A 57,671-nucleotide genomic window follows, 5' to 3' on the forward strand; every position below is an offset into this window, starting at 1 on the left:
AACGGCAGGATCAAGTGATCGGAATAAACCGAAACGAGCGATCGCAATCACCGAAATACGCACACCCACGTAGTCACGTTCTTTCGCGAGTTGGTGAGCAAGTTTATCGAAGACAGTTTTCGCGGTTGGAACCATTTCTGCCGATTTATCTAAAAACGTATATGAACTGTACTTAACCGTCAGATAAACAACTTTGTTACTAACCTCTTTTACTGCATATGTAGTTTTGTGATTGTATGTCTTCCATTTCGAATTTTTTATTTGCTCGACTGGAGCAACACTTCCACAACCAGCCAATAAACTACAAACCAAGCCACTAATTAGAAATTTCTTCATTTAGTTATCCTTTTTGGAGCATCAATGATCGAAAAGCAGCCTTTTAGTCAATAGATAGAACAATGATCAACTAAACACATAATGAGATATTAGATAAATTAGGTCAACAAACAGACAAATTGTGCACGCAGGATAGTTAATCTTAACAATAAAAGGGGCAAAAACTAGTTAGGGTGTTTAAGTAAAATAGCGCTGTAAGGATTAGGCGGGATAATGAAAACATACCGTTGCAGGGCTTAAAAACAACAAAGAGACAATTTAAAAATTATCTCTTTGTAAGTTGGGCTACAAGAGAGTCATACTTTTAAAGTCTTATTATGCATATTGTAGAAATCACCTACACAATATTCACTGTGATTAAGGTCGCTATCAATCATAGATGTAGTGAAAATGATTTGGTGCTCTACATCTAGAGAGTTGGATAGTTTCACGATCTCACGCTGGAAAAGTTGGCTTCGTTCTTCTTCCATCCCCTTATCTTCAATATTGTCCATAAGTAAGAAGCGAGGGTACAAATAAGAAGAGTCTTCACATGAGCACTTAAGCATAGCCAATCTAAATGCGTTCTTTAGATAAACCATCGAACTAGCAGAAAACAAGGCTCTATCATCAATGGTCACTCGATCTTCTGCAAAGTCGAACTCGACTTTGCTACCATCAACGAATATTTCTTCATGTCCAGCGTCAGCTTTAAGAATACTTAACGTTGCTTCTGATAGCTTTCTCTTCTTCGCTTTAAGCTCATTTTCCATTCGCTGCGTCAATCTAGTGATTTCATCATTCAGCGTATTGAAGTCTGTCTGCAACGTATCTCGCTCATCATATAATCCATAGAGTTTAGCGAACTCTTTCTTACTATTGTTCAGTGTTCTGATTTCATTGCGTAAACCACCTATTTCACTGAGCTTTTGCCTTAGCTGTATATTCACCGCTCTTTGAGGTTTGCGGATGATCTCAAGGTCTCGTTCCAACTCGCCTAACTTAGTTTCAAGCTGGTTCGATTCAACCTTCTGCTCATCAAGCCTTATTTGTTTTTTCTCTATCAGAAGAATTGACTCGGCAATCTGGAACTCTATTTCTTTTCTCACTTTAAATGTAGGGTCGATATTATTCTCAGATTCAGGTTTTGTTGCACCACACAAAGAACAACCTGTAGGTCTTGCTTGGACCTCTGTTTGGCAAGCTGGGCAGTGATTAAATGCAACGTCAGATAAAGCGTTGATAGTATCTTGGGTTTCTTTAAGAGCCTTAACTCTACGGCTTAAAGACTCAATAAACATCTGAGAATCATTGATTTCAAAAGACGTTTTAGCTATTTCTTGTTGGCTTGCTGTGTACTTTCCTCTTGCCTCCTGAACCTCTACAATCAAATTTTTAAGTACTTCATCTTCTGTACAACCATCTTCCGATGGACTAGAAAACGATTCAACCTCTAGCTCCAGCGCATCAATCTCTTTACGCTTTTCTTCAATCTCACCATTTATTTCACTAACAGATTTTATCGTACCACCCAAAAATGAGTGTATGGTTTTAATCTCTTTAATTCGATTTTCCAAGGCTAGTTTCAAGCTCTGTAATCTGACCCGTTTTTCATAGAGTTCAAAATCTGACAAGCCGATCAATAGCTCCCCGATAGCTTGACGCTTGTTTGGTGAATCGAACTTATCAAACTTGAATAGTCGATCTGGTGACGTCATCTGATCAACATAGAGCATTCTAAGTAACTGATGCATTGTAATACTGTTCTTGTCATCCGACTTTGAATACGGCATACCAAGCTCTTTGAACAAGGCTTGATAAAAACTTTCTTTTGTATTGGCGTTATAAGGGTAACGAATCCAATCAGTAACAGATGCAACGTATGCTGATTCATAGTCTCCGCTAAATATATCCATCCCTTTCCTTCCACCCTCCGCGATTTCCCGCTTTAGGGTGAATACCTTGCCGCTTAGAGAAGCTTCGACAAAAACGAAGCTACACTGCTTCGCTTCATTCTTAAGCTTAGTTAAATCACCGCCAAGGCCGTAGAATATAAAGTCTGAGATCGTAGACTTACCAGAACTGTTTACGCCTCTGATAATATTCACACCAGCCGTGAACTTTTCATCATAGGCAATACTTTTGCCTTTGGTAATGACTAGTCTTTTGACTAATAAGAAAGGTTTATACTGCGTCATATCTGTATTCCATTAAGCCTGTTCTTTTCTTAAGTCCACTTTCACCAACAACCTCAATCGCATTTAGGGTTTGGAATAGCTTGCAAAAAAGCTCCGTAGACTCATTAGAGTTATCGTTAATCAGCTTTTGAATAGACGGGCTATAGAACCCCTCTGAGATCCGCAAGTTACCGTTTTCTTCCTCAAAAATACCCTTTGCTTTTAGTATTTGAAGTGCCTGTATATGGTAGTCGCCCATCTCTGAAAATAGTCGTTTCTTATCTGGTAGAACTTCGTATGGTTGATTTATTGAGCCAAAGCTACGCTTCAACTCAGCGATTCCTTTAGTTCTTGGAAACTCAATATCTTTTACAAGGTGTGGAAATAGGTAAAACAAATCGTAAATACGCAGTCTTACCGAGTCAAAATCCTCTAAATCTTGCATACTTGCTATGCTGATAAACCTAAACATACAGTGGTAAAGATCGTTTCTTGGATGATAAATAATCACTTTTAATCCCACTCTATATAGCAGTTACCTGTAAGTATGTACAGTAGTCCGTACAGCTCATCTTTGTCAATATTGAGGCTGCACCCATGAACACTTTCCAAGACAGGTTGGATGATTTTTTCTTCGACTAAATCATTGATTTGGTAGACTTTAAAGTCGCCAGATTTAATGCGTGGTGAAATCTCGTGGAGAAACGTGGTTCTGATATTAGTGAGGATATATGTGTAGAGTTCCTGAGCCGATTTGTAATGCGAGAACTGCATTATCTTCTTCGATACACGCTCTTTGACATCCATAGCGTAATCCAAGAGAAAATCTCTGTTACCATCGGTGAGCTTTTGCCCTAGATCTCGAAGCTTACCTTCGACTTTTCGTTCCAGAAAGTTATTGAGCTGACTAGAAAACTCTTTGTACTGTTCATCTTTCTGAATTTCTTGTTCATGCTCTTCAACAAGCTCTCGCAGCCTATGATCTTGACGATACATAACTGGAGCTGCGTGATTATATGTTATGTGGGTTGAGTGATCATGAACATCTCGTCCAGCGACACTACGTCCAGCATTAACGTTGTCGAAAGAGGCTTTATTTGAATCCAGTACCGACACTTATGACCCTTTTTTGTCCCTACCAACAACATCGCCGCCAGCGCGAATATTGCTCATTGTTACATTGTTGGAAGATGCTTTTGACCTAAAGAAGAAATAACCTATAACTGCGACAATAGCCGCTACGATTAGGCTAACAACGTAAACACCTAAGCCAGAGAACAAAACATCGAAGTTTTCGCAGACCCAGTTTATAGCTTCATCCACCCTAACATCCTCGTGGTTTTTCCCTAAACTTTACAAGTATTTAATTTTATTCACAAATCGACAAGCCAAAAATATCTACTTACTTCTCAATATATGCAATCGGTTGGGTCACTATGTAGATGTATGGCTGAATCGACCAAGCTTCTTTGAACATTGCACTGATTAGAAAAATTACTTCAAATTGTACACACTAGATATGATGGATACGCAGTCTAAATCGAAATGGGACAGAACCAATTTAGCGCAACCTGTCAGTTCTAGTCACATCGGGTAACGAAACTGACAGATTGCATTCAGACCAATTCAACTAATGCCCTCTCTTCGTTTAGGGGACCGTGGTTGATGAAAATTAACCGTGTTTTAGGGAAGAAGCTCTTTGGCATCACAACTCAAAGTCTCCGCAATCTGATACAACTTCTCAACCGTGATATTGACTTCACCGCGCTCAATGCGTCCCACATAACTTCTATCTATCTCTGCGAGCAACGCGAGTTTATCTTGAGTTAACCCTTTAGATTTCCTCATTTTTGTAATGCGTTTGCCCACAAGCGCTGCAAGGTTCTTGTTCATGTTTTTTTATTTATGAAATTAATTTGCTGAACAATCACACAGTTGCGGCATATAAATCCACGGACTATAATCCTCAAAATTGACAGTAAAGGCCGTTTTTGAACACATGAAGATAAAAATCAGAAAAGAGTTATTTCTCGCCATTTATTACAATGAACATTTCTCTGCTAATGACTTAACGTCCTTTCCAATAGACTGTGATGAAAAAGAATACTTATCGGATGAATACGTCGAAATAAAATTGAAGGAAATGTCGCTTATCGGCGCAGTCCTCTCATGCGGTTTCGATAAGCATGGTGATGAAGAATTTTCCAAAGGTTTTATGTTTAACCATATCGACTGGGAGGTCGTGGATTACGACAACTATAGTGAGGACTCCAACTACCTTTCTCTCAAGAAAGAAAGCCTGTTGACGATTTTGCAAGATAAACAGTCAGAGCTGTCAGAGTCCTATTCTCTTCATAAAAGGACATGGAAGCATTTCACTCAGTTGTGTACTCAACACTCAGAACTTCGGACGTGTTTAGATGAGTATATATCCGAGTATGACAATCGTAGATTGGATCTCAAAGCCGAAATGCTGGCAGTAGAAAACGCAATTACCTTCTACAAAAACACAACCCACCCAGTAGAAAGTGGGAGTTAACTTGCACAATCCTATACTTTACGCTCATGCCACAAACAACATGCTCGTGGGGCAGTTTGTCCAACAGTCGAAGACCTACTGGTCATTCTCATACTCTGATGAGTGGTTAGCATATGATTCAGCTTTCCCGATCTCGTTAAGCCTACCGCTCGTAAAGGGAGAATGCTCATCATTTAATGCACTGAATTTCATTCACAACCTGCTTCCTGACTTGAAAGAAGAACGATTAAGCCTTGCTCACTCGGTAGGTGTGCAATCCAACGATGCATTCAATTTACTCTCCAAGATTGGTCATGATAGCACGGGCGGCATTTCATTTACTGAGAGCAGGCAGGCACCAAATATAGGGTGGGAATATCGAGAGATCTCGGCAAGCGAATTAAATGAACTCGTTACTCAGCGTAAGTCATTTCTTCCTTTTTTTGGGGAATATCGACCTTGTATTTCAGGCACTCAACGAAAAACAACGCTAACTAGGTTGAACGGTAAATGGTACGTACCTCAAGAGAAATCAATCAGTAGCCACATTATCAAATATCCGATGGATGCGATTGTGCAAAGCAACTCAGTACTAGATATGAGCAGCAGTGTTGAGAATGAATTCATCTGCAATCAAATTGCTAAGGAGCTTGGTTTCAGTGTTCCCGATATAGAGATAATAACGACAGAATCAGGAGCGAAAGCCCTTGTTGTGGAAAGGTTCGACCGATGTTTTGTTGACGGAGTTGTGTCTCGTAGGCACCAAGAAGATTTCTGCCAGATTTTTGGTGTCCCTGAACATCAAAAATATCAATCGGAGAACAACCTCGGAGTCTCCAAAATTGTTGATGTTTTGTGTCTCTCAGCAGAAAGAAAGGCGAACAATCATGACTTTTTTAAGTTCATGGTGTTGCAGTGTCTCCTTGGTGCCACTGACGGTCATCTCAAGAACTTTTCCGTGCATATTGCTCCTGGCGGATACTATCAGCTCGCTCCGTTCTACGATTTGCTATCAGCTTATCCTGCCGTCGGTGCCTCTGGGTTAAATAAGCGAAAGTTAAAGCTAGCTATGGGACTGAAAGCATCACGAGGATACAAATACCATATCAACAAAATTTGCTTACGCCATATAGAGCAGACAGCTGCTCAGTTCGGTATCAGCAATGCGAACTGCCATGAAATCGTCTCTACCTTTCTCGCTCAATTTAGTAGCGCACTTAGCTCTATAGACAAAAGATTCCCTGGACAGGAGTTCGCGTTAGTAAAGGACGCAATATTTCAACATGCCACTGAAATCGTTGAAAAGTTAAACAGAACAATTAAGTAAACATCTGGGGTAACAATTGTTGCCCATGTTGTAAACATACTCGTTAGCAGTGAGGGGAAATATGGCTGAAACCACGACCAATGGAAGTAACACGACTCTTGATTTGAGGCAGTCTTTCGCTCTGTTAAGTGTCGATAAGAATGGAATCGTAACGATGAAATTTGGAGATGAAGTAACGGTTTTTATGAACGACAAATGCCCAGCAATCACGACCGATTTATTAAAAGTGATTGCGTCAATAAAAAACGGGAGTAGCCAGCAATGAAGCGCGAAAAAGAAAAGATCCGTGGTCTAACAGAAACTTCGTGTAAGAACCACTTCTGTTGATTGCTCCTTCCCAAGAAATGAAAAAAGAATTAGATGTGATCGTCGGCGATTATTTAGTCGATTTAGATGGCGACTATTAGGAGTGTGGATGGTATGAAAGCAAAAATCGGTATTCTATCAGAAGAGCTTGCTCGTAAGCGTATGGTTCGTATTGCAGAAGGAAAAGTGACGTCTGAAGAACCTTACCCTCAATTTTTGTTTGAGTCACTGGCTGCGCTTTCACAACTGTTGTCTAACGAAAATGTTGAACTGTTGAATTTGATTGCTCGCGAGAAGCCAAACAGTCTTGATGAACTTGCTGAAATGAGTGGGCGCAGTATCAAGGATGTTACTGATGCTTTCGAAGCTCTTTCATCTAAGGGCTTTGCTTATCTGGATGTGAGGGGAATGGAATCTCGACCAATAGCGTTGTTTACGAAGTTCGAGATCGTCATGGGCAACAATTTTACCCTTTGAAAAGTGTTTCAAGTACCGTGTAGTTCTTTCCGTTTTTTGATGTAAATAAAACGAAGGTTTGTGTTACATCTCCTTTCTCATCTTTTTTTAATGAATATCCTTCTATTTTTCGTAACAAAACTCGTAAACTAAACTATGTAACATAAACGTATGGAAGTGTTTCATGATAATTGGATATGCGAGAGTAAGCACTACAGATCAAAACTGTGATTATCAGATTGATGAACTAACCAAATCTGGCTGTGAAAAAATCTTTATAGAAAAGGCTTCAGCTAAGACCAAAGAGCGCCCTGAACTCACTAGATTACTAGATTCCCTGCGTCAGGATGACATAGTTGTCGTTTATAAACTCGATAGGCTTGGACGCAGCCTTAAGGATCTTATTACTTTGCTTGAGATGTTTAAGAGCTACGGAGTTCAGTTTAAATCATTGTCCGAAAACATTGATACAACAACATCTACAGGGAAGCTAGTGTTTAACGTGATTGGAGCTATAGCTGAGTTTGAGCGAGATATTATCGTGGAAAGAACCAAGGCGGGACTTAAAGCTGCAAGAGCGCGAGGCAGAAAAGGTGGCAGGAAGCAAAAACTCACAGGTAAGCAAATTAAGCTAGCGAAATCGATGCTACAAGATCCCTCAGTACAAAAATCTGATGTGGCTAAGCACTTCAATATTTCTAGGCCAACGCTCAACAGATATCTAAATGCGGCACCAGATTTGGAACAAGAGAGTCTGTTTAAATAGAGTCTTTAATTTTTTGAAATGTCGGGATTTGGGAATTGGCGAAAATAGAATCTAGGAGAAGACCAGTTGAGCAAAGAGAAAGGACAAAGAAATAGAAATCTCTTCATTGCGTGGGTTGATGAAATGAAGGCCAAGAACCCTCCGAATTGGCTGGATTACTGGCATGGCGATACTTTAAGTCCCAAAAAGATCGCAGATGAACTTGGTTTTGATTCGTCTGCATTCAAAGCATCTAGAAACAAAAAACTCTTCGAACTATTTGATGAGCTTAAGAAAGAGCTTGCAACAGAGGAGGTGTATCAAAAACGGAAAGAGAATTTGCCACTGGAAGAACAGAGCGCTGAAATCAGGGGAGTGTTCCAGGGCAATATGGACGAGGGTATAACAGATAGCATCAAGGTTCGTGACTTAAAGCGGTTCAATGCTCGGTTACAAGCTGAGAATGCAAAACTTACCGCCGAAGTCGCTAGGTTATCTGAGTTTAAAGAAGTTCTCATTGAAATGGGGCTTTGGAAATGAGTAACGGTACTTTCTTGGTTCGGATTACCCAGATATATCAATATCATCCTGATAATGTTCAGTTAGGTGCTGTGTTTGTTAATCAAAACGCTGGAGCACACAGAATCGTATTACTAACTACTCAAAACCAGCTAAATATGAAACCGCAAGTAGGGCAGCAATGGGAGATATTAAAAGAGAATAACTATAGTGTGCGACAACAACCAGTTCGTGTGGGTGGCTATGTGGAAGTGTGGCGTTTCATGCAACCCAAACTTAAGTGTGTGATGCCTGACAATGGTATTGGTTTCGTTAACTTTTTAAGCTCTGAGAAAGAGTTTGTCGGTATTGGCAGGGTGAAAGCCCAATTACTCTGGGCTGAATTCCGTAGTGACATTTTCACCATGCTCGAATGCGAAAAAGATGAACCATATAAACATGATAAATCAATAAGTAACTTTCAAGCGATCAAGGATGTTTTGAGGAGTGATGGGACGGTAAATGCGCTTTATCAAGGTATTAGAAAATATGCCAATCTCAAGTATGCGAGCCAGTTAGTTGAGTGGGAGGTAGAAGAACCTATTCAACGTCAACTTTTTAGGTTGTCAGGTAAGGATGCAATTGGATTTTTGAAAACGAATCCGTACCGCTTGTTCTCTTTGGGTATGAGATTTAGCAAGGTTGACGAGATCGCACAAAAGCACTTCAAAGTTGAACCAAGTGATGAAATAAGGCTTGCAGCTATAATTGAACAATCTTTGCGTCTATGGAGTGACAAAGGGCATACGGTAGCACTTTGGCGTGATATAGAACATACGATTCGCACCTACTTAAATAACGACAAGTTACTTATTGAAAGGGCTAAACAGTTAACTGGCGACATCATCGGTTTTGTAAAACACGATGACAAATACTACGCATCAGGCAACTATATTTTTGAAAAAACAATAGCCAAACGATTCAGTAAACTCAGTAAGATGGGAAGCCTTTGGCGAAGTGAACTAGAGGTTGCGTTCACTACTTCTATCCCTGAAGGTTGGAAACTTGAGGAAGCTCAAGCAAGAGCGGTAAGGAGGGCATTAGTCAGCCATATTTTTGCTCTCACTGGTGGTGCTGGCACAGGTAAAACGACAACCACGAAGCTTATCGTTGATGCCTATCAAAAATTAGGTTTTAGTATTTATCCAGTAGCGCTTTCAGGAAAAGCAGCTAGACGCCTTCAGCAGTCTATTGGCATTAATTGTATGACGATAGCGCGATTATTACGTCAAGATAGTATTCCAGATAACAGTGTTTTACTGATTGATGAAGCGTCGATGCTAGACGCTTACACTATGTGGCGTTTGGTGACTTTGTTCTCCGACAAGTCAAGAATCGTACTCGTGGGAGATCCTAATCAGTTACCTCCGATCAATGCAGGGTTAATTTTGCATGATGTTATTAAGAGTGGGGTAATCAATCATGTCGAACTAGATGTGGTTAAGCGACAAGGCGCTATTAGTTCTATTCCTGCGTATTCGAATGACATACGTAATGGCAATAAGCCATCTTCTTTAACGACGTCTGATATTACGTTCCATGAATCAAGTGATGACCTGCTTCAGGACGCTGTGTCTGTGTATTTGAAATACGACAGGGCGATGATTGTAGCATCGACGAATGCCACCGTAAGAAATGCTAACCTCAAGTTACAAGCAGAGGTGAACCCTTATGGTCGAGTACTTGATCTAACAAATATGCCGATCACTAAAGGAAACTATGAGTTCAGAGAAGGCGACCCAATAGTTATAACCCTGACAAGCTATAAATACGATGTTCAAAATGGCACTTTGGGCGTGATAAAAATCGCTGAAGCAACCGAAGAGTATGCTTGTGTTATTGAGCTAGAGGATATTGGCGAGGATGGAAGCAAAAGATCTTTAAAGGTCGATTGGCAGCTATTCGAATACATAGATCTGGCTTACGCACTAACGCTACATAAGTTGCAAGGCTCGCAAGCTGAAAATGTAATCGTACTGCTGGAGCGAAGCTTGTTGCTTGATCGCAGTTGGCTTTATACAGCCATAACCCGAGCCGAAAGTAAGGTACATATCATTGGTAAGGAGTATGACTTTCAGTATGGGATAAACAAGCGTAATGCTTTGGATACACGCAAAACAGCTTTGTCAGAAATGTTGAAAAATGCTTAAATAGATCTGAGTTAAGTAAGAAATGCGGATATTTTTACACGTTTGACTCGTGAAAGGTTGATTTTTGAAACGGGGTCAGTGGATCTATAGTTATGATTAATAAGATGTTTTTAACTGTACTGACCCTGTCTTGGTTTTGTTTGTCTTAGTTAACCATTCTAAGCTACTGAATCCTGAAAAAAGCCGCGAATTTCGCGGCCTTTTTATATAGTAAAAAAATAAACTTATCAGTGAGTCGCTTTCATAAGCTAGTTCTAGCGTTATCGAAGCGTTGGGCAGTTATTTTCCATGAAAAGGAATTCGTATCTATGAGGTATACACCTACCTTAAAACTAAGCACTCGTTTGGTTGCTTTCGTCACTCTTATTGTTATTAGTGCTATGTTTATCCTGTTTTTAGGTGGGCTCCTTTCATTTAAACGCTTAGGTCAGGAGTATCTCGATCATTCATTACAAGGCATTGTTGAGGTCTTAGATAAAGAAATGGAAGACCCAGATGCTGCAGATTCTCTGCAGCGCTGGATGCCTAAAATGTTACGAGCCTCAAATATTATTGAGATGGAGCTATTATCAGATAATGGTGTTATCTATCGCTATACAGATACATCTTCGACGGTGGATAAAGTTCTGCTCTACGATACGGAATATAAATTGGAGCGTAACTCAGACTATCGCCTCCATTTTAGGGCCGTCCCCCCTTATATTGGTTATGGGTATTCTATTGAAGCATTGTGGTCAATCACTCTCGCTGTGGCTTTGATTATATTTTGTCTCATTCGTGGGGTGAAATGGTTAAAGGAACAATTAGAGGGCTCAGAACTACTTGAAGAACGGGGAAGAATGATTCTTGCGGGTCGTGTTGAAGAACATGCTAAAGGTGATGTTAGAGAATGGCCTTATACCGCAAGTGAAGCGTTAGATGTGTTGATTGAAGAGTTACAAGATGCTCGTCAAGAGCGAAGTCGTTTTGATACTTTTATCCGTACTCAAACCTTTTTGGATCAGTTAACTGGGACGGCTAATCGGGTCTTATTCGACAGCAAATTAGAATCCGCTTTATCGGAACATGGTTCTCATGGCGGGGTATTGCTGCTTCGTATCGACGATTGGGAGCAGTTGTGCGAAGAGTCAGGTAAATATGCTGCTGATGATTTTGTTATCAGTATAGGAGAGAGTCTAAATAACATAATTCAACGCTATCCCGACGTGATTTTATCTCGATATTATGAGTCTGACTTTGCTATTTTCGCCCCTCATCTGAGTAGCAAAGACGTATTTAAAATAGCTTCAAGTAGCCTGAATCAACTGACTAAATTGGAGCCTCCTGCGCCGCTTGAACAGGATAATTGGGTACACATAGGTATTACTATGTACCGAGAAGGAGAGGCTCAGGAACGAATTTTAGATGAAGCAGAAACGGCGCTAAAAAGTGCGCAGCTGCAAAGAGTCAATACTTGGAATAGATTTAAGAAACATCAATATCAAGATGAAGATCGAGGCAATGTGCGTTGGCGAACCTTGTTCGATTTGGCTATTCAAGCTGATAAGCTGGTAATCTATTACCAGCCCTGCTTTGTCCTTGATGTCCACAAGGAAAGGGAGCTTGATCATCATGAGCTTTTTGTTCGAATCAAAGACCCTGCTCAGGGGTTAATTAAGGCGTCCCGCTTTAATTCTGCCATTGAATCTGTTGGCTATGAGGCGCTTCTGGATCGTGAAGTATTCTCTGCTGTTATTAAATTTCTAAAAGTATCACCAACAAGAATGTGTTACGCTATTAATATTCATGTAATTCCGTTTTCAGATAGAGGTTATCTAAAATGGTTTCAGTATGAACTACTACAATTGACTTCAGAGCAAAGAAAACAGTTAGTGTTTGAATTTACTGAAGCAAGGCTAGTGAAACATTTAGATTATATGAGACCAGTGATAAAAATGATTGCAGGGCTGGGATGTAGAGTTGCTGTCGGGCAAGCAGGTCGTTCGATAGTGAGCACTCACTATCTTAAAGATCTTCCTGTGGATTTTCTAAAATTGCATAGAAGCTTAGTAAAACAAATTGATCAACGTGATGAAAACCAACTTTTTGTTCGAAGCCTACTCGGAGCATGCGAAGGACTAAAAACACAAGTTATCGCGGTCGGGATAGACAACAAACAAGAATATAAAACAATGATACGTTTGGGTGTCCAAGGTGTTCAGGGGCGCTATTTCCAACCTGAGCAGCAGCTATTACCCAAAGTAGAACCAGAACAGAAAGTAGCAGTGACCAGTCAAGTCAAAATAGGGCGACGCAATCGGTGGCGAAAAGTTAGTAGTAAATGAAAATTCAATCTTTAGTTGGAAAGTTTAAACGCAACAATCAGGTTCGCAATACCCTGACAGTCGTCGTTCAGCCGGGGGAATTGTTTTTTTCTCCATTATCCGGTGTTGATATTTTATCTAAGGTCTCTGTAGAGGGAAATGCTTGGCAAGAGACTTTGCGTCACACGCTTGATGGGATTGAAACTTCCAATTTAAGACTTGATGTGGTCCTAAACTCAAAGCTTTATCAGACTTACCAAATTGATAAACCGAATATTCCCTCTGCTGAATTAAGAGGTGCACTTCCTTTTTTGCTCAAAGATCTGATCAACGAAAAAGTAACAGACATCTTAGCTGATTCCACTCAGTTGCCAGCAGGAAACAAGCTGCAAGTTTATGTTGTGACAAAAAGTCTTGTTATTGAGTTACAGAAAATGTTGCTTGCATTGGGTATTGAGCTTGGCCGAGTCCTGGTTGAAGATGAAGTTTGGGGGGTATCCGTTCCCGACCTAAATAGCTTTTTACTCTTACAGCGCAGTAAACAACGCAGCTTTCGAGTGAGTGCCTTTGTTGAACATCATTGTGCTTTCCAAAGGACGATGCGAGGGATAGCTTCACCGCTCACAGGTGTGGCAACCAGTGTGCTACAGCTCGATGGTATTGCTCTGGAATTGCAGCGCTCGATTGATTATTTGTCATCACAACTTCGAGGTACCTCTCTTCACAAGATGAAAGTCTGTTGTGATGAAGAAGTACAGCAAGAATTGATTGAAGCGCTAAATGAGCGTCTGAATGTTAGCGTTACTGGCTTAACTGAGGACCAACGTGAGTCTGGAGAGGTGCTGGTAGAATTTGCATCTCAGTTGGGTCAAACCGCGATTAACCTCTATCCAGATTCACTCAAACCCAAGAAAGAGTATGTCACTCTAAAAAATATCGCCATTTGTTGGTCGATAGTGGCTGGCTTGTTGGTGACAATCATTGCTTACCTCTATGTTCAACATAGTTACTTAGACAATGATCTCAAGCACTTCATTGAAAAGCAGCAACAATCTGAGCAAAAGTTATCTGACTTAAATAAACGTCTTGCTAATCACAAACCTTCGGCAGCTAAGATCGCAGCAGTTGAAAGACTTAAAGAGGATATTCAGGCTAAGCGTGCTTCATTAAAGGCTGTGGCGAAGTTTGATGAATCTCAACAACTCGGTTATTCGGGGGTTATGAAAGCGTTAGCCACGTTAGGCAGGCAGGATATTTCTCTTAATCATATTTTTATTGATGCCAACAGCATGAACTTACAAGGGTTAGCGCACGCTCCTCAAGCTATACCTAATTGGGTTAGCCAGTTTAAATATGAGGTCAATTTAGTGGGACGTACATTTGAAAAGTTACGCATAGGACGAAATGACCAAGGTATCGTTACATTCGAGCTGAATACTCAGCAGGAGCAAAAGTAATGAATCCCATATGGCAGCCGTTGGAGAAGAAATTTAACTCTTTGAATCAACGAGAAAAGCTTCTTTTGATGATATGTGGTTTGGTGGTTATTACGCTGACTATGTCCGCATGGGTTGTTGAGCCTTTAATCAAATCGAATCAGGATCTTGAGCATCAAGTAATGCTGACTTCGCAAAATCTTCAACGCTTAGAAGCAGATATATTGGTAGTTACTGCTAAGCTAAAAAAAGACCCGGATGAAAATTTAAATAAAGAATTTAAGAATTTGCTAACGGAAAGCCAAAGATTGTCTGAACAGTTAGCGTTAATGATGGAGCAATTTATTTCACCGAGTGAGATGGCTCAGTTACTTGAAGAGGTGCTGACTAAAACTCAAGGGTTACGACTGGTATTGTTAGAGTCTTTAACACCAGAGCCGATAATGGCGGTTGACAACCAAAACCAAACAGGGTATTTCGTGCATCCTGTAAAGATAGAGCTAACGGGCAGCTATTTTTCAATACTAAATTATTTGAATACGTTGGAATCCATGCCTGTTAACTACTACTGGAGCAGCTTTCACTACACTGTGGATAGTTATCCCAATGCGCGAGTTGTTTTGCAGGTTTATACCTTGGGAACAAGGCTGGAGTTTATTGGTGGTTAGAATGTTGTGTATGGCATTAGCTGTGTGTTCATTTTGGGGGCAAACATCCCAAGACCCCACAGCACCACTGGGTTGGAAAAAGCCGGATGCAATAGAAGCCAGTAATAAAAAGGCTCAGCAACCATTGCCCAAGCTGAAAAGTATCGTTTGTTTAGGTCAGAATCAGTGCCAAGCTGTATTGAATGATCAGGTGGTTAATGTAGGCGAAATAGTGAATGGCTTTAAAGTCAGTCAGCTTGAACCTCAGTATGTGACACTTTCCCGTGGAGGAAAACAATGGAAACTCGAGCTTTTTACCCAAGATATAAAACATTAAGGTAATTTTGATTGTATGCGTAAACTCGTTATAGCGGTTGTTGTTGCGTTACTAGCTGGTTGCTCAATGGGACATCGTGATCCCGTTGAAATAAAGGGTGAGCTCAATGGGGCGATAGGTGATTTGGGGCAGCTGCCGCCCTCTGTCGAAGCAGATTTAATGCCTGAGCTTGATCATGCTGGGTTAACGGAATCTAAATCAGTTAAGCGTTTTAGAATCCAAGCAAATGAGGTTGAAGCAAAAGCCTTTTTTACCAGCTTGGTTAAAGGTACAGAATATAGTGTGGCCTTACATCCTGACGTGTCTGGCGCAATTACCGTCAACTTGCTCGACGTATCTTTAGAGGAAGTTTTATCCGTAATTCGTGATCTCTATGGTTATCAGGTTGAGAAAAGTGGCAAGGTAATCCAGATATACCCTGCCGGGCTTAGAACGGTGACCATTCCCGTTGATTATTTGCAGTTCAAACGAAGTGGGCGTTCAAATACGTTTATTACTACTGGGACGATCACCAATAGCGACTCATCGAGTTCATCTTCCAGTAGCTCTGATACCTCCACAACTAGTTCTTCTACCAGCACATCTGCTAAAGGGGGAACCGAAATTGAAACAACGAGTGAAAGTGATTTTTGGCCACAGCTAGAGCAGGCGGTAAGCCAGATGATTGGCTCAGGTGAAGGTCAAAGTGTGGTGATTACGCCGCAAGCCGGTATTATTACGGTTCGCGCTTTTCCTGACCAAATCCGTGAAGTGCAAGATTTTATCGGCATGTCACAGCACAGGCTGCATCGGCAGGTGATTCTAGAAGCAAAAATTTTGGAAGTCACGTTAAGTGATGGTTATCAACAGGGTATTGATTGGTCAAAAGCGTTTACATCAAATGGGACTAACTACACCTTTGGTCAAGGTAGTCCGACGACGCCAGTTCCCGATCTGCCAGGGTCAGACGCGATTGGCGCCTTATTAGGTGGTCCTGGTAATCTAGTGATATCTAGCGGTAGCTTTGATGCCGCCATTAGTTTTATGGCCACACAAGGTGATCTTAATGTTCTTTCGAGTCCAAGGGTGACTGCGTCGAACAATCAAAAGGCAGTGATTAAAGTAGGTAATGACAGTTATTATGTCACCGACTTTTCTAGTAATACCAGCAGTGGCACAACCGCTTCAAACACAACAACCGATATCGAACTTACGCCATTTTTCTCCGGTATTTCTTTAGATGTGACACCACAGATAGATAATGATGGCAGCGTACTGCTTCATGTTCATCCTGCTGTGATTGATGTTAAGGAAGAAACGAAAGATATAACTAATGGTACCGACAAGGTCACCTTACCTGTTGCAACAAGCTCAATTAGAGAATCAGACTCTGTGATTCGAGCCCGAGATGGAGATGTGGTTATTATAGGTGGTTTGATGAAGTCCAATACTCTTGAACAAACCTCAAAAGTTCCTTTTCTTGGGGATATTCCCGGCCTTGGTTACTTGTTCCGTAATACAAGGGAATACACTCAGAAAACAGAACTTGTAATTCTACTTAAGCCGACCATAGTTGGTGTGAATACTTGGCAAAAGGAATTAGAGCGTTCAAGAGATTTACTCGAAGAGTGGTTTCCCGATGAGCAATAGCTGCCTATGTATCTTGAACACTTTGGTTTGACTCAATTTCCCTTCCACCTTACCCCAAATACAGAATTATTCTTAGGTTTGGAGCCTCACTATGAGGCCATTCAAACCGTTCATTCTGCAATTCGGATGGGCGAAGGGTTAATTAAAGTCACAGGGGAAGTAGGAACTGGCAAAACTATGGTATGCCGGATACTGGTTAATCAATTAGCGCAAGAAGTGCAATTGGTATATTTGCCCAACCCTGCTCTGAATGGTGATGAGTTGCGTCGAGCTATTGCTACTGAACTCGAGGTGACATCTTCTGATGCCACTACGCTCGTTGGTGACATTCAAGCTAAACTTATAGAGTTAGCTCGCTTAGGTGCACAGGTGGTTTTATTTGTTGATGAAGCTCAGGCTCTTAGTGATGAAGCGCTAGAAGTATTACGTTTACTTGGTAATTTGGAAACCGAACACTTTAAATTATTACAGATAGTATTGCTTGGTCAGCCAGAATTAGACAGACGCTTGGAGCAGCATCATTTGCGCCAGTTTAGACAGAGAATTACCTTTAGTGCCCAACTAAGAAGGCTAACGCTCTCAGAGGTGGTAGCTTATATTGATAATCGGTTAGAGAAATCGGGGGCTGACAAAGAGTTATTCACGTTAGGGCATAAGAAAGCAATTTGGAAAGCCAGTCGAGGAATACCTAGGCTTATAAACCAAATTTGCCACAAGTGTTTAGTGCTTGCATGCAGTCAAGGGAATGAATGGGTAAATAATAGGCATCTCTTCAGTGCCATCCATGATACCTATGACAGCTGTAAACCAAAATTTAAAAGCCCACTGATATGGGGCTGGAGTCTATCATGAGTGCGATTAATAATGCTCTTTCTGAGTTGGCGAAAAGTCGTTCGCATCAACAACCTGAATCGGTCGTGAAGGCGCATGTTAAGCCAATTAAACAGCGTAGAGTCTTCCCTTGGGTGATGGGCAGCTTTGCGTTAAGTCTCGCTGTGGGAGGATGGACCTTATCTGTTCAATCTCCGTTAGCAACTCAGCAAAGTTCGACACCCAAAGTGAAAACGCCATTACCCATTGAAACTCTATCTCCGACAGCAAAATCTTCAGTGAGTGCAGACACTATTTATGTCGCACAATCTGCAGGGAGTGTTCAAAAAAAACAAGACAGTATTGCGCTTGGAAAGGAAACAAAAACGCCTTCATCAGCTCTGCAGCCGAGCAAAATCCAACCTCAGAAAAGTGTGAAATATAGTAATCTCAATGGTTCTCAGAAAGGGGAAATGGTGATTCAGCAAGTTGAATTATCGCCATCACAGCTGTCTGAAAAGGCCCAACACAGAGCGAATAAAGCGTTGGAAAATAATAATATTGACCAAGCTTTAGATGAATACCAACAGGCTCTTCGCTATGAACCCAACAATATTGAAGTGCGCAAAAAATTATCGGCACTCTACTATGGAAAAGGAGATGTTAGGAAGGCAGTAGAGATACTGAATAAAGGTATCCAGATTGATAAAGAGTCCTCTGTACTCAGGTTAGCCCTTGCCAAGTTACTGATTAAAGAAAAACAAAACGACGCAGCGTTAACGGCTCTTGTGTATGTGCCGCAGCAAGCATCGGTCGATTATATCTCATTAAGAGCGGCACTCGCACAAAAAGCCAATCATGATGAAATTGCACTCAATAGTTATCAGAGCTTGGTTTCGTTAGAACCCGATTCAGGACGTTGGTGGCTTGGTTTGGGCATTCAACAAGAGAGAGCCCTGGATTTGTCTAGTGCAGAAGAGGCTTATCAACAAGCTTTAACGAAACTTGGTTTATCAAGTCAATCTCAGCAGTTTATTCGTGATCGCTTAGCTTTGATCCGTCACTTGGAGGACCATAAAAGTGCAGATTAAACTTAGAAAACGCCTCGGGGACTTGCTGGTTGAAGAAGGGATAATTACCGAATCTCAGGTAGAAGACGCGTTGGCTGCGCAAAAAAGCTCAGGAAGAAAGTTGGGAGCAACGTTAATTGAGCTGGGCTTTTTGACGGAAAGTGAGATGCTGAACTTCTTATCACAGCAGCTTGATGTTCCTCTTATTGATTTGGCAAGAGCGCACGTAGATGTTGATGCGGTACAAATTTTACCTGAGGTGCATGCCCGCCGATTGCGGGCTATGGTGATTGGCCGTCAAGACAATACTCTTAGAGTGGCCATGAGTGACCCAGCAGACTTGACAGCTCAGGAGGCGTTGCTCGATCAGTTATCACAATACAAGATAGAATTTGTTATCACCCCTGAGAAACAATTGGTTGATGGCTTTGACCGCTATTACCGCCGAACTAAGGAAATCGCCTCCTTTGCTGAACAATTGCAAGCTGAACATCAGGTTACAGATTCATTTGATTTCAATATTGAGGATGAAGACAGCGACGAAGTCACGGTGGTGAAACTCATCAATTCATTGTTTGAAGATGCGATTCAAGTTGGCGCCTCTGACATTCATATTGAACCTGATGCCGATGTGCTGCGTCTGCGCCAACGTATTGATGGTGTGTTACATGAAACATTATTAAATGAAGTGAATGTCGCGCCTGCGTTAGTACTAAGGCTTAAATTAATGGCCAATCTGGATATTTCTGAAAAGCGTTTGCCTCAGGATGGGCGCTTTAATATTCGTGCGAAGGGGCAATCGGTGGACATACGTATGTCGACTATGCCAGTGCAGCACGGAGAATCTGTGGTGATGCGCTTGCTGAATCAGTCGGCGGGAGTGCGTAAACTGGAAGAGTCGGGCCTTCCTGAACACCTACTGGTAAGACTAAGACGTCAACTAAAACGGCCACATGGCATGATCTTGGTTACAGGCCCCACAGGTTCTGGTAAAACGACCACACTCTATGGAGCGATTACTGAGCTCAATCAGCCAAGTAAAAAAATCATTACCGTTGAAGACCCTGTTGAATATCGCTTATCGCGAGTGAATCAGGTTCAGGTCAATCCCAAAATTGACCTAGGTTTTGCCACTATCTTACGCAGCTTTCTTCGTCAAGACCCCGACATTATTCTGGTAGGGGAGATGCGGGATCAAGAAACGGTTGAAATAGGGCTGAGAGCGGCATTAACTGGTCATTTGGTATTAAGTACCCTACATACCAACGATGCGGTTGATAGTGCTTTGCGTATGATGGACATGGGAGCGCCAGGCTATCTGGTGGCTAGTGCCGTGCGAGCGGTTGTTGCGCAGCGTTTAGTACGTAAAGTATGCCCAGACTGTAAAGCCGAAGATAAGTTAGAAGAGGCCAAGAAGCAGTGGTTAGCACAGCGTTTTCCAAATCAAGAGCAAGCGTCTTTTGTTAGAGGCCGAGGTTGCCAAAATTGTAATCTTACAGGTTATCAAGGAAGGATAGGTGTGTTTGAAATGCTCGAACTTGAGCAAAATATGATGGATAAATTGAGAGCCGGTGATGCAGTGGGTTTTGCGTCTGTTGCTCGGCAAGCTGAAAATTACAAACCTCTTTTGGCATCGGCTATGGAGCTCGCTTTACAAGGCGTGGTGAGTTTAGATGAAGTGATGACGCTTGGTGAAGGTGATGCGTCAGGTTCTGTTGATGCTATTTATTTGTAGGTTAACAAATGCCAGTATTTCGCTATGAAGGACGAAATCTCGATGGCTCTGCTGCAACAGGGCAAATTGATGCTGCTAATGAAGAAGCCGCGGCTGAATCTTTGATTAATAAAGGGGTGATTCCTACCACCATAACGGTTGGTGGTGGAGGTCATGCTCTACATTTTGATTTTAGAGCCTTATTGACTCCCTCGATTCCGTTAGAAGTGCTCGTGATATTTTGTCGTCAGCTATACAGTCTGACTAAGGCAGGTGTACCGCTTCTCCGTTCTATGAAAGGGCTTACCCAAAATAGCGCCAACAAACAGCTCAAAGAGGCTTTAGAGGAAGTTGCGCATGAGCTGACTAATGGCCGGGGCTTGTCTGCTTCAATGCAGATGCACTCTAAAGTATTTAGCCCATTATTTGTTTCACTGATTAACGTTGGAGAGAACACAGGCCGTTTAGACCAAGCACTATTGCAACTGGCAAATTACTACGAACAGGAAGTGGAAACCCGCAAGCGGATAAAAACCGCAATGCGTTATCCTACTTTTGTGCTTAGTTTTATCCTTGTCGCGTTATTTGTTCTCAACGTCAAGGTGATTCCTCAATTCGCGAGTATGTTTGGGCGTTTTGGTGTCGATTTACCTTTACCGACAAGGATCATTATTGCGACATCTGATTTCTTTGTTAATTATTGGGGCCTGCTTTTAGCGGTATTGCTGGGGGCTTTCATAGGCTTTAAAGCATGGCAGCGAACGGTAAAAGGTCAGGAAGCGTGGGACAAGTTTCGTCTGCGTATGCCAATCATTGGTGATTTAGTTAATCGAGCCCAATTGTCTCGTTTTTCGCGTACCTTTGCCCTGATGCTTAAAGCGGGAGTTCCGCTTAATCAATCATTGGCACTTTCTGCTGAAGCTCTAGAAAACAAGTATTTGGAAAACCGTTTGCTGGAAATGAAATCATCAATTGAAGCGGGAGGAACCATTTCATCAACAGCGAGTAATACTCAAATTTTTACCCCTCTCGTATTACAGATGATTTCTGTCGGTGAAGAAACCGGACGGATTGACGAACTGTTGCTTGAGGCGGCAGATTTTTATGATCGTGAAGTTGATTACGATCTTAAAACACTCACCGCGCGGATAGAGCCACTCTTATTGGTAGTGGTTGCTGCCATGGTCCTCATCCTTGCGCTCGGCATTTTCTTACCCATGTGGGGTATGTTGGATGCCATCCAAGGCTAGGGTGGTCTCGATATTTGGCCACTACAAAATGGCGCTGTGGTTTGCGGTTATATGCACATTATTACTAAGTCTACTATCATCTGTAGAGAAGCTGAGAGTAAATATCGAGGATACTGCCTTTGCCGTTGCGACGAAGAGAATTCTTGATAGGGCCAATTTATACAAGCAGCAATGGGTGCTGAGTGGTCAACCTGAGCAGTTAACGATTGACGGTCACGCGGTCAATTTTTCAAGCAACGGATGGGTGAAGCCTAAAAATGGTGACGAATTTGACCTCTGCCTTTCATGGTTTTTGGTGCTTTATCCAGAGCGAGTTGTTATCGATGAAACGCCGTCAAGTGTAGAAAATTTCTCTGAATTAAACAGTTACAGGTGTGACTATATTTTTTCCCAAGGCAAGAGAATCAGAATTGAGCTGGTAGAAGGTAAGTTCAGTATAGATATCATAGATAGATAGAATGTTATTGTTAATATTTATGTTGGTTATGCATGGCGCGTTAAGTATAATGCGCGCCGCTGAATGGCGAGTTGATAATGATACAGAGTAAGCATACGGGTTTCTCTTTAGTTGAGCTTGTGGTGGTGATTGTGATTGTCGGTTTACTCGCAGTGGCAGCGCTGCCACGGTTTTTGGATGTGACCGACCGAGCCAAAAAAGCCAGCGTAGAAGGCGTTGCTGGGGGGTATGCCACTGGTGTGCTGTCTGCTCGCGCGCAGTGGGAAGCCGAATCTCGCCCTTCGGTAACTGTGAATACAGAAACCTACAATAGTGTTAACTACGACGGCGTTGAGTTTTGGCTCACAAGGGCGAAAAACAGCAGCAATGTTGATACTGGTTATCGTGATGGGTATCCCTGGGCAATAAGAACGGATGATAATTATCCGACTACCTTAACCAATCAGATTTGCGTTGAGTTGATGGAAAACCTATTACAAAACTCCCCTGATGTTGAAAGGGTAGACAACATCGCAAGCAGCAATAATGTTAAATATTCTGCACAAGCTGATAACAATGAGCGTTGCACCTATATCCAAAATGTAGGCGGTGTAGACAATCAGTTCGTTTATGAGATTAAAACTGGCCGTGTGGTGGTTACCATACAGTAGCTAAGTGGCGGATTAATGTTAAAAGGAATATAAGATGATGAAAAGACAAAGTGGCTTCACCCTTATTGAACTCGTTGTAGTGATTGTCATTCTGGGGATCTTAGCGGTGACCGCAGCCCCTCGTTTTCTCAGTCTTCAAGGTGATGCTCGAGGAGCATCCTTACAGGGCTTGAAAGGGGCAATAGATGGTGCTGCTGGTATTGTGTATGGTAAAGCGGCTGTAGAAGGGCTAGAAACGGCCTCTACAGCAACCGATGTGTCGGCTGGGGGAACAACGATCAGTACGATTTATGGTTATCCTACCGCGAACGCTGCTGGTATTGGCGCAGCCGTCACAGGACTTGATACCGATTGGGCAGTGGCTGCCAGCGTAGCCGACACGTCAATTAGCTATGGGTTTGTCGGCAATCCGTCAGCAACTTGTTCTGTTACCTACACTCAGGCCACGTCAAGTGCACCAGCCTCATCAAGTGTTGATGAGTCCGGCTGTTAACCCATTTTTAAGGCCAGCTTTGCTGGCCTTTTTCTTCTTAGTTCGTTTTTCAGCATTTTTTCGAACATTGAGACTAGACCAATCACTGCTTTTATATTCGGCACCTATAATTAAAACGCAGACATAAACGATAATAGATTGATATGCCCATAAAACAGTGTCAAGGCTTCACGCTTGTTGAACTCATCACCATTGTTATCCTACTTGGGATTATTTCTGTATATGCCTCTAGTCGTTTTTTTGGCAAAAGTAGCTTTGATGCACAGCTTATCGAGCAAGAGGTGCTCTCTTCTTTGCGCTTAACTCAGCTTCGCTCTATGAATCGTGTTGGCTTTTGCGGACGTTGGATGATGGATAATAACCAAGCCATGCAAGTGTCACCACAGGTGGCGAATGACGCTTGTAGTAATACTTTTCCCGCTGATATTAGTGATAGCAGTTATGTCAATGCCCAAGCGGTTAATGTACAGCTGACTCTTGCTGCGGATGGCAATGTGAGCATGATTGACTTTGATGGTTTGGGCCGTCCAGAACAGTGTGTTTTGAGTGAATGTACTGTGACCATAGTTGGCCAATCTGGTCCAGCACGATATGTATGCATTAATTCACAAGGAGGGATCTATGCCAAAGCATCAAGTTGCTAAGACGCGAGGTTTTACTCTGGTTGAAATGATCATAGTGATCACCATTATGGCGATTGCGGTAGGTGGTATTGCCACCACGCTTTTTCCTAAAGGAAAACAAAGTGCTGAGCATATTGCTGCGGTAAAAGCGGCGGAGCTTGGGCGCGCGGTCATGGATGAGGTGTTAGGTCGAAATTTTGATCAAAATTCAGGCCCCAATGGTGGTTTGCCTGAATGCGTGTTGCTAACTGGGCAGAGTAATTCGTGTACCTTAGCCGAGAGTTTGGGAGAAGAAGCTGGTGAAAGTGACAACACGCTTTACAATGATGTTGATGATTTTCATGGTGTGGCGGGCAGTGCTCGTGATGTCCTAGGCTCTGATCTTGATGATGGTTATCAAGGTTATACTGTTGCGATTGAGGTTTTCTATGAAGCCTTTAACAATGGTGTGATGCAAGGAACCGTGTCTTCAACGGCGACTCACTATAAGCGTATTGAGGTGGTTGTGACAGATCGTCAGGGGAATCGTTACCCATTTGCGACGATTAAGGGCAATTACTGATGCGCGGGTTTACTCTGATTGAGATGGTGATCTCGATTACTTTGCTCGGTATTGTCGGTTTATTTATTGGTGAGGTGATACGCCAATCTTTGGTGCTTTACTCTGATTCAGCCAGTCGTGAGGCGCTTGTTCAGCAAGGGCGGTTTGTCACAGAAAGGTTGAGGCGAGAAATCCGTGAAGCAATACCCAATAGTGTTATTGTTAGCGACGATTGTATTGAAATCTTGCCCATTACCAATAGCGCCATTTATATCGATCTTCCTTCTCCTTCGTCTGCTGCGTCGACTATTCGAGTACTGCCGATTGAAAAAAGCATTCCAGCCAATGAACGAGTGGTGGTCTATCCTACCGATGCCGCTGAACTTAGGGCTGATGTGGTCAGTCTGGGGCAAACCGCACAAGTGGCTACTGCGGTTGATTTTTCCGTCAGTGGCGCCACCACATCCATGGTGGATGTGAGCTTAACACAGCCAAGCGGCTTCATAACGCTTAGTCCTGCCGATCGCCTTTATTTCTACCGTGAACCTGTCGCGTTCTGTCTGGTCGGTAATGAGTTATTGCGTTATTCCGGCTATCCTTTAACAAGAGCCTCGTTAGCACCAGAGTCCCTCAATACTGGAGTTCGAGTAGCAGGTAATCTCAATGATGTCACTTTTGTGGTTAGCCCGCCACAGTTGCAGCGTAATGGTTTGGTGAAAATAGAACTGGTATTTGAGGACAAAGGGGAACAGATAAGGTTTGATCATGATGCACTTATCTACAATACGCCGTAAACAATCAGGCAGTGGTTTGCTACTTGTGGTGTTTATTATCGTTGTTTTAGTCGGTTTTGTTGCCATTGTTGCCAATCGTAACCAAGAGCGCAGTAGCGATCAATTTATTGCATCGATAATAGGGACCAGAGCTGAGATGGCGGCGCGATCAGCGGCTCAAGTTGAACTGAGCCGTTTTTATCAAACCACCACAGAAGGCAGTTGCCATTCTTCTTCAACCCAAACCATGACCTTGCAAGGAAATGGCTTTTACCAATGTTCTGCAACGGTGAGCTGCCTCGATGTTGGCCAACTTGACGACGGACGAAATATTTTTCAGCTGACCTCTATTGGCCTCTGCAATCTTGGTGATTGGCAGTTGCAAAGAGTGATCAAAGTAGGGCTAAAACAATGAAATGGCTGTCGTACATCAGTTGTTTCTGGGCTGGTTTGTTTTGCTCGGTTTTTGTGTATGCAGCGCCTGTCTGTACCGATGTGTTCACCGACCCACCAACGGGAAACCAAAGCCCTGATGGTATTATTCCGCCTCCAGATGTGATTGCAGGGACCAGCTCAAGCCTAGACTGTTTTGTCAGTGGGGGCAGCACGCTTTGCTATGAAGGCGCAAATACAATACCCGCAAACTTTACGCCTGGTGATTACAGCTATTTTCAAGGACGATTTTCCAATCGTTCAGAGTTGACCACTAACGGTGTCACCACTCGCCTTTATTTTGATAGTTTGCAACTTATTAATGCTTCCCTCAACCCCAATGGACAACCTGAAGAGTTATTTATTTATGTTGCTGGTGATCTTTCTATTACAGGGCGAAATACAATCAATGGGATTATTTATGTTGCGGGTTCGGTGAATATTGCCGGTAACGCTGAAATAACGGGGGCTGTTGGTGCTGGCGGTGCGCTCACAATAAGAGGCAATAGTGATGTCATCATAGATCCTGATGCGATCAATAATGCTGATTTGCTGGATATGTGTGATAGTGGTTCTACTCCATCACCAGAGTGTTTCAGTGACGACTTTAACAGCGGGATATTATCCAATTTATGGGTAACATCAACCAGTAAAGGTTCTTTTCAGCCTCAAATTATCAGTAATAGACTGAGGTTTACTCAAGCAATCCAAAATCAGGCGACATCTTCGACCTATCAACGACTTTTTCCTGCCGCGGACAATTTAGTCGAGATAGAGTTTGATCACTTTGCTTATGGTGGTAATGGCGCAGATGGAATAGCAATTGTACTCTCTGATGCCCTAGTCACGCCCAAAGCAGGGGCGTTTGGAGGGCCACTTGGTTATGGCTTTAAGCCCAACGAACCGGGATTTGCAGGTGGTTGGCTTGGAGTTGGGATTGATGAATATGGTAACTTCTCTAGAGAAGGCGGACAAGGTTATGCGCCTGGGCGTAGACGGCAGTCTGTTGCGATCCGTGGATCGGGTGTCGATGAAACAGGGTATCGGTATTTGGCGGGGGCTTGTAATAATGGTCAAAATAATGCCAATGGTAATTGTTTGTCTCCCACCGTCGATAATAATAATTCAAGTTCAGTTCATCGATATCGAATTGTGGTTGATTCTCAAGTGACCAATCAATCACAGGTCGAAATTTCACGTAAGATAGGTAACGGTAGTTGGCAATCTATTGTTGGCCCTATCAATGTCTTAGATAGTCAATACAATCAAGAAGCTGTGCCTGCTGACTTTTTACTTTCAGTGACGGGCTCTACTGGGAGTGTGACTAATATTCACGAGATTGATAATTTTGAAGTTTGCGCACTGCGTTCACGACCTATTGGTGATCAAATCGATCATTTCCGAATTACTCATTCAGGACAAGGGATTACGTGTAATAAATCGGAAGTTACGATTCAGGCTTGCCAAAATGTCACTTGCAGTGAACTGTTTACTGGCAATGTCAGTGTCACATTGAAGCCAGAAACTGTACCAGGGGGCGGTGGTTGGGAAGGCGGTAATACACAGACTTTTAGCGGCGGCTCTGGAACTTTTTATATCAGAAAGTTCCAGCCAGGCTCGGTAACATTAGATGTGCTAGGCTCTAACCCGCCAGCTCGACCATTCTCAACCAACTTATGTCAAATCAACGGAGGGGGATTTAGTTCCAGTAACTGTAATTTGGAATTTTCTGATAGCGGGTTTTTGATTGATGTGGCGGATAAATACGCCGCTGAATTGGTTGATATCACCATCAGTGCCGTTAAAAAGGGCGACAGCAATACCAAGTGTGATGCCCTGTTTAGTAATCAGACGCGAGACGTGCAGCTGTGGAGTGAATATGTAGATCCCAACAGCAGTGAGCTGATAGGAAGCCCGAAAGTATCACTCGGTAACGCCACCGCGCAGGCTGATATCGCCAATAATCAAGCAGAGGCGGGAACGTACCCGCTTAGCTTTGATATTAACGGTCAAATTAGCTACAAGCTCAATTATTACGATGCCGGCCAAGTCAGTGTAAATGCGCGCTATGATGGGACAAGAGATGATCTTGGCCTTGTTTTAACGGGTTCGGATAATTTTGTTAGTTTTCCTGATGCATTATCTGTCACGGCAAAAAATGCGTCAGGCGTTGAAGTGGAATGTACGCCTGTCGATGCCTCTTGTAATTGGTTTACTAAGGCGGGAGCAAATTTTAATCTCGAAGTAACGGCATTAAACCAACTCAGTCAGCCTACGCCTAATTACAAGCACAGCGCAATGACCATAGCTCATAATTTGGTGTCTCCAAGCACCGCGGATTCTCAACAAGGCACCTTAAGTACGGTGACGTATGATCATACCCCAGTCATTGATAGCACCAATACCATTGTTCAATCATTGTCTGAAGTTGGGGTGTTTGATTTTATCATCACACCACCTACCAGCTACCATGGCAGCAGCGCAAAAACCATTGAACCTGCACAGAGTAAGTATTTGCGTTTTATCCCCGCTTATTTTGCCGCTTCGGTTGTTCAATCTCCAACGTTGAGTCCAGCATGTGGTAGCTTTAGTTATATTGGTCAGCCATTTGGATATTTGATAGAGCCTCGCTTAGCACTCAATCCGAAAGCAACGGATGGTTCAGCGGTTAAGAATTATGAATTTGGTGATTTTTGGCGTTATGAAAGCAACAATTGGAGTGGGCGTACTTATACTGACAGTAGCGGCCTGTCGATGAGCTATGCGGCAGGGGCAAGCGTAGAGAGATTTAGTGATATTAACAATAATACCATTGTGCACTTGCAAAATGAGTCAATGACCTACGCGAAAGGCACGGCACCTATCAGTCCATTTACGGCTGATTTTCAACTTACACTTACGGCAAGCCATATTACCGATGACGATGGCGTATGCTATAAAACGGCGGATTCTGATTCAAACGCGGATTGTCTAGGCATTAACTTTACCAATATTGATAATTCAATGCCGCTTCGTTGGGGGCGTTTATTGCTCAACGATACTTATGGCTCAGAGCTCTCTGCGCTCAGACAACGACTTGAGCTGCAATATTACACTGGAAATTATTTTACCACCAATACGGATGATTCTTGCAGCAGCTTTGGTAGCATCACTAACTTTTCTTTGAATTCGGGCGATTATACCCTTGTCACCAGCGGCAGCGCGACACCACCAGAGGTTAATGTTTCTCTTATGTCAGCGACGGCTAGCAGCGGAGAATCTTGGCTAGAATTCAGCGCACCTGGCTCAGGAAATACCGGCAGTATTACGTCGTCTTTTGATATAAATGCTAATGCATTGCCATGGCTTAGAGAGGATACGGACAATAATGGTAGCTTTGATGATTCTGTCTCTGGACTGGTCCAGTTTGGTATCTACCGTGGAAGTGATCGGGTGATCTGGTGGAATGAGCAAAACTAGGGTAATTTTGTGCTGAACAAAAAAACATCACTATCGATAAACACGGCGTATCCATTGCGTGATTTTTCGACTTTGGTTAGGAATCTGTTAGAAATTACAGATTTCCTCCTATGTTTATAGCTCAATACCTTGCTGATACCGCTAGGCATTGGTACATTTAGTGCAATTTTCTATCTTCTAATTCTTTCAGGACGAGCGAAGAATATGTTCAAAAAACTTCGTGGCATATTTTCTAATGATCTATCTATCGATTTAGGTACTGCCAACACTCTTATTTACGTCAAAGGACAAGGTATTGTTCTAGACGAGCCTTCCGTCGTCGCTATCCGTCAAGACCGTAACAGAGCAGGTAAAAGTGTTGCTGCTGTGGGTCATGGAGCGAAACAAATGCTAGGCCGTACACCGGGTAATATTTCTGCCATTCGTCCCATGAAAGACGGTGTGATAGCAGATTTTTACGTAACGGAAAAAATGCTTCAGCATTTTATTAAACAAGTTCATGACAACAGTGTGCTAAAGCCAAGTCCACGAGTGCTTGTCTGTGTTCCTTGCGGTTCAACTCAAGTTGAGCGAAGAGCGATTCGTGAGTCAGCACTCGGTGCTGGAGCGCGTGAAGTCTATCTTATCGATGAGCCAATGGCGGCGGCGATTGGTGCCGGCCTTCGCGTATCAGAACCAACTGGCTCTATGGTGGTCGATATTGGCGGTGGTACGACAGAAGTTGCGGTAATCTCACTCAATGGGGTGGTTTATTCATCGTCTGTTCGTATCGGTGGTGACCGCTTTGATGAAGCTATTATTAATTATGTGCGACGTAATTACGGCAGCTTGATCGGTGAAGCAACGGCAGAAAAAATTAAACATGAGATTGGTTCTGCCTACCCAGGTGATGAAGTTGAAGAAATTGAAGTACGTGGCCGCAATTTAGCAGAAGGTGTACCACGCAGCTTTAGCCTTAACTCCAATGAAATCCTTGAAGCTCTACAAGAGCCCTTAACTGGAATCGTCTCTGCAGTCATGGTTGCGCTTGAGCAATGCCCACCAGAGCTTGCGTCTGACATATCAGAGAATGGTATGGTCCTGACAGGTGGCGGTGCCTTGTTGAAAGATCTTGACCGTCTTCTTACTGAAGAAACGGGTATTCCAGTCGTTATCGCAGAAGATCCATTGACGTGTGTTGCGCGTGGTGGTGGTAAAGCTTTAGAAATGATCGACATGCATGGCGGCGATCTTTTCAGTGAAGAATAATCAAGTCGGCCTGAATTAAAATAAGGCCTGTTTGGCTATACAAGGAACTCATACTCAATGAAGCCGATTTTTGGCAGAGGACCTTCACTTCAGTTACGGTTGTTTTTTGCGGTCATTATGTCAGCCAGTCTTATGCTGGCTGACAGTCGTTTAGGTGCGTTTGCTCAAATTCGTTATCTTCTCAATAGCATGGTTGCACCCATTCAATATTTGGCAGATGTCCCTCGTGTCATATTTGACGATGCATATGAGCGATTTAATGTCCGTCAAGATTTTATGGAAAGCAATTACAAACTTAAACGTGAAATTCTGCGTCTAAAAAATGATATGTTGCTACTTGATCAGTACCGGGAAGAAAACCAACGCTTGCGTAAGCTCTTGGGATCTTCGTTTGTTCGTGATGAACGTAAAGTAGTGACGGAAGTGATGGCAGTGGATACATCCCCCTATCGCCAACAAGTTGTCATTGACAAAGGTCAGATAGATGGCGTGTATGTGGGACAGCCTGTCGCCAATGAAAAAGGGATAGTAGGGCAAGTCACTTTTGTGTCAGCGCATAACAGTCGAGTTCTTCTTCTCACTGATAGTCAAAGTGCTATTCCTGTTCAGGTCATTCGAAATGACATTCGTATTATCGCCTCTGGTAATGGGTCGATTGACCGGATCAATCTAGACCATATTCCCATCAGCCTCGATATTGAAGAAGGTGATTTACTGGTCACGTCTGGCCTTGGCGGTGTGTACCCTGAAGGTTATCCAGTGGCGCACGTAGCCAAAGTGATGCGTGATACTGCAAGAGAGTTTGCTGCCATCGAAGCTGAACCTGTGGTTGATTTTGAACGTCTACGTTATTTGCTCCTCATATGGCCCAATGATTCTAGACAGCACAAAATTCAACAGGTATTGCCGGAAAATACGCAAGAGGTAAAGGCTAGTGGCGAATAGTGTTTTGAAAGGCAAGATGGTGATTGCCTTTTCGTTTTTAATTGCTTTAACGTTGCAGACCATACCTTGGCCAGGTGTTTTCGATCTGTTGCGTCCTTCTTGGCTGTTTTTGGTGACTTGCTATTGGGTTTTAGCTTTGCCGCACCGAGTCAATGTTGGTACTGCTTTGATGCTAGGGTTGTTATGGGATCTTTTGCTCGGTTCAACGCTTGGTATACGTGGCATGATGATGTCAATCGTGGTTTACCTAGTTGCACTTAACTTCTTAGTTCTACGCAATATGGCGCTTTGGCAACAAGCAATATTGATTGGTTTGCTTTCCATGATGCTGGATGTGTTGATTTTTTCTGGCGAATACCTGGTTCAGGAAGTGGCATTTAACCCGCTGTTGCTATGGAGTGGTCTTATCAATGCTGTTCTTTGGCCATGGCTATTTTTGCTGATGCGCCGCGTTAGACGACACTGGCATGTGAGGTAATCGTGGAAAAAAAACTATTATTGGCCTCTGGTTCTCCTCGGCGTAAGGAACTGCTAACACTACTCGGTTATCACTTTGATGTGATCCGAACCGATGTTGAAGAACAGCAGAAGTTACTTGAAACGCCGAGACAATATGTTGAGCGCCTTTCCAAAGATAAAGCATTGGCTGGCCTGCAGATAGAAAATGAAGCGGTGGTTATTGGTTCAGACACTATTGTGGTGTGTGATAGTAAGGTATTGGAAAAACCCAGCAATTTCGAGCATGCTAAACAGATGCTTATGACACTATCTAACCGAGCTCATCAAGTAATGACGGCCGTGACTATAGTGAGCAGGGAACAACAACATACTGTGGTCGTCACCACGGATGTTTGGTTTAAACGATTGTCAGAAGAAGAAATAGAACAATATTGGCAAACGGGTGAGCCGTGTGATAAAGCTGGTGGTTATGGAATCCAGGGAATTGGAGGACGTTTTGTAATACGTATTGAAGGTAGTTATCATGCCGTAGTAGGCCTACCATTATTCGAAACAGACCAGCTCTTGCACAAATTCTTATAATTTTAATACATTGAGGTGTGCTCATGAGTGCAGAGTTGTTAATCAACGTCACACCGAGTGAAACTCGAGTGGCTATGATTGAAGGGGGAACTCTTCAAGAAATCCATGTTGAACGTGAGTCTAAGCGTGGCATTGTGGGTAATATCTACAAAGGCAAAGTCAGTCGTGTATTGCCAGGCATGCAGGCCGCATTTGTTGATATTGGCCTTGATAAAGCGGCCTTTCTTCATGCCTCTGATATTGTTCCCCATACCGAATGTGTCGCTGAAAATGAAAAGCAGCAGTTTCAGGTTCGTGACATCTCTGAGTTGGTTCGGCAAGGCCAAGATATAGTGGTGCAAGTCGTAAAAGACCCTCTCGGTACTAAAGGGGCACGCCTAACGACAGATATTACACTTCCCTCTCGCTACTTGGTGTTTATGCCCGGAGCAAGCCATGTTGGTGTATCACAGCGTATAGAAAGCGAAGAAGAGCGGAATCGTTTAAAAAAAGTTGTCGGACATTACTGCGACGAGGAAGGTGGGTTTATTATCCGAACCGCGGCTGAAGGTGCAGATGATAAAGAATTATCCCAAGATGCGGCTTTTTTGAAACGCCTTTGGTCTAAGGTGAATGAACGTCGCACTAAATACAAAACCCGTTCAACTCTGTATGGTGAGTTAGGCCTTTCGCAACGAATTCTACGCGATTTTGTCGGTACAGAGCTGACCAAAATATTGGTGGACTCTCGGTCGGAGTTTGAAAACCTGCAAGAGTTTACTTCAGAGTATGTCCCAGAGCTTACCAGTAAACTTGAATTGTATGATGGTGATAAGCCAATCTTCGATATGTACGATACTGAAAATGAGGTTCAACGCTCTTTAGAGCGTAAAGTAGAGTTAAAGTCGGGTGGGTACCTTATTATTGATCAGACGGAAGCGATGACTACTGTCGATATTAATACAGGGGCTTTTGTTGGTCGCCGTAATTTAGAAGAAACAATATTTAACACCAATATAGAAGCAACCCAAGCGATAGCGCGTCAACTTCGATTGCGAAATCTAGGTGGTATTATAATTATCGACTTTATTGATATGACATCGGAAGAACACCGTAAGCGAGTGCTTACGTCCCTTGAGATTGCCTTGAATAAAGATAGAGTAAAAACAAACATTAATGGGTTTACTCAATTGGGGCTGGTTGAAATGACACGTAAACGCACCCGAGAGAGTATTGAGCATGTTTTATGTTCAACTTGCCCAACTTGCAAAGGTCGAGGTAGCGTTAAGACTGTCGATACCGTGTGTTATGAAATTTTACGCGAGATAACACGGGTGAATCGAGCCTATGAGGCAGATAAGTTTTTGGTTTATGCCTCTCCTTTGGTCGCAGACAACTTACAAGGTGAGGAGTCGCACGCATTGGCAGAATTGGAAGTCTTTATTGGCAAGCAAGTGAAAGTACATGCAGAGCCTTTGTATGTTCAAGAGCAATTTGACGTTGTCATGATGTAGGCTGTGTGTGAATAGATTAACCGCTCAACTTATTCTTCGCGGACTGGCGTGGCTAACGGTAGTCTTTTTTGTCACTTTAGCGGTGATGGTCACCACTCTTAGGATTGCGTTGCCACAGCTTAATCATTTCAAAAGTGAAATTCAGCAGTGGGTTAACCAAGGCTCAGAATTGGATTTTGAAATTGAGCAAATTAGCGGTTTTTGGCGCAATACCCATCCCTCCATATCACTGAAAAATGTGCAAGCTAATACTCCTGAGGCCAGTGGGATTCACTTTTCTGTGCAGACCGTGGAAGTTGAGTTTGATCTTGTTCAATCGCTGCTAGACATGAGGCCTGTGATTGCGGATCTGAGTATGTACAATCTCAACTTAGATTTGAGCTCTATTGCTTGGGCGCAATCTGGTGAAAGTAAAGTCTTACAGCCTAAAACCGAGCAAAAAAGTGTTATTGAGAAATTGGATCAATTGTTATTACGGCAGCTAGACAGCTTTCTTTTACAAGACTCTTTGATTCGCCTTCAAGGTATCGATGGTTCCGTTCGAGATCTCGACATCAGTCAGCTGTTTTGGCAAAACAAGGGGCGACGCCATATTGCTGATGGTGAAGTCAGTATTACAGGTACTAATCTAAACTCGGCGAAAGTCAAAGCGAATTTTGTTGATCATGGCTCTTTAGCTGAAGTCAGCGGCGAATTTTATCTGGCGGTCGATAATGTCTTAGTGACGCCTTGGCTAACTCAATATCTTCAAACAGAAACTGGTATTGAGAAAGGGCAAGTAAGCCTAAATACATGGATAACGCTCGAACATAATCAGCCAGTCAACGCTTATCTTGAACTGGAACCTTCGGAGCTTATTTGGAAAGAAGGGCAACAACATGAGTTGTTAATTGAATCCGGAATTTTGCAGTTAGAGCCAACTCGTGATGGCTGGCAAGTCAATGCTCGTGCACTCAAATTAAGAACTGATGACGAAGCTTGGCCTGAGCTTGATTTTGCGCTTAGATGGCAGCCTGAAAGATGGTCTCTCAATATATCTCAACTGGATTTGAAGGCCATAGCCCCCTTAGCCAAATTATTTCCTGATTCAAAACAAGCTTCGCAAATGCTTGAGACATTGAATTTAACTGGCAGGCTTGAAGACATCCGTCTATCAATGAATGGGACAGATCTAGACTCACTGAGATATTCACTACAGCTTAGCGATGGGGGTATCAAGCAGTGGGAGCTTCTGCCAGGTGTCCATCACCTTTCAGCCAACTTATCCGGTAACCGCTACCAAGCTCAATCAAGGGTGAGTATTATTGACGATGTCCTGCCTTATGGTCAGGTATTTCAGGCTCCGCTTAACATTAAACAGGGTGAACTTGATATTGTTTGGCAAAGTGATAGTCGTGGATGGAGTCTTTGGGCAGATAAAGTGACGGCGGCCACTGCGGATCTGCAAGTTTTGGGCGCCTTTCGTCTAGATTTTCCCATAGATAAAAGTCCATTTTTGTCTTTTTATGCTGAGGCGGACCTCTACAATGCAGGGCAAACTTGGCGCTATTTACCAGCATTAGCTCTGGGACGTGATTTAACTGACTATTTATCAAGTGGTATTCAAGCTGGCAAAGTCAAAACCGCCAAATTGCTTTGGTATGGAGAATTAGAAGATTTTCCATACAGCAATAATGATGGAGTGTTTCAGGCATGGGTTGGGCTTGAAGATGCCAAGTTTAGCTTTGATACGGCTTGGCCGACGATCACTGACTTACAGTTGGATTTATTGTTCCAAAACGACGCGCTTTACCTAGACTCTCACCGTGCCACTTTAACCGATATAAAAGCAAGCCGTATTACTGGGCGAATACCACGACTAGGCCCAGGAGGACATATTGAAATTGAAGCGAGTGCCACCGCACAAGGCAACTCGGTGAGAGATTATATGATGTCATCACCGCTTGTCGATTCAGTTGGAGCGGCCTTAACTGCGGTACAAGTGAAAGGAGAGGTTAAGTCAAGCTTTAAACTCAATATTCCTTTCGATTCCGAGGCCGAGTCTAGAGCATGGGGATATGCGGATTTGACCGAGGCTGACGTTGCGATTAAAACGCCCGCTATAAATTTGGAGAAAGTGTCTGGACGAATTGAGTTTGATAATGATGTGGTTAGCGCGGCTGGGCTTACAGGAAAATTACTTGAGCAGTCTGTCGCACTGGATTTCAGGGGAGAAAACGCAGAGCGGGGATATGACGTTAATATCGATGTGCTTGGTGATTGGGAGCTAAAACCTCTTACTTCCTATTTGGGCAAGCGGTGGATTGATCCTGTCAATGGCCATGTTCCTTGGCAAATGGGCATAGGGATTCAACTCACAGATGTTGGCTTTTCCTACCAAATTGATACTAAGGCCGATCTAAAAATGGTCGCTAGCCGCTATCCTTATCCTTTGAACAAGTCGCTTAATCAAGCATGGAAAGCACGTATGCAGGCTTCTGGAAATCAGGAAAGTATCAGTGCCCGTTTACAATTACCCAACCTTAAATACCAAACCGAAATTGATATCCGCCCAGATATCCCTGAACTGAAAGCGACAAACCTTATTCTGGGTAAGGGGAGCTTCAAAATTAGCCCAATTTCTGGTCATCAGGCACAAGTTAGGCTCGATAAATTGAATTTCGATCAATGGATAGACTTGGTATCCACCCCTATCCGTGGAGATAAAGCTGCCCTTGACAAGATAAATACACCTGAGATTCCAGTGCCACATCGCATTGATGTCAATGTTGAAGAACTGACACTTGGTGGGATCTGGTGGAATGACGTCGATTTTAGAGCTAAGCGGAAAAACTTGGGTTGGCATATGAGCCTTGAAAGCCAAGAGGCGGCTGGAGAGGCAAACTATATTGAGCCTTATGATCTTTCTGTTTCGCTCGAGAGATTACATGTTTACGTTCCTGCTTTGGATAAAGAGTACAAAGATGTCACATTGTTTAAAACGGGGCGAGATCAGAATGTACTCATCAGTGATTTCGAACGTTCGTTTCATCAAAATATTCCCAATATCACCTTGGCAATTGATGATTTCTGGATGCAAGGCTACAAGGTTGGTAAGGTCCTATTGGATCTGGAACGCCATGGCGAAGTACTTGAATGGAAGAAACTGAACTTTGAGAGTGGCAACAATAAAGTTGATATGAGTGGCTCATGGCGTCTGGGAGAGCAGCAAAGTCATACTCAGTTCACTATCAAGATGTCTGGTGAAAACAATAGCGATATTATGGAGCGCTTTGGTATTACATCAGGAATTCAACAAGCCCCGTTTGATCTTGATTCTAAGGTTGAGTGGGATGGTTCTCCATGGTCAATGAAAATCAGCACCTTGGAAGGACATGTTGCTATGAAACTGGGTAAAGGCCAAGTGAGCGGGGCGAGTGGTGCGGCAAGGCTTTTGGGATTGTTTAGCCTCGACTCTATTATACGCAAGATGCAGTTAGATTTTAGCGACGTATTTGATGGTGGTCTGGCATTCAACTCTATTAAGGGAAGTGGTGATATTAAGAATGGTATATTTCTTACCAACGATATCAAAATGGATGCGTTGGCTGGTGAGATGACGATCAAAGGACTGGCCAATTTAAACTCTAAAACAGTTGATGCTGAAGTGAACTTTGTTCCCGATATTACATCGGGCATTCCTGTCCTGACCGCATTTGCAGTGACACCAACAACGGCGCTGTATGTTTTAGCAATAACAACCGTTATTTCTCCTGTGGTTGAAGTATTTACCCAGGTTAATTATGAAGTTAAAGGACCACTCGACAACCCAGAGGTAAAAGAGCTATCGAGAAGCAAGGGTGAGTTTGAATTACCAAAAGGTCTACGTGAGGCGATTAATAGGGAAAATAAGTGATGCCAAAAGTAGGAATCATTCAGATGACTTCGGGGCCAGACCCCCAAGCAAATCTAGCCTATATTAAAAATCAGGTCGCATCATTGGCTGAGCAAGGGGCTGAGCTAATTGTGACTCCGGAGAATAGCTTAGTATTCGGTAGCCGAGACGATTATCATCAGATGGCTGAGCCTCTAAACCAAGGAATCATTCAAGAGCAGTTATCCCGGATAGCACAATCTGAACGGGTATTTCTCGTTGTGGGTAGTTTACCAATTCGTCGTGCTGAGGGCGTAACAACGACATCATTAGTGTATGATCCTCAGGGGCATATGCTCGTACATTATGATAAGTTACATATGTTTGATGTTGATGTGGCCGATTCTCACCAGCATTACCGAGAATCAGAAACCTTTATACCTGGATCGCAAATTGTAAGCCTTGATACTCGTGTTGGGCACCTTGGCCTATCCATTTGTTATGATCTGCGCTTTCCGCATCTCTACAGTGAGCTGGTTCAGCAAGGGGCCAATATATTGTTAGTCCCTGCCGCATTTACAGCGGTAACAGGCGCAGCCCACTGGGAGTCTTTGCTGCGAGCTCGGGCTATCGAAAATCAAAGCTGGATTGTAGCAGCCAATCAGACGGGAGTGCATCCATGTGGCAGGGAGACGTGGGGCCACTCTATGGTGATATCTCCTTGGGGCGAAGTGGTTGCCAGTCTGAGTAACTGTCCTGATAATTTGGTCGTTGACTTAGATTTGGATCGAGTTGACGCTATTCGAGCGGCTATGCCAACTCTCAAGCACATTCGCTTTAAAACCCAACTTAATGTTTAAGAGCTAACTATGACAATAAATCATGTAGAAGAGGCATTGCTATCTTCAGGGGACCTAACACAACGGGACATCGAGCAAACCTTGGCAAGTATTGCCACTCGTCAGGTCGACTATGCTGACATTTATTTTCAGTCGAGTTGGCACGAATCACTCGTTCTTGAAGACAGCATTATTAAAGATGGTTCTTTTAGTATTGATCGGGGGGTTGGTGTTCGAGCGGTGGCTGGTGAGAAAACAGGTTTTGCTTATTCGGATCAAATCCAGCTCGATTCCCTAAAACAAAGTGCTCAAGCAGCGCGTGGTATTGCTCAGGCGGGGCAAAGTGCTCAAGTCAAGGCTTTGATACCCAGCAGTAACCAACAAGTCTATGATGCGCTAAATCCTCTAGAGAGTTGGGAAAAGCAGCAAAAAACTCAGTTGCTTAAAGAATTAGATGCTTATATCCGAACGAAAGAGCCTTTGATCAAAGAAGTATCGATAAGTTTAAGTGGTGTCCATGAGCAAATTCTCGTTGCCGCCACAGATGGTACTTATGCTGGCGATATTCGACCGCTAGTTCGTCTATCTATTAGTGTATTAGCTCAGCGCGGTGAAAGACGTGAACGAGGTAGCTCTGGTGGCGGTGGGCGATTTGGTTATGACTTTTTCCTTAGCCAAGACCAGAATAACAAAGTGGCTTACCATTATGCAGATGAAGCCATACGTATGGCACTTGTTAACTTAGAAGCCGATGCTGCCCCCGCAGGTGCTATGCCAGTTGTCTTAGGGTCAGGATGGCCTGGAGTCTTATTACATGAGGCTGTTGGCCATGGTTTAGAAGGCGATTTTAATCGCAAAGAATCGTCCGTGTTCAGTGGCAAAATCGGTGAAAAAGTGACGTCAAATTTATGCACCATTGTTGACGACGGGACGCTTAAAGACTTGCGTGGTTCGCTCAATATTGATGATGAAGGAGTTGTTGGGCAGTACAATACTCTGATTGAAAATGGTGTATTGAAAGGCTATATGCAAGATAAGCATAATGCTCGTTTGATGGGAGTAGAGCCAACAGGAAATGGACGCAGAGAATCATACGCCCATTTACCTATGCCTCGCATGACCAATACCTATATGCTGCCGGGACAGCATGCACCAGAGGAAATTATTGCGACGGTAGAAAAGGGGTTGTATGCCCCCAATTTTGGTGGAGGGCAAGTGGATATAACGTCTGGAAAATTTGTATTCTCAGCATCAGAAGCTTATCTGATTGAAAATGGAAAAATCACACGGCCAGTGAAAGGAGCAACCTTAATTGGCTCTGGGATTGAGGCCATGCAGCAAGTGTCTATGGTCGGTAATGATTTGAGTATAGATCGCGGCGTCGGCGTGTGTGGTAAAGCTGGACAGAGTGTGCCTGTGGGAGTCGGTCAGCCTACTCTAAAACTTGACTCTTTAACCGTTGGTGGTACGGATTAAGCCCACTATTATGGTATTGGGCTGTTAAAAATGTCAGCCCAATACGATACGCGCAGAAAGATTTCTCTGGGTATAAAAAAGCCTCATCAAGTGATGAGGCTTTTTTGAAAGTGGCTCCCCCTGCGGGACTCGAACCTGCGACATACGGATTAACAGTCCGCCGTTCTACCAACTGAACTAAGGGGGAATAGATGGTGCCGACTACCGGAATCGAACTGGTGACCTACTGATTACAAGTCAGTTGCTCTACCTACTGAGCTAAGTCGGCACTTTGATCAGCGATTTTTATCATTGACCATTAAAAGTGGCTCCCCCTGCGGGACTCGAACCTGCGACATACGGATTAACAGTCCGCCGTTCTACCAACTGAACTAAGGGGGAATAAATGGTGCCGACTACCGGAATCGAACTGGTGACCTACTGATTACAAGTCAGTTGCTCTACCTACTGAGCTAAGTCGGCACATTTTATTTTTAATTGCTGCTGAATTTCACCAACAATCTATAAATTGTGGTGCCCGGAGGCGGAATCGAACCACCGACACGAGGATTTTCAATCCTCTGCTCTACCGACTGAGCTATCCGGGCAACGAGTTGTATTAAACGGTTTTTCGTCTTTAAGGTCAATATTAAATTGCAAAAAAAATATTGTTTGCTGTTTTTCTATACTTAATGGGCTGTTTTTACTCGTTAAGGGCTAGAAGCGTATAGCACATAATAGAAGTTAAGCTTCAAACCACAGGAAATAGTGAAACAATATGATAGAAAAACCAGTGTTGAGTGCAGTTTTCTTTGGCTTGTTAAAGAAATATCTTGTGAAAAGGCTATTCAGTTGAGTATTGGTAAGCTAGGTGCGCCAAGTCTTTGTGATATAGATGCAAAAAAGCCTCATCATGTGATGAGGCTTTTTAAAAGTGGCTCCCCCTGCGGGACTCGAACCTGCGACATACGGATTAACAGTCCGCCGTTCTACCAACTGAACTAAGGGGGAATTATTTGTGTACCCTAAGGTAAAGCACCAAATAATGGTGCCTCGAGGCGGAATCGAACCACCGACACGAGGATTTTCAATCCTCTGCTCTACCGACTGAGCTATCGAGGCAAATAAATGGTGCCGACTACCGGAATCGAACTGGTGACCTACTGATTACAAGTCAGTTGCTCTACCTACTGAGCTAAGTCGGCACATTTTATTTTTAATTGCTGCTGAATTTCACCAACAATCTATAAATTGTGGTGCCCGGAGGCGGAATCGAACCACCGACACGAGGATTTTCAATCCTCTGCTCTACCGACTGAGCTATCCGGGCAACGGAGCGCTATTAAACGGATTTTCGCTCGTGACGTCAACTTGTTTTTGGAAAAAAATGTAAAAAACGAGTTGAGTGCCGATAATTTAGACACATTGTGCTGATTAGGATTTTCCGGAGTTAAAATCCTTTTGAAACTTTGTGACTTTTTCTAAGTAGCGGCGAGCTTCTGCATTCGGATGTTTTTTGGTTAGAGCCCAATAAACTTGGTTGGGTTGCAGTGAATTAAGATCGCGCATGGCTCGTTTTCTATCACCACGGTTAAAGGTATTTAACACCCCCCCGGTGCCGCCATTGTAGGCTGAAATCATGCTGTACTCTAAGGACGTTGGATGTTGAACTTCTTTAAGATAACGATTTTTGAGTATGTAAAAATAGGCAGTCCCAGTGTCGATATTATTTTCTGGATTGAACAAGTATTCAGGTGAAGGCTGACCTGAGGTGTTTTTTACCAGTTTAAATACGTCGCGTCCTGCAGTTTTGGGCACGACTTGCATCAATCCATATGCATTTGCCCAACTTACTGCGTAGGGGTTAAAGCTGCTCTCGGTTTTGATGATGGCGTATATCAAGTCTTCGGGGATGCCATACTTACGTGATGCTCGCTGAACTATGTCGGCATATTTATAACTGCGTATTTCTACTTGCTCTTCTACCATAGGAATTTCGACGTAGTAAGCTTTTTTGAAATCGACATTTTTGACCTTTAACTTGTTTGCAATCAAATAGTCGGCAAATCGGCTGGCGCGCCATGACCATTGAATCGGCTTATTATCTTGGTCGACGACTTGTCGATACAAAAAGGGCTCACCTTCTAGTTTGATATTTTTTGACGAGAATAAATCGACATTTGCCGGATCGTCTGGTGTCAGCAAAGTGGTGACTATGGCATTTTTGAGGTGTCCTTTGGGGTCGGTGGGCGACACGGTTTCTATAGTAATGGTTCCTTTATCGAAGTTAACTTCAGAGCGGCTAAGGTAGTTGTCGATATATTTGACATAGTTGCTTTTGCCAGCAAATTTGATCTCTTTTCGCCCCCAGCGCTTTTCTATGTTGCCAGAAAAACTGTTGATCAAGGCATCCAGAGCGGCGGTGTCTTTTTGAAACTGCCCAGGTAGCTCGGCAAGATTTTTGGCAAAACGGTTGGTCGGTTCATAGTTGACATCATAGATGTTCTCAATGAACTCTCGGCTGCATCCTGCGAGCACGACGACTAACAAAAAGTAAGCTAACTTCGTTTTCATATCTTTCCTAAAAAAATGACATCAAGTTTGAGTGTTGATGTCATTTTCTCTATCTCTTTTTAACCGTCACCCTACGACTCACTTGGTGGAGTATAGCCTTCAATGTGAACGTCTTTTCCTTCAAATAAGAAATTGACCATTTCAGTTTCGATTAATTTACGGTGCTCAGCATCCATCATGTTGAGTTTTTTCTCGTTGATCAACATGGTTTGTTTGTGTTGCCACTCAGCCCAAGCTTGTTTAGAAATAGTGTCAAAAATTCGTTTTCCTATTTCTCCAGGATAAAGCTGAAAGTCTAATCCTTCGGCTTCTTTTTGTAGTCGAGCACAAAATACGGTGCGGCTCATAATGACTCCTTCGAGTGGTTTAATATTGAAGCTCGGCAGGTAAGCTATCCAATAAGAGTTTTACTGGTGCGGCTAAACCGACTTCTTCAGGTTGTGATAAGTTATACCAAAGACCCTTGTTTGCTTCCATAACGATCTCGGGTTGCTTCGATAAATCGACCAAAATTGGGGTGATATCGAGGTGATAATGGCTAAACGTATGACGAAAGGCGATCATTTGTTCGCTGCGAACAATACTGTTTTGCTTTATCCCACGCTGGGTTATTGCGTGAGCAATGTCTTTTTCGTTGTGCTCAGGAAAGCAAAACAGCCCTCCCCATATGCCTGACGGAGGTCGCTGTTCAAGCCAAACATGTCCTTGGTAGTGAAGCATGACAAACCAAGTCGCTTTTATAGGCTTTTCTTTTTTGGGTTTCTTACCTGGGTAGTCGAGCGGATTGCCTTGTTTGTAAGCGAGACAAAATGATAAAACCGGACACAAAGTACATTTAGGTTTGCTACGAGTGCAAACCATCGCCCCCATGTCCATCATTGCCTGATTGTATTTATCAGTGTCAACTTGCGGTGTGTGTGTTTGTGCATGTTGCCAAAGCAGGTTTTCAACTTGCTTTTGCCCCGGCCAACCGTCAACGGCAAAACTACGCGCTAAGGTGCGTTTAACGTTGCCATCCAAGATGGCATGAGGCTGTTTATAAACAGAGGATAAAATAGCGGCTGCTGTAGAGCGACCAATGCCTGGTAGTGCGTTCATTTCATCGATATTAAGGGGAAACTCACCTTGGTACTCTTGGGCGACTATTTTGGCTGCTTTGTGTAAATTTCTTGCTCTGGCATAGTAACCTAGTCCAGTCCATAGATGTAGCACTTCATCTTGTTCAGCGTTAGCCAAATCGATAACCGTTGGAAAGCGTTCTAGGAAGCGTTGGTAATATGGGATAACAGTAGCGACTTGAGTTTGCTGAAGCATGATCTCAGATAACCACACACTATAAGCCGTTTTATTTTGTTGCCATGGAAGGTTTTTCCGTCCATAGCTTTCGTACCATGTTAGGATGGCGTTGGCAAAAGGGGTCACGACGTGCTCGATATTATGATGTAATTAGGCAAAATTGCACCACAGAATGAGGGTAAAGTTCAACCGATAAAGAGTAGGGGTTTATTCTGTGCCAAATACGTTAAAAAACTTGCACCAGTGCTGATTCTTTGGATAATCACAGTCCCCTTAGGTCAAGAGCAATTTTTAAACAGGCAAAATCATGAGTGAAGTGACCACTAACGAATACAATCAAGACGGTAAACTGATACGCAAAGTACGTAGCTTTGTGCGTCGTGAAGGTCGGTTAACCAAAGGTCAGGAAAGCGCAATGAATGAATGCTGGCCGACAATGGGGATTGACTATCAGTCGCAACTTCTGAATTGGAAGGAAGTGTTCGGTAATGATAACCCCGTAGTGCTTGAAATTGGTTTTGGCATGGGGACTTCTTTGGTGGAAATGGCAAAAAATGCACCAGAAAAGAATTTCTTAGGTATTGAAGTTCACAGCCCTGGCGTTGGAGCTTGCCTTGCCGATGCTCGCGAAGCTGGCCTGACTAATCTTAGAGTCATGTGTCATGATGCGGTTGAAGTGTTTGCCAATATGATCCCTGATAACAGCCTTGCGACACTGCAACTCTTCTTTCCAGACCCTTGGCATAAAAAGCGTCACCACAAGCGTCGTATTGTTCAGCTAGACTTTGCTGAGATGGTCCGTCAGAAATTGAATGTGGGAGAGGGCGTCTTCCATATGGCGACAGATTGGGAAAATTATTCCCAGCATATGATTGAAGTGATGAATCAAGCGCCGGGATATGAGAACATCGCAAAGGATGGAGACTTCGTCCCTCGTCCTGACGATCGTCCTCTCACTAAATTTGAAGCTCGTGGTCATCGCCTAGGGCATGGTGTATGGGACATTAAATTCAAACGTGTTAGCTAAGTCGCCAGCAACGTAATGCGAATAAAAAAGCCAACATGACCGTTGGCTTTTTTTACCCTACAAGAAAAATAATAAGCCTTTACAAAATAGGTAAGCAATGAAACCAACAAAAGAGATATTAGCCGACATATTACAAGAAGTTAGACCATTGATTGGTCAGGGGAAGGTGGCTGACTATATTCCTGCTTTGGCAAAGGTTCCGGCAGAAAAACTGGCCATTGCTGTTTTTACCAATCAAGGTGAAGTGATCAAAGCCGGAGATGCGGATGAGGCATTTTCTATCCAATCGATCTCCAAAGCATTAAGTCTAACGTTAGCCATGGGTATTTATACGCCTGAAGAAATATGGTCTAGGGTAGGGAAAGAGCCATCAGGTCAGGCTTTTAACTCTCTCATTCAGCTTGAAATGGAGCAGGGTATTCCCCGTAATCCTTTTATTAATGCGGGAGCGATAGTGGTCGCTGATATGCTGCAAAGCAGGCTGTCTGCACCACGTCAGCGTTTACTAGAGTTTGTTCGTAAACTCTCTGGTGATACCCATATTTGTTATGACAAAGTCGTTGCGACATCAGAAATGATGCATAGTGATCGCAATGCTGCTATTGCTTATTTGATGCGCTCTTTTGGCAATTTTGATAATGATGTCATCCCAGTATTAAACAACTATTTCCACGCATGCGCCTTAAAGATGAGCTGCGTTGATTTGGCAAAAACGTTTAGCTACCTCGCCAATAAAGGTAAATCAGTTCAGACCGGCAAGTCAGTGGTTACCCCAACTCAAACCAAACAGCTTAATGCGTTATTAGCAACATGCGGCTTGTACGATGGCGCTGGAGAGTTTGCCTATCGTGTTGGTATGCCGGGTAAATCGGGTGTAGGCGGCGGCATCATTGCCATTGTACCTGGTGAAATGACGATTGCGGTTTGGTCTCCAGAGCTTGACCCTTCAGGAAACTCTTTAGCCGGTACGCGAGCTTTGGAGCTTTTATCTGAGCGCATTGGTCGTTCGATTTTTTAGTGCAAACAGCCGCTTTCCAGTGCTATAAAATATCCCGCGTTATGGCGGGATATTTGTATCAGAACTGAGGTTTACACTTTGGATGGCACCGTTTTGAGGTTACGGGCTTTCATCGCTCCTCCCAATAAGGCTATCTCAAGCAGCATAGCAAGTATGACTTGAACAGCAATCATAGGTAGAGGTAACTCAACCCATACGACGACTGCGACACCAATAACCATATATAGATTTGCGGCAAACGCAGCTCTGCCTATTGCTTGAGTGGCATTCTTTACCATGAGTAAGCCCATTAAATAATGCTGAATGGCCATCAGCATCGGCATCATGAATAAGACTAAAAGCACTGGACGCATGGTATTCACAAGTAAGGAATCACCACTCATATATCGTAAAAGCACAAAGTCACTCAGTGGAGTGTAGGCTACTAAACCAAGCACTAGACTGAAGCCAATACCAACCAATAATGCGAAGTTGCGTAAGTGCTTTCTTGTTATTTCACATGTGTTTTCAGGGTTACCCTGCAAGTGGCGAATTACAAGTTGCTGCAACATACGTACACCATTGCTCACACTTATCACTAACACCCATACCGCCGCCCATGCAGCCAGCTCAAGTTCTCCCATGAAAGCGACTAAAACAGGGAGCATTAGGCGAGCTCCCCACAATGAAATCATGGATTGGGCTAGAGGCCAGTAGTAACGTCCCATGGACATCATATTGGCTGGCAATGTGTGTTGCGTTTCTGAGTCCTTGAGTGAGATCAGGCTTACTCGCCATCGTACATAAATAAGCTCAGCTAATACACCACTTAACAGGGCTCCGGCGACAATCAGTGCTGCGAAATTGCTTATCGCTGATAAGGCAAACGCGATGGAGATCAGTACTAAGCACCTTAAAATCGCCCCTTTGGCAATGTCCTTCGAATGTCCTGCATGTATCACTTGTCCTTGCCAATAACGTCTTATTGCTATCATTAACGGCCAAGGACAAAGAAGTAAAACCATTAATGATGCTTGTTGCCACACTTCAGATTGAACCGAGATGAGGTTATTGAGTTCGGGCAGTAAAGCCAGTATGAACATACTAAGCGTTAATATTGATCCTAGAGTTATGACAAAGCGAAATAACACCGCGCGACTTTTTTCTGATGCCGCCATCATATTCGACACTGGTAACACAGAGATAATCGGGCTTTCAAAAAATACCGCAATGGCTTTCCCTAGAGCAAACGCAGCAAGGTTTAAGGTACTATTTGGCAATGAAGCCAAGACAAAAATGATAATAGGATCGCCAAGAGCCATCACCATATCGCTTAAGGACATTGGGGCTAACTCTTTGAGGTAGCGTCGATTACGATATTGCATCACGAATGTCCTCTACCTTGGTTTGAGCCTGAGACACAGGCTTCAATTGGCTGATATGAGCGTTGAGCTGTTGGTCGTTAAATATCGAGATATTGGAATGGGCTAACCAGTCAGGGTTGTATACAGTATCTAAGTAGCGATCGGCTCTATCTGGATTGATAAGAATAATTTTCTCCTGCTTTGTCTTGTTTTGTGCTGCGTAAGCAAGTCCCGCACTGATGATAGCGCCGCTTGATGCTCCCAATAGTAGGCCTTCCTTTTTTCCTAAGTGGTGGCACATGGAAAAAGCCATTTCGTCAGTGATGTTATAGGCATAGTCTATATCGCTCGGTTTGAACGCTGGAGGTACAAAAGAGAGTCCAAGGCCGGTCATTTTATAGGGGTGTCTTGGCCTACCAAAAATCCCTGAACCTGCCACATCCACAGCGATAATTTTTGTCTTTGGACTATAAGTTCGAAAGTATTTTGCTATCCCTGATAGTTGTCCTGCGGTACTAATGCCAATAACGAGAGCATCTGGAAGCTGCGGGAACGCATTGGCAATCTCAAACGCAGTGTAATAGTAGTGCGCAAGAGGGTTGTCAGGATTAAGGTGTTGGCATGGATAAAAAGAGTTTGGTATTTGCTCAGCAAGTTTTCTTGCATGAGCCATACGTGCTTTTTGCATTGAGCCCGCGCTGTCTGCCAAGCATAACGGTACCTCTTCTAACCTTGCTCCATAGGCGTTGAGCATCTTGATGACAGGGGGAGGCGTTTTGGCATCAATGACGATAATGACTTGATAGCCTTTTGAAGCGCCAATACTTGCCAATGACATTCCAAAGTTTCCAGAGCTTGACTCGATTATTGTTCCGCCTTTTTTCAATAACCCCTTTGTTTCCGCTTGGTCGATAAGAAAAGCAGCATTCTTATCTTTGATGCTTCCGGTTGGATTGCATGAATCCATTTTTACGTAGAAATCGTTACTTTGACATAATGAATGGATTCTATTTAGCTTTATAAATGGTACATTGCCTACCGCTTCTGAAATAGAGTTTGCAACAAGCTTATGGCTATATTTTTTTGTATAATTTGTATCAGTCATACTCATAGTGAAACTCCTTCTACTATAGATTTAGTTGAATAGGTAGTCGTTATATGCTGCAAAATGTTTTCATCTGGTTTATGTCTAAAGCATGTTGATTTAATGGGCATTTTCTTTCCTGATATACCTTCATTAATAACGTGAGAAACATCCGATCGTATGACTTTGACCAAAATGCAATCATTGAGATGATGAGTGGCCTCAGGAGCTGTGTTTATTGATGATATTTCACTGACTGTTTGTAATTTTTCGTAGATAAGGCTGAAGTCATTATTGTAATGATGAGTCTTTTCTTTGTGGCGATACCCCCACTCTTGTGCGTTGTAGCAAATTTTGAAGTCAGCGTTATCTAATTGACAAGGAACAAGCCAGTGTTGAGCTATATCATTGAGTGTTTTCGTTACATTGGAGTTTGTTTTTAGATGGCAATATATTTCATTAAACTCAAAAGAGGCTTGAGATGCTGAAATTAAAAATACCGGAAGGCTTGCATGTGTATGATTTCTCCTAATTACTTCATAACGATGATGTCCATCTGCAATTAAAAAATTAGGGACTTTGTTTAAAGCTCTTTTTATCGTTTCAAGTTGATAATCACTCTCCAACCTGAAAATAGTATGCAACATACCATCCGTGCTTGGAATCACGACTTTGTTCTCTGCCGTATCGAACCAGAAGTTAATGATATCGAGAGGAAAGTTATCGCTATCAGTAATCCAAAAGCTTGGTGGATAATGATTTGGTGACAAATTCTCTAATGCTCGGACTCTTAATGGGTTAGTCTGTTCATGGGGGATAATGGATTTTGTCAGCTCTGAATTGTAGTTATGGTTATATAATAACCCAGTTACCTGATGATGAGTATTATTCCAATTGCCTTCAATTCGATAGATAAAATATGAGTTTAAATCTAACATGAATATTTCCTTTAACTGTAATTATGCCTACGATATATCGCATATATAAATAAGACTTATCTACACAGTTAAATGGAAATGGGTGGTCGGAAAAATGAATAAAGTGGAGGAGTATAAATATCTGATTTTTCAAATATTAAAAATATAGATTTAAAATCTGATGAATCTAATAAGTCGTGTGTAATTAAAATTTGGTGTGCATGGCAATGGTGTATATTGCATTGTTCATCATGATGTGCATTTTTAATATTGTTTGATTTGTGATCTAGTTTGGAGGATTCAAGATGTAAGTGGTATTTTATGTCTAAATTGTCAGTAATGTTTTCAGAAGCAATAGATGAAATGGCTATAACGATCATAGTCATGATTAAGAATATTTTTTTTGATACTTTAATCATTTTTAGGTCACCCAGTACATACTGACTTTCGTCAAGAAGAGTATATACGTTTAAGCATTTGACACAAATAAATTATATCAACCATGTCATTTTGATGTTTTGTTTACAACAAAGTTCCTATGTGGATGAAATAACCAAAAGCTTAAAGAGTAATTGTGAATTTTATCTTGTTTTATGGTGTTTTTATTGTTTCTTTTGTAATTGCGTTTCTCTTAAATTTGGATACAGAGAACACACTGTGTTTTACACAAAAGTAGAATACGGAGCTTTATTCACCATCTACCATAAACGCTTCTAGCAAGTCATTGAGAAAGAGTTTACCTTTTGGTGTCACTTGCCAGTGTGTCTCGTTTTCATCGATGTAGCCGATGTTGATAGCCCAGTCTATGGTTTCTCTTATCGCTTCAAAGCTAAGACCTGTGGTGTCGAGAAACTCTTGTTTAGGGCAAGCTTCGATAAGGCGAAAGCGATTCATAAAAAATTCAAACTGACGCTCGGCTAGCGTCACTTCTTCTTCATTATAAAGATAAGGCTTTACTATATTGTTGTAGGCGGCAAGATAGCCCTTTGGATGTTTGATTTTGGTGGTACGTACTATTTGGCCATCTGCAAAACTGAGCTTCCCATGAGCACCGCAGCCGATACCTAAGTAATCACCAAAACGCCAATAATTAAGGTTGTGTTGACACTGATGATTCGGTTTACTGTAACCGGACACTTCATACTGTACGTAGCCAGCTGCGCTGAGCTTCTCGTGCCCTTGTTCGAATATATCCCATAGCGCATCATCATCAGGTAGGCTGGGGCGCTTGTAATGAAACAGCGTATTAGGCTCGATAGTCAATTGGTACCAAGACAGATGAGGTGGTGAGAGTTCAATGGCTTTTTCAAGGTCGTTTAAAGCTTGCTCTACGGATTGATCAGGCAAGCCGTGCATTAAATCGAGGTTAAAGCTGTTTAGGCCAATTTGATGAGCAAGCTTGGCTGCATTTATCGCTTCTTCTTGGCCATGAATTCGTCCCAGTTTAGAGAGTTTAGACGGCTCAAAACTTTGTACTCCGACGGATATTCGAGTGATACCTGCCTTCTGATAACCGGCAAATCGCTCTGCTTCAATTGTACCGGGGTTGGCTTCCATGGTGATTTCGATATCAGACTTAAATGGGATTCTTGCTTCAATACCTGTTAGTAATTCGGCAATACCTTGTGCGGAAAATAGGCTAGGAGTACCACCACCAATAAAAATCGAGTGTAGTTTTCTTGGGCTCGCGTTTATCTGGTAACGCTCTATATCGGACTCTAAATCTTGTAGTAAAGCGGCAATATAATCCTGCTCAGGGATATCAACTTTTAGCGCGTGAGAGTTGAAGTCGCAGTAGGGACATTTTTGTACACACCATGGGATGTGTACATAGAGGCTTAACGCTGGCGGGATTAATTGACTCATTTTCAAATATGGCTTATTGATCAGACAGTTGTTTAAAGAGTTTTTGCAGAGCTTGACCACGGTGGGATAGCTGTTTTTTGCGCTGCGGGTCAAGTTCAGCAGAAGCACAATTTTCTTCTGGAACAAAGAACACAGGATCGTAGCCAAAGCCATTTTGCCCACGTACTTCGGTGAGAATTTGACCTTCCCAAGTTCCATGGCAAACAATCGGTGTTGGATCGAGTTCATGGCGCATCATTACCAAGACACAATGAAATCTGGCGCTTCTTTGCGCTTTGGGTACATTTTGCATGGCAGCAAGTAATTTATCGATATTCTGCCTATCAGTGGCATTTTCGCCTGCATAGCGGGCAGAGTAAACGCCAGGCTCGCCATAGAGACAATCTACTTCCAGTCCAGAATCATCCGCGATTGCCGGTAATCCGGTTTCCTTTGCTGCATGTCTGGCTTTGATAATTGCGTTTTCAATAAACGTTGTACCGGTTTCTGCCACTTCAGAGACATTGAATTCACTTTGTGCAACCACATCAAAACCAAAATCTGCGATGAGGTCAGTCATCTCGCGAACTTTACCTTGATTGCCTGTTGCGAGGACGATTTTCTTTTTATTCATAATATTGCCTTAGGAACGAGCTTGATGCTTACTCTTCTACATAAAATTTTTGTGAGAACTTTAACTGTCCTGTGCCTTTATTACCAGCATTGATGTCAATAGTAAAAGTCAGATTCTCTTGCTCAGAAATAGAGAACTCCGCCAAATAATAAATGGCGTTACCTTCTTTAACTTCTTTAAATTCCAGCGCTTTTATTTGGCCAATAAGATTTTTAGCTTGACCTGTGATCTTGGCTGTTATGGCGGGTTTCCCTGCTTGATAGGTATCGAGTACGCTAATATTCAACACCGCAGAATAGCCATTTCGTTTGAGCTGGTAACTGCTGGCGACTTGTGGGGTTAGAAAAGTTGAATTAAATGCAGAATAATGAACTTCAACTTCTTTGATATTTTTAAACTGCTCTGCTGAGCTTGGTAACGAGAAGAAAAAGCTGAGTACAAGTGCGATCCATGTTTTCATTTATGTTTCCTAGCTAACTGAATGATAAATATTTGATGGAGAATTTATTGTCCAATAATACACGGATGAGAATGGCTTCTCATCATTATTCTGTATTCTTGGTATGCCGCTAAGTAAGGAAAAAGCCATCTTGCGATGGCTTTTTGTAAAATGATGTTAGCCTGAAAAACAGTATCTATTGTTATAACTGGTACCATATTGGGCCAATCAGATCGCCCATCAAAAAGTTCGCGAACTGTAAGCCAATAAAAAGCACAAGCACGCTGAGGTCAAACCCGCCCATCGCTGGAATGATTCGTCTGATCGGCGCGAGCATAGGCTCAGTTAACTGATGGAACACGTATTCTATTGGACTGCGTCCTTGACTGACCCAACTTAAAATAGCACGAATAAGAAGCACCCAGAATAGTAAGCCACCCGCAGCTTTCACTAGCGACAGCAATCCAAGGTATAAGAATTCAGCGCTAAAAGACACTGAACCACTCGACGCGACCAGTATCAGCGCAACAAACTTAAGAATGCACAGTACATAAGCAAAAAATACAGTCGCAAGGTCGATACTGCCAACCGACGGAATAACGCGTCGAAGTGGGGCAATGACAGGTTGAGTTGCTTTCACAATGAACTGTGAGAACGGGTTGTAGAAGTCTGCCCGTGCAGCCTGCAACCAAATACGTAAGATCACTACCATGATATAGAGATCAAACAGGGTGGAAATTAGAAAACTCATTGAATTCATAGATTACCCTTAATTTCGTGGAGCCAAGGCTCAAGCGGATTAAAATAGTTTTTCCATTTCTTCGGCACGTGTAACGGCAGCTTGCATCGCTTTTGCCACTATATCCGAAAGTTGGTGTTCGTTAAATGTGCGCAGCGCTTCTGCGGTGGTACCACCTTTTGAAGTGACTTGCTCGCGCAGGGTCGCTAACTCTATTTGTGGATTTGCAATGACCATTTGCGCAGCGCCCAAAGCAGATTGTTGAACTAATTGTCTAGCGGTTTGCTTATCAAAACCTTGCGCAATCACTTCTGCCTGCATCGCTTCCATAAACAAGAAGAAATAAGCTGGCGCACTTCCCGCTGCAGCGATAACATTGTTGATGCCGCTTTCTTCTCTCACCCAGCATGTTTGACCAACAGAGTTCATTAAATCGGTGGCAAACGATTTGTCCAATTCACTGACTTGTTCAGGGGCATACATTCCGCTCATGCCTAGGCCAAGTTGGGCTGGTGTATTTGGCATAACACGCACAATGTTTGGCTTGCTATTAAGCATCTCACACAGACGTTGACAAGTGATTCCGGCGGCAATGGAAATAACCAGTTTATTTGACCAATCAACAGGTTGTAGTGCAGAGCATACCTCTTGCATCATTTGCGGCTTGACGGATAACACAACAACATCGGCTTGCTCTGCAGCCGTAATGTTGTCACTTGTGGTTTGAATGAAAAACTCTTGCTCTAGCGGTTGACGCCTTGTCTGTGAAGGTGCTGTCGCTGTGATACAAGAAGCCGGATAGCCTCCAGCGATTAAACCAGAAACGATAGCCTTAACCATATTGCCTGCGCCAATGAAGGCGATATTCTTATGTTCCATTATTCCACTTTTTAGTTGGTTTAGGGCTTGTTGTAGTCACGAGCTCCGAAAATAGCGGTGCCAATACGTACCATGGTACTTCCTGCTTCAATGGCCGCCTCCATATCTCCGCTCATCCCCATTGAAAGCGTATCTAAGGGCAGATCGGGAAAGCGTTGAGCCAATGTGTTTTTCATCTCGGCTAATTGGGTAAATGCGGCTAATTGCGCTTGATAATTAGCTACATTGGCAGGAATTGACATCAACCCTCTTAAAGTGAGGTTGGGAAGTGAAGAAATCAACTCAGCCAATGCAAAGATTTCTTGTTCTTCACTTGTCCCAGATTTCGAGCTTTCACTGCTGGTATTCACTTGAATAAGTACTTGAAGAGGCTGCATACCTTCAGGGCGCTGATCGTTTAGGCGCTGGGCTACTTTTGCTCTGTCTATGGTATGAACCCAAGCAAAGCTTTCTGCAACAAGGCGAGTTTTATTCGATTGTATTGGGCCAATAAAGTGCCATTCTAAGTCTAAATCTGGGTGATGCTTTGAAAAATAGTCAACTTTATCAGCACCTTCTTGGACATAGTTTTCACCAAAGGCGACTTGGCCAGCGAGAGCTGCGTCCAAAATAGCTTGCTTAGGTTTGGTTTTACTTACTGCCAGAAGTTGCACGGATCCCAATGGGCGTCCACACTTTTGTTGTGCCGCTGTAATCTGTGAGGTTATTTGTTCAATATTTTTTTGAATACTACTCATAGCTAACTTTAGTAAGGATTTGAAATGGATATTGCTGAGTTACTGGACTTTAGTGTAAAGCATAATGCGTCAGATCTACATCTTTCTTCTGGTGTATCTCCAATGGTACGTATTGATGGCGAGGTAAGAAAGCTCGGAGTACCTGCATTGAACCACGCCGAAGTTCATCGATTAATTTCTGACATCATGAGCGATGCTCAGCGTAGCGAATTTGAGGAACATTTAGAAGTTGATTTTTCCTTTGAACTTCCAGATGTCGGTCGTTTTCGCGTTAATGCCTTTAATCAGTCACGAGGGTGCTCTGCGGTATTTCGTACTATACCCACTGTGATACCGACCTTAGAGCAATTAGAAGCCCCAGCGATTTTTGAGAGCATCGCTAATATGGAAAAGGGCCTAATTCTCGTCACTGGGCCAACCGGTTCGGGAAAATCGACCACGCTTGCTGCTATGGTCGATTACATTAATCGAAACCAAAACAAGCACATTTTGACCATTGAAGATCCGATAGAATTTGTCCATGCCAACAACAAATGCTTGTTAAATCAGCGCGAAGTACATAAAGATACGCTCAGTTTTAACAATGCACTGCGCAGTGCTTTGAGAGAAGACCCTGATGTTATCTTAGTGGGCGAGCTTAGGGATCAAGAAACCATCAGTCTTGCACTTACTGCCGCAGAAACAGGGCATTTGGTGTTTGGAACTTTGCATACCAGCTCTGCGGCGAAAACGATTGATCGTATCATTGATGTGTTTCCTGGTAGTGATAAAGGCATGGTTCGCTCAATGCTTTCTGAATCACTGAGAGCGGTCATTGCGCAGAAGCTGTTGAAAAAAATTGGTGGTGGTCGAGTGGCTTGTCACGAAATCATGATGGCAACACCTGCGATAAGAAACCTTATCCGTGAAGACAAAGTGGCTCAGATGCAATCGGTTATCCAGACTGGCGCGGCACATGGTATGCAGACCATGGAGCAGCATGCTAAGCAGTTGATAGCTCAAGGGCTTGTCGATGCTGAAGAAGTGGCAAAGAAAATTGAAGCTGAATCTGGAATAATTTGAGAGAGTACGTAATGGATATTAATGCTTGTCTACAAGGTATGTTGAGCGAGAAGGCGTCAGATTTGTACATTACTGTCGGTGCCCCTTTGCTGTACCGTGTCAATGGTGAATTGAAACCTCTGGGAGATATTTTGCCATCTCAAGCCGTACTCACTTTACTTCACGCGATGATGGATGAGGATCGTCAAAAGGAGTATGCGCAGAGCCGAGAAGCAAACTTTGCGGTAGTCAAAGACTTTGGCCGTTTTCGAGTTTCGGCATTTTATCAACGTGAACTGCCAGGCGCCGTGATTCGCCGTATTGAAACCAGTATTCCGACGTTTGAGCAACTGAAACTGCCGGAAACGCTCAAAGACTTATCAATAGCAAAGCGAGGTTTAGTCTTGGTCGTTGGCGCGACGGGATCGGGTAAATCGACCACTCTTGCCGCGATGACAGGCTATCGAAACAGTCATCGAAGTGGCCATATTTTAACGGTTGAAGACCCAATAGAGTTTGTCCATCAACACGATAAATGTATCGTTACCCAGCGAGAAGTTGGTTTAGACACCCAGAGTTATGAAGTGGCTTTAAAAAACTCGTTGAGGCAAGCTCCAGATATGATCTTGATTGGCGAGATTCGATCTCGTGAAACGATGGAGTTTGCGATGACCTTTGCTGAAACCGGTCATTTATGTATGGCGACGTTACATGCGAACAACGCTAATCAGGCTCTTGAACGCATTCTTCACCTCGTGCCGAAAGAGCAAAAAGAGCAGTTTTTATTTGATCTTTCGATGAACCTCAGAGGTGTCATCGCCCAGCAACTGCTTCGTGACAAAAATGGCAATGGGCGTCATGGTGTTTTTGAAATCTTACTTAACAGCCCTCGGGTTTCGGATCTTATTCGCCGTGGCGATCTGCACGAGCTTAAAGCGACCATGGGCAAATCTCAGCAATCGGGGATGCAAACCTTTGATCAGGCGCTATATCAATTGGTGATTGACGATAAAATTACCGAAGATGATGCACTTCATAGCGCAGACTCAGCCAATGACTTACGTATCATGCTCAAAACCAAGCGAGGTGATAGCTTTGGTGGTGGTGCATTGGCGGATGTAAAAATCGATATGGATTAACTGGATTAGGATATTCCAGTTATCCATATTGTGCTTCAAACCAACTTTCCAGTATTACTACAGCAGATTGACAGTCTACATTACCTTTGCTGAGGGCTTTATAGCCGCCGATTTGAAATAAATCGGAACGAGCCTCAGTGGTCGAAAGACGTTCGTCATGCAGTTCTACAGGTAAACCAAAACGGCCATGCAGTCGTTTGGCAAACTTTCGTGCTCTTGGAGTAATACTATCGAGATCGTTACCGTGAAGATCGGTTGGTAATCCAACGACCAGTAAATTCGGTTGCCATTCTTTGATTTGCTTTTCGATATCGTCCCAATTTGGAATGCCATCATTGGCTTTAAATGCTTTGAGGGGCGAGGCTGTGCCTGTTATTTCTTGACCAATGGCACTACCAATACTCTTAGTGCCAAAGTCAAAAGCCATAATTGTTTTAGACATAATGTTCAGAGATAAATATTAGGCATGCCCTACATCGCTAGAGAGTTGAGACGCCTCAATACCCAGCATTTGTACCGCTTTTTGCCAACGTTCGTTAATGGGGGTATTAAACATCACATCAGGATCGGCTTCAATGGTTAGCCAAGAGTTTTCAGAAAGCTCGATTTCCAGTTGGCCGGGTTCCCAGCCGGAATATCCCAAAGCGACGATATATTCACTAGGTTCTTGTTCGGTACCCAGCACGGCGAGTATGTCTTTAGAAGTGGTAACAGAGATGGAATCTGTCATTTGAATACTGGACTCATAATGATCTTTGGGTTGGTGAAGAATAAAACCTCTGTCACCGGAGACTGGACCACCATTGAGGACCGGCTTCTCAAGGCTGCCAGTTTTGAGTTGAGGCTGTCTTGCTTCCACATCAACTTGTTTGAGCATTTTTCCCACGGTGATATCGATAGGAGCATTAA

Annotated in this window: 56 protein-coding genes and 9 tRNA genes (1 of these 65 running past the window's edge); 36 read left to right on the top strand and 29 right to left on the bottom strand. The window is 43.0% G+C overall.

Going from position 1 to position 57,671, the window contains the following annotated elements; translation table 11 throughout:
• From QQK21_RS04515 to QQK21_RS04540, 6 genes are all read right to left on the bottom strand, one after another.
• The coding region (locus tag QQK21_RS04515) for a hypothetical protein (protein ID WP_284191012.1) at positions 1–336 on the bottom strand (336 nt) is incomplete at its 3' end.
• A 296-nt stretch (positions 337–632) separates the two neighbouring features.
• Positions 633–2,513, bottom strand: coding sequence for an AAA family ATPase (locus QQK21_RS04520; protein ID WP_284191013.1), 1,881 nt, complete (start codon positions 2,511–2,513; stop codon positions 633–635).
• Positions 2,500–2,964 (bottom strand): ABC-three component system middle component 5, encoded by a 465-nt coding sequence (locus QQK21_RS04525; RefSeq protein ID WP_488803715.1) that lies wholly within the window; start codon positions 2,962–2,964, stop codon positions 2,500–2,502. Before QQK21_RS04525 ends, QQK21_RS04520 begins: the two co-directional genes overlap by 14 nt.
• 41 nt (positions 2,965–3,005) lie before the next feature.
• The gene (locus tag QQK21_RS04530) at positions 3,006–3,608 is read right to left on the bottom strand and encodes an ABC-three component system protein (RefSeq protein WP_039452776.1); all 603 of its coding nucleotides are present in this window, start codon (positions 3,606–3,608) and stop codon (positions 3,006–3,008) included.
• Complete coding sequence (locus tag QQK21_RS04535; RefSeq protein ID WP_039452775.1) at positions 3,609–3,815, bottom strand: hypothetical protein; 207 nt, start codon at positions 3,813–3,815, stop codon at positions 3,609–3,611.
• 360 nt (positions 3,816–4,175) lie between these two features.
• Positions 4,176–4,385 carry a helix-turn-helix domain-containing protein gene (locus tag QQK21_RS04540; RefSeq protein ID WP_284191014.1) on the bottom strand — a complete coding sequence of 70 codons (210 nt, stop codon included), beginning with the start codon at positions 4,383–4,385 and terminating at the stop codon, positions 4,176–4,178.
• A gap of 106 nt (positions 4,386–4,491) precedes the next feature.
• Here QQK21_RS04540 and QQK21_RS04545 point away from each other — a divergent pair, with 106 nt between their 5' ends.
• The 32 genes from QQK21_RS04545 (at position 4,492) to tldD (ending at position 40,071) form a co-directional block, all read left to right on the top strand.
• Positions 4,492–5,031 carry a hypothetical protein gene (locus QQK21_RS04545; RefSeq protein WP_284191015.1) on the top strand — a complete coding sequence of 180 codons (540 nt, stop codon included), beginning with the start codon at positions 4,492–4,494 and terminating at the stop codon, positions 5,029–5,031.
• Between the two features lies 1 nt (position 5,032).
• The gene (locus tag QQK21_RS04550) at positions 5,033–6,337 is read left to right on the top strand and encodes a HipA domain-containing protein (protein ID WP_284191016.1); all 1,305 of its coding nucleotides are present in this window, start codon (positions 5,033–5,035) and stop codon (positions 6,335–6,337) included.
• Between the two features lie 61 nt (positions 6,338–6,398).
• Positions 6,399–6,602 carry a hypothetical protein gene (locus tag QQK21_RS04555; RefSeq protein ID WP_206625956.1) on the top strand — a complete coding sequence of 68 codons (204 nt, stop codon included), beginning with the start codon at positions 6,399–6,401 and terminating at the stop codon, positions 6,600–6,602.
• A 155-nt stretch (positions 6,603–6,757) separates the two neighbouring features.
• On the top strand, positions 6,758–7,120 hold the full coding sequence (locus QQK21_RS04560; RefSeq protein WP_206625955.1) for an HVO_A0114 family putative DNA-binding protein: 363 nt from the start codon (positions 6,758–6,760) through the stop codon (positions 7,118–7,120).
• Positions 7,121–7,283: 163 nt separating this feature from the next.
• Entirely contained in the window at positions 7,284–7,865 is a 582-nt protein-coding gene (locus QQK21_RS04565) for a recombinase family protein (protein ID WP_284191017.1), read from the top strand.
• 66 nt (positions 7,866–7,931) lie between these two features.
• Entirely contained in the window at positions 7,932–8,384 is a 453-nt protein-coding gene (locus QQK21_RS04570) for an ABC-F family ATPase (RefSeq protein WP_284191018.1), read from the top strand.
• Positions 8,381–10,552 carry an ATP-dependent DNA helicase gene (locus QQK21_RS04575; RefSeq protein ID WP_284191019.1) on the top strand — a complete coding sequence of 724 codons (2,172 nt, stop codon included), beginning with the start codon at positions 8,381–8,383 and terminating at the stop codon, positions 10,550–10,552. The genes QQK21_RS04570 and QQK21_RS04575 overlap by 4 nt, the downstream gene beginning before the upstream one ends.
• 308 nt (positions 10,553–10,860) lie before the next feature.
• Positions 10,861–12,876: an RNase E specificity factor CsrD gene (gene csrD / locus QQK21_RS04580; RefSeq protein ID WP_284191020.1), complete on the top strand. Its 2,016-nt coding sequence runs from the start codon at positions 10,861–10,863 to the stop codon at positions 12,874–12,876.
• On the top strand, positions 12,873–14,312 hold the full coding sequence (locus QQK21_RS04585) for an MSHA biogenesis protein MshI (RefSeq protein WP_284191021.1): 1,440 nt from the start codon (positions 12,873–12,875) through the stop codon (positions 14,310–14,312). Before csrD ends, QQK21_RS04585 begins: the two co-directional genes overlap by 4 nt.
• Entirely contained in the window at positions 14,312–14,959 is a 648-nt protein-coding gene (locus tag QQK21_RS04590) for a type IV pilus inner membrane component PilO (protein ID WP_284191022.1), read from the top strand. Before QQK21_RS04585 ends, QQK21_RS04590 begins: the two co-directional genes overlap by 1 nt.
• A 10-nt stretch (positions 14,960–14,969) precedes the next feature.
• A complete protein-coding gene (locus QQK21_RS04595; protein ID WP_284191023.1) occupies positions 14,970–15,275 on the top strand; it encodes an MSHA biogenesis protein MshK in 306 nt (101 codons plus the stop codon).
• A 15-nt stretch (positions 15,276–15,290) separates the two neighbouring features.
• Positions 15,291–16,904 (top strand): pilus (MSHA type) biogenesis protein MshL, encoded by a 1,614-nt coding sequence (gene mshL / locus QQK21_RS04600; RefSeq protein WP_284191024.1) that lies wholly within the window; start codon positions 15,291–15,293, stop codon positions 16,902–16,904.
• Between the two features lie 6 nt (positions 16,905–16,910).
• Positions 16,911–17,756: an ExeA family protein gene (locus tag QQK21_RS04605; RefSeq protein ID WP_284191025.1), complete on the top strand. Its 846-nt coding sequence runs from the start codon at positions 16,911–16,913 to the stop codon at positions 17,754–17,756.
• Entirely contained in the window at positions 17,753–18,805 is a 1,053-nt protein-coding gene (locus QQK21_RS04610) for a tetratricopeptide repeat protein (protein WP_284191026.1), read from the top strand. The genes QQK21_RS04605 and QQK21_RS04610 overlap by 4 nt, the downstream gene beginning before the upstream one ends.
• Complete coding sequence (gene mshE / locus QQK21_RS04615; RefSeq protein WP_284191027.1) at positions 18,795–20,519, top strand: MSHA fimbrial ATPase MshE; 1,725 nt, start codon at positions 18,795–18,797, stop codon at positions 20,517–20,519. The genes QQK21_RS04610 and mshE overlap by 11 nt, the downstream gene beginning before the upstream one ends.
• Positions 20,520–20,527: 8 nt before the next feature.
• A complete protein-coding gene (locus tag QQK21_RS04620) occupies positions 20,528–21,748 on the top strand; it encodes a type II secretion system F family protein (protein ID WP_284191028.1) in 1,221 nt (406 codons plus the stop codon).
• A complete protein-coding gene (locus QQK21_RS04625; RefSeq protein ID WP_284191029.1) occupies positions 21,732–22,205 on the top strand; it encodes an MSHA biogenesis protein MshF in 474 nt (157 codons plus the stop codon). Before QQK21_RS04620 ends, QQK21_RS04625 begins: the two co-directional genes overlap by 17 nt.
• An 80-nt stretch (positions 22,206–22,285) precedes the next feature.
• Entirely contained in the window at positions 22,286–22,855 is a 570-nt protein-coding gene (locus tag QQK21_RS04630; RefSeq protein WP_431313100.1) for a prepilin-type N-terminal cleavage/methylation domain-containing protein, read from the top strand.
• A gap of 37 nt (positions 22,856–22,892) precedes the next feature.
• Positions 22,893–23,348 (top strand): type II secretion system protein, encoded by a 456-nt coding sequence (locus tag QQK21_RS04635; protein ID WP_284191069.1) that lies wholly within the window; start codon positions 22,893–22,895, stop codon positions 23,346–23,348.
• A gap of 143 nt (positions 23,349–23,491) precedes the next feature.
• Entirely contained in the window at positions 23,492–23,992 is a 501-nt protein-coding gene (locus QQK21_RS04640; RefSeq protein ID WP_284191031.1) for a pilus assembly FimT family protein, read from the top strand.
• Entirely contained in the window at positions 23,970–24,533 is a 564-nt protein-coding gene (locus tag QQK21_RS04645; RefSeq protein ID WP_284191032.1) for a prepilin-type N-terminal cleavage/methylation domain-containing protein, read from the top strand. The genes QQK21_RS04640 and QQK21_RS04645 overlap by 23 nt, the downstream gene beginning before the upstream one ends.
• Positions 24,530–25,306, top strand: coding sequence for a PilW family protein (locus QQK21_RS04650; protein ID WP_284191070.1), 777 nt, complete (start codon positions 24,530–24,532; stop codon positions 25,304–25,306). Before QQK21_RS04645 ends, QQK21_RS04650 begins: the two co-directional genes overlap by 4 nt.
• Positions 25,278–25,700, top strand: coding sequence for an MSHA biogenesis protein MshP (locus QQK21_RS04655; protein ID WP_284191033.1), 423 nt, complete (start codon positions 25,278–25,280; stop codon positions 25,698–25,700). The genes QQK21_RS04650 and QQK21_RS04655 overlap by 29 nt, the downstream gene beginning before the upstream one ends.
• Positions 25,697–29,176 carry a DUF8470 domain-containing protein gene (locus QQK21_RS04660; protein WP_284191034.1) on the top strand — a complete coding sequence of 1,160 codons (3,480 nt, stop codon included), beginning with the start codon at positions 25,697–25,699 and terminating at the stop codon, positions 29,174–29,176. The genes QQK21_RS04655 and QQK21_RS04660 overlap by 4 nt, the downstream gene beginning before the upstream one ends.
• A 204-nt stretch (positions 29,177–29,380) precedes the next feature.
• Positions 29,381–30,424 (top strand): rod shape-determining protein, encoded by a 1,044-nt coding sequence (locus tag QQK21_RS04665; RefSeq protein ID WP_114787462.1) that lies wholly within the window; start codon positions 29,381–29,383, stop codon positions 30,422–30,424.
• Between the two features lie 57 nt (positions 30,425–30,481).
• On the top strand, positions 30,482–31,369 hold the full coding sequence (mreC, locus tag QQK21_RS04670) for a rod shape-determining protein MreC (protein WP_284191035.1): 888 nt from the start codon (positions 30,482–30,484) through the stop codon (positions 31,367–31,369).
• Positions 31,359–31,847: a rod shape-determining protein MreD gene (gene mreD, locus QQK21_RS04675; RefSeq protein WP_284191036.1), complete on the top strand. Its 489-nt coding sequence runs from the start codon at positions 31,359–31,361 to the stop codon at positions 31,845–31,847. Before mreC ends, mreD begins: the two co-directional genes overlap by 11 nt.
• A 2-nt stretch (positions 31,848–31,849) precedes the next feature.
• Positions 31,850–32,410, top strand: coding sequence for a Maf family protein (locus tag QQK21_RS04680; RefSeq protein ID WP_284191037.1), 561 nt, complete (start codon positions 31,850–31,852; stop codon positions 32,408–32,410).
• A gap of 23 nt (positions 32,411–32,433) precedes the next feature.
• A complete protein-coding gene (rng, locus tag QQK21_RS04685; protein ID WP_284191038.1) occupies positions 32,434–33,903 on the top strand; it encodes a ribonuclease G in 1,470 nt (489 codons plus the stop codon).
• Between the two features lie 7 nt (positions 33,904–33,910).
• Complete coding sequence (locus QQK21_RS04690) at positions 33,911–37,798, top strand: YhdP family protein (RefSeq protein ID WP_431313099.1); 3,888 nt, start codon at positions 33,911–33,913, stop codon at positions 37,796–37,798.
• Entirely contained in the window at positions 37,798–38,616 is an 819-nt protein-coding gene (locus QQK21_RS04695; RefSeq protein ID WP_284191072.1) for a carbon-nitrogen hydrolase family protein, read from the top strand. Before QQK21_RS04690 ends, QQK21_RS04695 begins: the two co-directional genes overlap by 1 nt.
• A 9-nt stretch (positions 38,617–38,625) precedes the next feature.
• On the top strand, positions 38,626–40,071 hold the full coding sequence (gene tldD / locus QQK21_RS04700) for a metalloprotease TldD (protein ID WP_284191039.1): 1,446 nt from the start codon (positions 38,626–38,628) through the stop codon (positions 40,069–40,071).
• Positions 40,072–40,182: 111 nt separating this feature from the next.
• Here the strand turns inward: tldD and QQK21_RS04705 are convergent.
• From QQK21_RS04705 to mutY, 12 genes are all read right to left on the bottom strand, one after another.
• A tRNA-Asn gene (locus tag QQK21_RS04705) sits at positions 40,183–40,258 on the bottom strand.
• Between the two features lie 5 nt (positions 40,259–40,263).
• A tRNA-Thr gene (locus QQK21_RS04710) sits at positions 40,264–40,339 on the bottom strand.
• Between the two features lie 37 nt (positions 40,340–40,376).
• A tRNA-Asn gene (locus QQK21_RS04715) sits at positions 40,377–40,452 on the bottom strand.
• A 5-nt stretch (positions 40,453–40,457) separates the two neighbouring features.
• Positions 40,458–40,533: transfer RNA gene (locus QQK21_RS04720), tRNA-Thr, on the bottom strand.
• 49 nt (positions 40,534–40,582) lie between these two features.
• Positions 40,583–40,658: transfer RNA gene (locus QQK21_RS04725), tRNA-Phe, on the bottom strand.
• A gap of 327 nt (positions 40,659–40,985) precedes the next feature.
• Positions 40,986–41,061 (bottom strand) — tRNA-Asn (locus QQK21_RS04730).
• A gap of 35 nt (positions 41,062–41,096) precedes the next feature.
• A tRNA-Phe gene (locus QQK21_RS04735) sits at positions 41,097–41,172 on the bottom strand.
• A gap of 7 nt (positions 41,173–41,179) precedes the next feature.
• Positions 41,180–41,255 (bottom strand) — tRNA-Thr (locus QQK21_RS04740).
• Positions 41,256–41,304: 49 nt separating this feature from the next.
• A tRNA-Phe gene (locus tag QQK21_RS04745) sits at positions 41,305–41,380 on the bottom strand.
• A 104-nt stretch (positions 41,381–41,484) separates the two neighbouring features.
• Positions 41,485–42,624, bottom strand: coding sequence for a membrane-bound lytic murein transglycosylase MltC (gene mltC / locus QQK21_RS04750; protein ID WP_284191040.1), 1,140 nt, complete (start codon positions 42,622–42,624; stop codon positions 41,485–41,487).
• 71 nt (positions 42,625–42,695) lie between these two features.
• Positions 42,696–42,971 (bottom strand): oxidative damage protection protein, encoded by a 276-nt coding sequence (locus QQK21_RS04755; RefSeq protein ID WP_284191041.1) that lies wholly within the window; start codon positions 42,969–42,971, stop codon positions 42,696–42,698.
• A gap of 19 nt (positions 42,972–42,990) precedes the next feature.
• Positions 42,991–44,046, bottom strand: coding sequence for an A/G-specific adenine glycosylase (gene mutY / locus QQK21_RS04760; protein WP_284191042.1), 1,056 nt, complete (start codon positions 44,044–44,046; stop codon positions 42,991–42,993).
• A gap of 181 nt (positions 44,047–44,227) precedes the next feature.
• Between mutY and trmB the strand changes: the two genes are divergently transcribed.
• A complete protein-coding gene (trmB, locus tag QQK21_RS04765) occupies positions 44,228–44,947 on the top strand; it encodes a tRNA (guanosine(46)-N7)-methyltransferase TrmB (RefSeq protein WP_284191043.1) in 720 nt (239 codons plus the stop codon).
• Positions 44,948–45,044: 97 nt separating this feature from the next.
• On the top strand, positions 45,045–45,965 hold the full coding sequence (gene glsB, locus QQK21_RS04770; protein WP_284191044.1) for a glutaminase B: 921 nt from the start codon (positions 45,045–45,047) through the stop codon (positions 45,963–45,965).
• A 71-nt stretch (positions 45,966–46,036) separates the two neighbouring features.
• On the opposite strand, the gene QQK21_RS04775 is transcribed toward glsB, so the two are convergent.
• The 9 genes from QQK21_RS04775 to QQK21_RS04815 all read right to left on the bottom strand — a co-directional run bounded on the left by QQK21_RS04775 (position 46,037) and on the right by QQK21_RS04815 (position 54,582).
• Positions 46,037–47,329 (bottom strand): hypothetical protein, encoded by a 1,293-nt coding sequence (locus QQK21_RS04775; RefSeq protein WP_284191045.1) that lies wholly within the window; start codon positions 47,327–47,329, stop codon positions 46,037–46,039.
• A complete protein-coding gene (locus QQK21_RS04780) occupies positions 47,316–48,419 on the bottom strand; it encodes a cysteine synthase family protein (protein ID WP_284191046.1) in 1,104 nt (367 codons plus the stop codon). The genes QQK21_RS04775 and QQK21_RS04780 overlap by 14 nt, the downstream gene beginning before the upstream one ends.
• The gene (locus QQK21_RS04785) at positions 48,416–49,330 is read right to left on the bottom strand and encodes a DUF1015 family protein (RefSeq protein ID WP_284191047.1); all 915 of its coding nucleotides are present in this window, start codon (positions 49,328–49,330) and stop codon (positions 48,416–48,418) included. Before QQK21_RS04785 ends, QQK21_RS04780 begins: the two co-directional genes overlap by 4 nt.
• A 666-nt stretch (positions 49,331–49,996) precedes the next feature.
• Complete coding sequence (hemW, locus tag QQK21_RS04790) at positions 49,997–51,175, bottom strand: radical SAM family heme chaperone HemW (RefSeq protein WP_284191048.1); 1,179 nt, start codon at positions 51,173–51,175, stop codon at positions 49,997–49,999.
• Positions 51,176–51,188: 13 nt separating this feature from the next.
• Positions 51,189–51,788: an XTP/dITP diphosphatase gene (locus tag QQK21_RS04795; RefSeq protein WP_284191049.1), complete on the bottom strand. Its 600-nt coding sequence runs from the start codon at positions 51,786–51,788 to the stop codon at positions 51,189–51,191.
• A 28-nt stretch (positions 51,789–51,816) separates the two neighbouring features.
• Positions 51,817–52,248, bottom strand: a complete 432-nt coding sequence (locus QQK21_RS04800; RefSeq protein WP_284191050.1) for a DUF4426 domain-containing protein — start codon at positions 52,246–52,248, stop codon at positions 51,817–51,819.
• A gap of 181 nt (positions 52,249–52,429) precedes the next feature.
• Positions 52,430–52,987 (bottom strand): YggT family protein, encoded by a 558-nt coding sequence (locus QQK21_RS04805; RefSeq protein ID WP_284191051.1) that lies wholly within the window; start codon positions 52,985–52,987, stop codon positions 52,430–52,432.
• 39 nt (positions 52,988–53,026) lie between these two features.
• Positions 53,027–53,845, bottom strand: a complete 819-nt coding sequence (gene proC, locus QQK21_RS04810) for a pyrroline-5-carboxylate reductase (protein WP_284191052.1) — start codon at positions 53,843–53,845, stop codon at positions 53,027–53,029.
• Positions 53,846–53,865: 20 nt separating this feature from the next.
• On the bottom strand, positions 53,866–54,582 hold the full coding sequence (locus QQK21_RS04815) for a YggS family pyridoxal phosphate-dependent enzyme (RefSeq protein ID WP_284191053.1): 717 nt from the start codon (positions 54,580–54,582) through the stop codon (positions 53,866–53,868).
• A 24-nt stretch (positions 54,583–54,606) separates the two neighbouring features.
• Here QQK21_RS04815 and QQK21_RS04820 point away from each other — a divergent pair, with 24 nt between their 5' ends.
• Together QQK21_RS04820 and QQK21_RS04825 are read left to right on the top strand one after the other, a co-directional pair.
• The gene (locus tag QQK21_RS04820) at positions 54,607–55,644 is read left to right on the top strand and encodes a type IV pilus twitching motility protein PilT (RefSeq protein WP_284191054.1); all 1,038 of its coding nucleotides are present in this window, start codon (positions 54,607–54,609) and stop codon (positions 55,642–55,644) included.
• An 11-nt stretch (positions 55,645–55,655) separates the two neighbouring features.
• Positions 55,656–56,762, top strand: coding sequence for a PilT/PilU family type 4a pilus ATPase (locus tag QQK21_RS04825; RefSeq protein ID WP_284191055.1), 1,107 nt, complete (start codon positions 55,656–55,658; stop codon positions 56,760–56,762).
• Positions 56,763–56,781: 19 nt separating this feature from the next.
• Here the strand turns inward: QQK21_RS04825 and ruvX are convergent, their stop codons facing one another.
• Entirely contained in the window at positions 56,782–57,204 is a 423-nt protein-coding gene (gene ruvX / locus QQK21_RS04830; RefSeq protein ID WP_284191056.1) for a Holliday junction resolvase RuvX, read from the bottom strand.
• An 18-nt stretch (positions 57,205–57,222) separates the two neighbouring features.
• On the bottom strand, positions 57,223–57,671 hold the 3' portion of the coding sequence (locus QQK21_RS04835) for a YqgE/AlgH family protein (protein WP_284191057.1). 115 nt of this gene lie beyond the right edge of the window; 449 of the gene's 564 nt are visible here — the last part of the coding sequence; its start codon lies beyond the right edge, outside the window; it ends in the stop codon at positions 57,223–57,225.

This window comes from Vibrio zhanjiangensis (assembly GCF_030161235.1).
Lineage (GTDB): Bacteria > Pseudomonadota > Gammaproteobacteria > Enterobacterales > Vibrionaceae > Vibrio > Vibrio zhanjiangensis.

Coding starts and splice junctions, on each gene's coding strand:
- QQK21_RS04795 (WP_284191049.1), bottom strand. CDS start 51,788: ATGAATAAAAAGAAAATCGTCCTCGCAACAGGCAATCAAGGTAAAGTT.
- tldD (WP_284191039.1), top strand. CDS start 38,626: ATGACAATAAATCATGTAGAAGAGGCATTGCTATCTTCAGGGGACCTA.
- QQK21_RS04805 (WP_284191051.1), bottom strand. CDS start 52,987: ATGAATTCAATGAGTTTTCTAATTTCCACCCTGTTTGATCTCTATATC.
- QQK21_RS04620 (WP_284191028.1), top strand. CDS start 20,528: ATGCCAGTATTTCGCTATGAAGGACGAAATCTCGATGGCTCTGCTGCA.
- QQK21_RS04585 (WP_284191021.1), top strand. CDS start 12,873: ATGAAAATTCAATCTTTAGTTGGAAAGTTTAAACGCAACAATCAGGTT.
- QQK21_RS04545 (WP_284191015.1), top strand. CDS start 4,492: ATGAAGATAAAAATCAGAAAAGAGTTATTTCTCGCCATTTATTACAAT.
- QQK21_RS04565 (WP_284191017.1), top strand. CDS start 7,284: ATGATAATTGGATATGCGAGAGTAAGCACTACAGATCAAAACTGTGAT.
- proC (WP_284191052.1), bottom strand. CDS start 53,845: ATGGAACATAAGAATATCGCCTTCATTGGCGCAGGCAATATGGTTAAG.
- QQK21_RS04645 (WP_284191032.1), top strand. CDS start 23,970: ATGCCAAAGCATCAAGTTGCTAAGACGCGAGGTTTTACTCTGGTTGAA.
- hemW (WP_284191048.1), bottom strand. CDS start 51,175: ATGAGTCAATTAATCCCGCCAGCGTTAAGCCTCTATGTACACATCCCA.
- csrD (WP_284191020.1), top strand. CDS start 10,861: ATGAGGTATACACCTACCTTAAAACTAAGCACTCGTTTGGTTGCTTTC.
- QQK21_RS04655 (WP_284191033.1), top strand. CDS start 25,278: ATGATGCACTTATCTACAATACGCCGTAAACAATCAGGCAGTGGTTTG.
- QQK21_RS04635 (WP_284191069.1), top strand. CDS start 22,893: ATGAAAAGACAAAGTGGCTTCACCCTTATTGAACTCGTTGTAGTGATT.
- QQK21_RS04590 (WP_284191022.1), top strand. CDS start 14,312: ATGAATCCCATATGGCAGCCGTTGGAGAAGAAATTTAACTCTTTGAAT.
- QQK21_RS04625 (WP_284191029.1), top strand. CDS start 21,732: ATGCCATCCAAGGCTAGGGTGGTCTCGATATTTGGCCACTACAAAATG.
- QQK21_RS04825 (WP_284191055.1), top strand. CDS start 55,656: ATGGATATTAATGCTTGTCTACAAGGTATGTTGAGCGAGAAGGCGTCA.
- mltC (WP_284191040.1), bottom strand. CDS start 42,624: ATGAAAACGAAGTTAGCTTACTTTTTGTTAGTCGTCGTGCTCGCAGGA.
- QQK21_RS04815 (WP_284191053.1), bottom strand. CDS start 54,582: ATGAGTAGTATTCAAAAAAATATTGAACAAATAACCTCACAGATTACA.
- QQK21_RS04575 (WP_284191019.1), top strand. CDS start 8,381: ATGAGTAACGGTACTTTCTTGGTTCGGATTACCCAGATATATCAATAT.
- QQK21_RS04755 (WP_284191041.1), bottom strand. CDS start 42,971: ATGAGCCGCACCGTATTTTGTGCTCGACTACAAAAAGAAGCCGAAGGA.
- QQK21_RS04610 (WP_284191026.1), top strand. CDS start 17,753: ATGAGTGCGATTAATAATGCTCTTTCTGAGTTGGCGAAAAGTCGTTCG.
- QQK21_RS04525 (WP_488803715.1), bottom strand. CDS start 2,964: ATGTTTAGGTTTATCAGCATAGCAAGTATGCAAGATTTAGAGGATTTT.
- QQK21_RS04660 (WP_284191034.1), top strand. CDS start 25,697: ATGAAATGGCTGTCGTACATCAGTTGTTTCTGGGCTGGTTTGTTTTGC.
- QQK21_RS04800 (WP_284191050.1), bottom strand. CDS start 52,248: ATGAAAACATGGATCGCACTTGTACTCAGCTTTTTCTTCTCGTTACCA.
- QQK21_RS04595 (WP_284191023.1), top strand. CDS start 14,970: ATGGCATTAGCTGTGTGTTCATTTTGGGGGCAAACATCCCAAGACCCC.
- mreC (WP_284191035.1), top strand. CDS start 30,482: ATGAAGCCGATTTTTGGCAGAGGACCTTCACTTCAGTTACGGTTGTTT.
- mshL (WP_284191024.1), top strand. CDS start 15,291: ATGCGTAAACTCGTTATAGCGGTTGTTGTTGCGTTACTAGCTGGTTGC.
- QQK21_RS04665 (WP_114787462.1), top strand. CDS start 29,381: ATGTTCAAAAAACTTCGTGGCATATTTTCTAATGATCTATCTATCGAT.
- QQK21_RS04820 (WP_284191054.1), top strand. CDS start 54,607: ATGGATATTGCTGAGTTACTGGACTTTAGTGTAAAGCATAATGCGTCA.
- QQK21_RS04540 (WP_284191014.1), bottom strand. CDS start 4,385: ATGAACAAGAACCTTGCAGCGCTTGTGGGCAAACGCATTACAAAAATG.
- QQK21_RS04520 (WP_284191013.1), bottom strand. CDS start 2,513: ATGACGCAGTATAAACCTTTCTTATTAGTCAAAAGACTAGTCATTACC.
- QQK21_RS04775 (WP_284191045.1), bottom strand. CDS start 47,329: ATGCAATATCGTAATCGACGCTACCTCAAAGAGTTAGCCCCAATGTCC.
- QQK21_RS04560 (WP_206625955.1), top strand. CDS start 6,758: ATGAAAGCAAAAATCGGTATTCTATCAGAAGAGCTTGCTCGTAAGCGT.
- QQK21_RS04785 (WP_284191047.1), bottom strand. CDS start 49,330: ATGTTAGATTTAAACTCATATTTTATCTATCGAATTGAAGGCAATTGG.
- rng (WP_284191038.1), top strand. CDS start 32,434: ATGAGTGCAGAGTTGTTAATCAACGTCACACCGAGTGAAACTCGAGTG.
- QQK21_RS04640 (WP_284191031.1), top strand. CDS start 23,492: ATGCCCATAAAACAGTGTCAAGGCTTCACGCTTGTTGAACTCATCACC.
- glsB (WP_284191044.1), top strand. CDS start 45,045: ATGAAACCAACAAAAGAGATATTAGCCGACATATTACAAGAAGTTAGA.
- QQK21_RS04555 (WP_206625956.1), top strand. CDS start 6,399: ATGGCTGAAACCACGACCAATGGAAGTAACACGACTCTTGATTTGAGG.
- QQK21_RS04695 (WP_284191072.1), top strand. CDS start 37,798: ATGCCAAAAGTAGGAATCATTCAGATGACTTCGGGGCCAGACCCCCAA.
- ruvX (WP_284191056.1), bottom strand. CDS start 57,204: ATGTCTAAAACAATTATGGCTTTTGACTTTGGCACTAAGAGTATTGGT.
- trmB (WP_284191043.1), top strand. CDS start 44,228: ATGAGTGAAGTGACCACTAACGAATACAATCAAGACGGTAAACTGATA.
- QQK21_RS04605 (WP_284191025.1), top strand. CDS start 16,911: ATGTATCTTGAACACTTTGGTTTGACTCAATTTCCCTTCCACCTTACC.
- QQK21_RS04780 (WP_284191046.1), bottom strand. CDS start 48,419: ATGAGTATGACTGATACAAATTATACAAAAAAATATAGCCATAAGCTT.